The sequence below is a fragment of the Haloarcula sp. CBA1127 genome, assembly GCF_001485575.1.
Taxonomy (GTDB): domain Archaea; phylum Halobacteriota; class Halobacteria; order Halobacteriales; family Haloarculaceae; genus Haloarcula.
This window is the reverse complement of record NZ_BCNB01000006.1, coordinates 2,008,924-2,066,594: the sequence shown is the minus strand read 5'-3', so window position 1 is coordinate 2,066,594 and position 57,671 is coordinate 2,008,924. Positions and strand designations below refer to the sequence as shown.

Annotated in this window: 44 protein-coding genes, 1 tRNA gene and 1 pseudogene (2 of these 46 only partly in view); 22 read left to right on the top strand and 24 right to left on the bottom strand. The window is 55.4% G+C overall.

The genetic code is table 11. The annotated features are described in order from the left end of the window. The 6 genes from AV059_RS14975 to AV059_RS14950 form a co-directional block, all read left to right on the top strand. Window positions 1-279 carry the 3' portion of a dTDP-4-dehydrorhamnose 3,5-epimerase family protein gene (locus AV059_RS14975; protein ID WP_058995668.1) on the top strand. The gene continues 192 nt to the left of window position 1, outside the view, so only the last 279 of its 471 coding nucleotides appear in the window; its start codon lies off the left edge, out of view; the stop codon is at window positions 277-279. Between the two features lie 2 nt (window positions 280-281). After that, a complete protein-coding gene (locus tag AV059_RS14970; RefSeq protein ID WP_058995666.1) occupies window positions 282-1,352 on the top strand; it encodes a glucose-1-phosphate thymidylyltransferase in 1,071 nt (356 codons plus the stop codon). A gap of 200 nt (window positions 1,353-1,552) precedes the next feature. Then, window positions 1,553-2,482, top strand: coding sequence for an NAD(P)-dependent oxidoreductase (locus AV059_RS14965; RefSeq protein WP_058995664.1), 930 nt, complete (start codon window positions 1,553-1,555; stop codon window positions 2,480-2,482). 350 nt (window positions 2,483-2,832) lie between these two features. Next, window positions 2,833-3,840 carry an NAD-dependent epimerase/dehydratase family protein gene (locus AV059_RS14960; protein ID WP_058997626.1) on the top strand — a complete coding sequence of 336 codons (1,008 nt, stop codon included), beginning with the start codon at window positions 2,833-2,835 and terminating at the stop codon, window positions 3,838-3,840. A gap of 119 nt (window positions 3,841-3,959) precedes the next feature. Beyond that, entirely contained in the window at window positions 3,960-5,675 is a 1,716-nt protein-coding gene (locus tag AV059_RS14955) for a carbamoyltransferase C-terminal domain-containing protein (protein ID WP_058995662.1), read from the top strand. A gap of 434 nt (window positions 5,676-6,109) precedes the next feature. Further along, entirely contained in the window at window positions 6,110-7,375 is a 1,266-nt protein-coding gene (locus AV059_RS14950; protein WP_058995660.1) for a glycosyltransferase family 4 protein, read from the top strand. 78 nt (window positions 7,376-7,453) lie between these two features. Here the strand turns inward: AV059_RS14950 and AV059_RS14945 are convergent, their stop codons facing one another. Beyond that, window positions 7,454-8,614: a glycosyltransferase family 4 protein gene (locus AV059_RS14945; protein WP_058995657.1), complete on the bottom strand. Its 1,161-nt coding sequence runs from the start codon at window positions 8,612-8,614 to the stop codon at window positions 7,454-7,456. A gap of 195 nt (window positions 8,615-8,809) precedes the next feature. Next, a complete protein-coding gene (locus AV059_RS14940) occupies window positions 8,810-10,222 on the bottom strand; it encodes a sulfatase (protein WP_058995655.1) in 1,413 nt (470 codons plus the stop codon). A 480-nt stretch (window positions 10,223-10,702) separates the two neighbouring features. Between AV059_RS14940 and rfbD the strand changes: the two genes are divergently transcribed. The 4 genes from rfbD to AV059_RS14920 all read left to right on the top strand — a co-directional run bounded on the left by rfbD (window position 10,703) and on the right by AV059_RS14920 (window position 17,181). Then, window positions 10,703-11,572 (top strand): dTDP-4-dehydrorhamnose reductase, encoded by an 870-nt coding sequence (rfbD, locus tag AV059_RS14935; protein WP_079990784.1) that lies wholly within the window; start codon window positions 10,703-10,705, stop codon window positions 11,570-11,572. A 187-nt stretch (window positions 11,573-11,759) separates the two neighbouring features. Continuing rightward, window positions 11,760-12,644: a glycosyltransferase family 2 protein gene (locus tag AV059_RS14930; RefSeq protein ID WP_058995652.1), complete on the top strand. Its 885-nt coding sequence runs from the start codon at window positions 11,760-11,762 to the stop codon at window positions 12,642-12,644. 478 nt (window positions 12,645-13,122) lie between these two features. Then, complete coding sequence (locus AV059_RS14925; protein WP_058995650.1) at window positions 13,123-15,273, top strand: hypothetical protein; 2,151 nt, start codon at window positions 13,123-13,125, stop codon at window positions 15,271-15,273. Window positions 15,274-15,660: 387 nt separating this feature from the next. Further along, a complete protein-coding gene (locus tag AV059_RS14920) occupies window positions 15,661-17,181 on the top strand; it encodes an oligosaccharide flippase family protein (protein WP_058995648.1) in 1,521 nt (506 codons plus the stop codon). Between the two features lie 93 nt (window positions 17,182-17,274). On the opposite strand, the gene AV059_RS14915 is transcribed toward AV059_RS14920, so the two are convergent. Then, on the bottom strand, window positions 17,275-18,219 hold the full coding sequence (locus AV059_RS14915) for a hypothetical protein (RefSeq protein WP_058995646.1): 945 nt from the start codon (window positions 18,217-18,219) through the stop codon (window positions 17,275-17,277). A gap of 497 nt (window positions 18,220-18,716) precedes the next feature. Here AV059_RS14915 and AV059_RS14910 point away from each other — a divergent pair, with 497 nt between their 5' ends. Next, entirely contained in the window at window positions 18,717-19,556 is an 840-nt protein-coding gene (locus AV059_RS14910) for a hypothetical protein (RefSeq protein ID WP_058995644.1), read from the top strand. Between the two features lie 65 nt (window positions 19,557-19,621). Here the strand turns inward: AV059_RS14910 and AV059_RS14905 are convergent, their stop codons facing one another. The 4 genes from AV059_RS14905 to AV059_RS14890 all read right to left on the bottom strand — a co-directional run bounded on the left by AV059_RS14905 (window position 19,622) and on the right by AV059_RS14890 (window position 25,227). Continuing rightward, entirely contained in the window at window positions 19,622-21,382 is a 1,761-nt protein-coding gene (locus tag AV059_RS14905) for a hypothetical protein (RefSeq protein WP_154021036.1), read from the bottom strand. Between the two features lie 557 nt (window positions 21,383-21,939). Then, the gene (locus tag AV059_RS14900; protein ID WP_058995639.1) at window positions 21,940-23,595 is read right to left on the bottom strand and encodes a GMC family oxidoreductase; all 1,656 of its coding nucleotides are present in this window, start codon (window positions 23,593-23,595) and stop codon (window positions 21,940-21,942) included. Next, window positions 23,582-24,124, bottom strand: a complete 543-nt coding sequence (locus tag AV059_RS14895; RefSeq protein ID WP_058995637.1) for a gluconate 2-dehydrogenase subunit 3 family protein — start codon at window positions 24,122-24,124, stop codon at window positions 23,582-23,584. Before AV059_RS14895 ends, AV059_RS14900 begins: the two co-directional genes overlap by 14 nt. Window positions 24,125-24,327: 203 nt before the next feature. Beyond that, window positions 24,328-25,227, bottom strand: coding sequence for a glycosyltransferase family 2 protein (locus tag AV059_RS14890; RefSeq protein ID WP_058995635.1), 900 nt, complete (start codon window positions 25,225-25,227; stop codon window positions 24,328-24,330). A gap of 403 nt (window positions 25,228-25,630) precedes the next feature. Here AV059_RS14890 and AV059_RS14885 point away from each other — a divergent pair, with 403 nt between their 5' ends. Continuing rightward, entirely contained in the window at window positions 25,631-26,878 is a 1,248-nt protein-coding gene (locus AV059_RS14885; protein ID WP_058995633.1) for an NAD(P)/FAD-dependent oxidoreductase, read from the top strand. Window positions 26,879-27,038: 160 nt separating this feature from the next. Then, the gene (locus tag AV059_RS14880; RefSeq protein WP_058995631.1) at window positions 27,039-28,136 is read left to right on the top strand and encodes a glycosyltransferase family 4 protein; all 1,098 of its coding nucleotides are present in this window, start codon (window positions 27,039-27,041) and stop codon (window positions 28,134-28,136) included. Between the two features lie 8 nt (window positions 28,137-28,144). On the opposite strand, the gene AV059_RS14875 is transcribed toward AV059_RS14880, so the two are convergent. From AV059_RS14875 to AV059_RS14840, 8 genes are all read right to left on the bottom strand, one after another. Further along, window positions 28,145-29,131, bottom strand: a complete 987-nt coding sequence (locus AV059_RS14875; protein ID WP_195156664.1) for a DUF1616 domain-containing protein — start codon at window positions 29,129-29,131, stop codon at window positions 28,145-28,147. A 116-nt stretch (window positions 29,132-29,247) separates the two neighbouring features. Next, the gene (locus AV059_RS14870; RefSeq protein ID WP_058995626.1) at window positions 29,248-30,618 is read right to left on the bottom strand and encodes a hypothetical protein; all 1,371 of its coding nucleotides are present in this window, start codon (window positions 30,616-30,618) and stop codon (window positions 29,248-29,250) included. Window positions 30,619-30,766: 148 nt separating this feature from the next. Further along, window positions 30,767-31,942, bottom strand: coding sequence for a sulfatase-like hydrolase/transferase (locus AV059_RS14865; protein WP_195156663.1), 1,176 nt, complete (start codon window positions 31,940-31,942; stop codon window positions 30,767-30,769). Between the two features lie 488 nt (window positions 31,943-32,430). Further along, window positions 32,431-35,475: an FtsX-like permease family protein gene (locus AV059_RS14860; protein ID WP_058995623.1), complete on the bottom strand. Its 3,045-nt coding sequence runs from the start codon at window positions 35,473-35,475 to the stop codon at window positions 32,431-32,433. Between the two features lie 7 nt (window positions 35,476-35,482). Continuing rightward, window positions 35,483-36,184 (bottom strand): ABC transporter ATP-binding protein, encoded by a 702-nt coding sequence (locus tag AV059_RS14855; RefSeq protein ID WP_058995621.1) that lies wholly within the window; start codon window positions 36,182-36,184, stop codon window positions 35,483-35,485. Window positions 36,185-36,280: 96 nt separating this feature from the next. Beyond that, window positions 36,281-37,969, bottom strand: coding sequence for a hypothetical protein (locus AV059_RS14850; protein WP_058995619.1), 1,689 nt, complete (start codon window positions 37,967-37,969; stop codon window positions 36,281-36,283). A 61-nt stretch (window positions 37,970-38,030) separates the two neighbouring features. Beyond that, a complete protein-coding gene (locus AV059_RS14845; protein WP_058995617.1) occupies window positions 38,031-39,344 on the bottom strand; it encodes a DUF4129 domain-containing protein in 1,314 nt (437 codons plus the stop codon). A 120-nt stretch (window positions 39,345-39,464) separates the two neighbouring features. After that, entirely contained in the window at window positions 39,465-41,543 is a 2,079-nt protein-coding gene (locus AV059_RS14840; protein WP_058997625.1) for a DUF4129 domain-containing protein, read from the bottom strand. Between the two features lie 209 nt (window positions 41,544-41,752). Between AV059_RS14840 and AV059_RS14835 the strand changes: the two genes are divergently transcribed. Then, a complete protein-coding gene (locus AV059_RS14835) occupies window positions 41,753-42,766 on the top strand; it encodes a DUF1616 domain-containing protein (protein ID WP_058995615.1) in 1,014 nt (337 codons plus the stop codon). A 117-nt stretch (window positions 42,767-42,883) separates the two neighbouring features. Further along, window positions 42,884-43,417 carry a metal-dependent hydrolase gene (locus AV059_RS14830; RefSeq protein ID WP_228841818.1) on the top strand — a complete coding sequence of 178 codons (534 nt, stop codon included), beginning with the start codon at window positions 42,884-42,886 and terminating at the stop codon, window positions 43,415-43,417. A 130-nt stretch (window positions 43,418-43,547) separates the two neighbouring features. Here the strand turns inward: AV059_RS14830 and AV059_RS23180 are convergent, their stop codons facing one another. The 4 genes from AV059_RS23180 to AV059_RS14815 form a co-directional block, all read right to left on the bottom strand. Beyond that, window positions 43,548-43,688: a hypothetical protein gene (locus AV059_RS23180; protein ID WP_369815294.1), complete on the bottom strand. Its 141-nt coding sequence runs from the start codon at window positions 43,686-43,688 to the stop codon at window positions 43,548-43,550. 192 nt (window positions 43,689-43,880) lie between these two features. Beyond that, window positions 43,881-45,638 carry a PGF-CTERM sorting domain-containing protein gene (locus AV059_RS14825; protein ID WP_079990780.1) on the bottom strand — a complete coding sequence of 586 codons (1,758 nt, stop codon included), beginning with the start codon at window positions 45,636-45,638 and terminating at the stop codon, window positions 43,881-43,883. Window positions 45,639-45,902: 264 nt separating this feature from the next. Then, window positions 45,903-47,222, bottom strand: coding sequence for a PGF-CTERM sorting domain-containing protein (locus AV059_RS14820; RefSeq protein ID WP_228841817.1), 1,320 nt, complete (start codon window positions 47,220-47,222; stop codon window positions 45,903-45,905). A gap of 744 nt (window positions 47,223-47,966) precedes the next feature. Further along, window positions 47,967-48,050, bottom strand: a tRNA-Leu gene (locus AV059_RS14815). A 206-nt stretch (window positions 48,051-48,256) separates the two neighbouring features. Between AV059_RS14815 and AV059_RS14810 the strand changes: the two genes are divergently transcribed. Both AV059_RS14810 and AV059_RS14805 read left to right on the top strand, forming a co-directional pair. Then, window positions 48,257-48,739: a DUF309 domain-containing protein gene (locus AV059_RS14810; protein WP_058995613.1), complete on the top strand. Its 483-nt coding sequence runs from the start codon at window positions 48,257-48,259 to the stop codon at window positions 48,737-48,739. A 45-nt stretch (window positions 48,740-48,784) separates the two neighbouring features. Then, entirely contained in the window at window positions 48,785-49,573 is a 789-nt protein-coding gene (locus AV059_RS14805) for a succinylglutamate desuccinylase/aspartoacylase family protein (RefSeq protein WP_058995611.1), read from the top strand. Here AV059_RS14805 and AV059_RS22100 read toward each other — a convergent pair. Beyond that, on the bottom strand, window positions 49,542-49,712 hold the full coding sequence (locus AV059_RS22100) for a hypothetical protein (RefSeq protein ID WP_154021035.1): 171 nt from the start codon (window positions 49,710-49,712) through the stop codon (window positions 49,542-49,544). The two genes, AV059_RS14805 and AV059_RS22100, sit on opposite strands and share 32 nt — an antisense overlap. 94 nt (window positions 49,713-49,806) lie before the next feature. Between AV059_RS22100 and AV059_RS14800 the strand changes: the two genes are divergently transcribed. Then, window positions 49,807-50,280, top strand: coding sequence for a YbaK/EbsC family protein (locus AV059_RS14800; protein WP_058995609.1), 474 nt, complete (start codon window positions 49,807-49,809; stop codon window positions 50,278-50,280). A 211-nt stretch (window positions 50,281-50,491) separates the two neighbouring features. Next, the gene (locus tag AV059_RS14795) at window positions 50,492-51,058 is read left to right on the top strand and encodes a hypothetical protein (protein ID WP_058995607.1); all 567 of its coding nucleotides are present in this window, start codon (window positions 50,492-50,494) and stop codon (window positions 51,056-51,058) included. Between the two features lie 39 nt (window positions 51,059-51,097). Here AV059_RS14795 and AV059_RS14790 read toward each other — a convergent pair whose 3' ends face one another. Together AV059_RS14790 and AV059_RS14785 are read right to left on the bottom strand one after the other, a co-directional pair. Then, a complete protein-coding gene (locus tag AV059_RS14790) occupies window positions 51,098-51,805 on the bottom strand; it encodes a hypothetical protein (protein WP_058995606.1) in 708 nt (235 codons plus the stop codon). Between the two features lie 355 nt (window positions 51,806-52,160). Next, window positions 52,161-52,676: a metal-dependent hydrolase gene (locus AV059_RS14785; protein ID WP_058995604.1), complete on the bottom strand. Its 516-nt coding sequence runs from the start codon at window positions 52,674-52,676 to the stop codon at window positions 52,161-52,163. A gap of 309 nt (window positions 52,677-52,985) precedes the next feature. On the opposite strand from AV059_RS14785, the pseudogene AV059_RS14780 reads away from it, so the two are divergent. The 3 genes and pseudogenes from AV059_RS14780 to AV059_RS14770 all read left to right on the top strand — a co-directional run. Continuing rightward, window positions 52,986-53,537, top strand: a pseudogene (locus tag AV059_RS14780) (IS6 family transposase); the annotation flags it as partial. Window positions 53,538-53,603: 66 nt separating this feature from the next. Then, window positions 53,604-54,239 carry an IS6 family transposase gene (locus AV059_RS14775; protein WP_058995602.1) on the top strand — a complete coding sequence of 212 codons (636 nt, stop codon included), beginning with the start codon at window positions 53,604-53,606 and terminating at the stop codon, window positions 54,237-54,239. 466 nt (window positions 54,240-54,705) lie between these two features. Next, the gene (locus tag AV059_RS14770) at window positions 54,706-56,166 is read left to right on the top strand and encodes a flippase (RefSeq protein ID WP_079990779.1); all 1,461 of its coding nucleotides are present in this window, start codon (window positions 54,706-54,708) and stop codon (window positions 56,164-56,166) included. A gap of 129 nt (window positions 56,167-56,295) precedes the next feature. On the opposite strand, the gene AV059_RS14765 is transcribed toward AV059_RS14770, so the two are convergent. Both AV059_RS14765 and AV059_RS21645 read right to left on the bottom strand, forming a co-directional pair. After that, window positions 56,296-57,324 (bottom strand): polysaccharide pyruvyl transferase family protein, encoded by a 1,029-nt coding sequence (locus tag AV059_RS14765; protein WP_079990778.1) that lies wholly within the window; start codon window positions 57,322-57,324, stop codon window positions 56,296-56,298. A 102-nt stretch (window positions 57,325-57,426) separates the two neighbouring features. After that, window positions 57,427-57,671: the 3' end of a glycosyltransferase family 4 protein gene (locus AV059_RS21645; protein WP_079990777.1), read on the bottom strand. It continues 838 nt past the right edge of the window; the window shows 245 of its 1,083 coding nt (coding positions 839-1,083); its start codon lies off the right edge, out of view; its stop codon occupies window positions 57,427-57,429.

The window sequence follows — 57,671 nt, the reverse complement described above, 5'->3', positions numbered from 1 at the left end:
GTCGTTCTTCGGGGGAAGGCAAAGGTGGGAATATACGACGAACGGGAAGGGTCACCGACAAACGGGGAGTTAGACACGTATATTATTGGGGAAGGTAACATGAACGCGATTCGGGTTCCGGGAGATTGCTGGCACGGATTCAAAGCAATCGGTGACGAGCGAGTCCTTCTGGTAAACTTCCCAACGAACCTGTATGACTACGACGACCCTGACGAGGAGCGGATACCCTACGACACGGACAGAATCCCACTCAACTGGGAGGAACCCCCCCACGAGTAATCATGAAGGGAGTACTTCTCGCAGGCGGTACGGGGTCGCGTCTCTATCCAATCACCTACACCGGGCCAAAGCAGCTGGTGCCAATCGCGAATAAGCCTGTTCTCGACTATGCGATAGCGGACCTGCGAGAGGCCGGCATTACCGAAATCGGCGTAGTTCTGGGTAACAAGGGCCGGGACGCAATTCAAGAGCACTTGGGAGATGGGTCCGCATACGACGTTGAAATCACGTATATCGTCCAGGGGGATCCACTGGGACTTGCACATGCAGTCGGCTGTGCCCGAGATTTCGTCGGTGATGACTCGTTCGTCGTGTACCTCGGTGATGATCTCATGCGCGACGGGATCACGGATATGGTTGCCAACTTCGATTCATCAGAGTACAGCGCCGGTATCGGTTTACAGGAGGTGGATGAGCCATCCAGATACGGGATTGTTGAGGTGAACGACAGCGGTGATATCGTTTCGCTGGTCGAGAAGCCGGATAATCCCCCGAGCAATCTCGCCTTGATCGGTATCTATGTATTTACGCCAGCGATTTTCGAACAGATCGAGACACTGACGCCTTCGTGGCGGGGTGAACTTGAAATCACAGATGCTATTCAGGGGTTACTGGAAACCGGAAGTCGCGTTCAGTCACACCTCGTGCATGGGTGGTGGAAAGACACCGGGAAGCCTGAAGACGTGCTACAGGCGAATCGACTCGTTCTCGACAATATGGATGGACAAATCGAAGGCGATATCCAGGATGGAGCATCTGTCAGTGGGCGGGTCGAACTCCAGAAGAACGCAGTTATCGAGGGCGGTGCTGTCGTCCGTGGTCCAGTCTCGATCGGGGAAGGAACGTGTGTCTGTTCTGACAGCTACATTGGACCATATACGAGTATCGGAGAGCAATCGATCGTCGATAACGTCCACATAGAGGCCAGCGTAACGATGGGACACAACGAAATCAAGACCGATTCTAAAATCGTCGATTCGCTTGTCGGCCGGGAAGCCTGCGTAAAATCGAGTGACAGTAAACCCGAGGGCGAGCGGATAACTGTCGGCAGGAACTCGACATTGGAACTGTAACCATGCACATTATCACACATACGTGTCCTGAATGTGGGACTATCACAGCAGGCAACGTGCTGGAACAGCGTCGGGAGATGAAGTGTCCCGGTCTGAACTGTGACAATATTCTCAAGTATTCCGACCTTTCGGGCGACGATAGGGCGTATATTCTTAATAACCGAGACATGTATTCCACGGAGTAGTGTGAGCCAGTAACAATGACAGTGCTAGTCACTGGTGGCCTGGGATATCTGGGCTCGAGTCTTATACGTAAACTCCCAACCCACCCAAAATTCTCCGGTTCGACGATTCGGATTCTGGACAACTTTCGACAGCCGAGATTCCACTCGCTATGGGATCTCCCGGCGTACGCTGACTACGATTTCGTCGAAGGTGATATCAGAGACTCATCAGTGAGGGAAGCAGCGCTTGAGGATGTCGATACCGTGTTCCACCTCGCGGCGATCACCAATGCTCCTGAGACCTTCGATATTCCCGAAAAAACGTGGGAAGTCAATCACGAAGCCGCTGTAAACCTGTTTCGTGACGCCCAGAAATCAGGAGTTGACGAGTTCGTGAACGCTGTTACCTGTTCAGTGTACGGACGTACTGAGCAAAAGATCACCGAACACTCCGAATGCAATCCTGAGTCACCGTACGCAGAGGCAAAACTCCAGGCAGAATCAGACATGTTTGCGGAGTATGACGGCGAGATGGACCTTACAGGACTCCGACTGGGTACTGTTTATGGGTGGAGTCCCGGAATGCGGTTCGATACTGTCGTTGACAAGTTTGCGTTCCTCGCTGCTACCGATCAACCCCTGACGGTATATGAGGGGGCTGAAGATCAAAAACGACCGTATTTACACGTCCAAGATTCCGTCCGATCGATGCTGTTCGCTGCGGATGAACTCGGTGACGGAGAGGCATACAACGTCGTTGGAGAAAACGGCCGTCTGCAAGACGTAGTTGATGCGATTACGAAGCACTTCCCAGATGTCGAGATCGGCTACACCGAGGCTGAGCAACTGAACCAACTGTCCTACATCGTAAGCGATGAGAAAATCCGGTCACGCGGATTCGAAACGGGTCATACGTTGGATCAAGGGGTGGAAGAACTCGCCGATAAGTTCCGTGCGTTTCTCTAAAGAGGTCGTTCCAGTAACTACTGGTGTGTATGGACCCCACTGAGTACACGTGAGTGAAGGTATGGCAATGGAATCTGGGCGGTTTCCAGCCTTCCGCTCGCAGTTATAGACATCATCCGACTCAGTAGTTGCGTGGAGTCAGTACCTGATAGCTAGTGCGAATTCATCAAGACCAGAGTAGAAATCTTGGAAAATAAAAGAGGCAATCGGATCCCATCAGAGAGATACCAGTTCATCAAATACTGAGTTGCTTAAGATTCCCTTATTTGCAATAATTCGTTTCAAATTGATCCGATATCTCAGAAACCGGTGTATACTTAATCAGTTACTAATGCTACATGACAGTACTGATGACGGAGACAGTATTCATAACTGGAATCGCCGGCTTCCTTGGAAGTCATCTGGCTGACGAGTTCATTCAAGAGGGGTATGAGGTTGTAGGGAACGATAATTTCGTTGGCGGATATCAAAACAACGTTCCTCGCGAAGCCGAGTTTTATGAAATCGATTGTAATGATGTCTCAGAAATGAAGGCTGCCATGGCCGATGCCGACATCGTCTATCACACTGCTGCTCTAGCGTATGAGGGGTTGAGCGTCTTTTCGCCTGCTCGGGTCAACAAGAGCATCTACCAAGCAACTTCTGCAACGTTGTCGGCAGCGGCTGATGTCGGCGTCGACAGATTTGTGTATTGTTCTAGTATGTCTCGGTACGGCGAAAACGAAACGCCATTCACAGAGGATATGGAACCCCGCCCACAGGATCCATATGCTATCAGTAAGGTCGCAGCCGAGGACATGGTTGAACTCATGGCAGATATCCATGATTTCGAGTACGTCATAGCTGTCCCTCACAATATCATTGGTCCGCGACAGAAGTTTGACGACCCCTTCCGCAACGTCGCAGCGATATTTATCAATCGTATGCTGCAGGGGAAACAACCGATTATTTACGGCGACGGGGAACAGAAACGGTGCTTCACGTTTATTCAAGACGATATTCGCCCGTTGCGAAAGGTGGCTACAAACCATAATGTCACTGGTGAAGTGATTAACATCGGCCCGGACGATGAGTTCGTGACTATCAATACACTCGCAGAGACCATTGCAGAGATTATCGGCTTCGAACTGGATCCGATATACAAACCTGATCGCCCACAGGAAGTCAAGCTTGCCAACTGTTCGGCAGACAAGGCCAGAGAGCTTCTAGACTACGAGGCACGATACACTCTCCGTGATGGTTTGCAGGAGATGGTTGAATGGATCAAAGACGAGGGCCCCAGAGATTTCTCGTACCACATTGACGTTGAGATAGTGAACGACCAGACGCCGGACACATGGACTGACGAGCTAATCTGACGTGGCGAAAGAGAGACTGAAGCCGTGGTTGCGCTCCGCCACAGGGTTCCGTATTATACCACACTTACTTGATAGTACTCTAAATCTTATTATTACACTGGACAAACAGGCCCTCTCGTATGAGCGAATACGTCCTTTCGATAAATCCTTGCGTCGGGAATCTCGGATCTCACGACCCAAGTGCGGTACTCTTCAAGAACGGACAACTGGCGTTCGGCGTTGAAGAAGAGCGGCTTACCAGAGAGAAACACGCCGAAAACACGTTTCCAATGAATGCTATCGAGGCGTGCCTCGAATACGCAGATATCAGTTTGTCGAACGTGAAGAAAGTACTGATTCCGTGGAAACCTCGCCTTTTTTACAGAATGTTCAGCCACGATATCAGCACAGTTGTCACAGAAACAGAGGGCGTTGCTGAGGCGATTACACAGCTTGAAGGTACAGTAAAACGCGATGTTGGCCCAACGGTATACTCTAAGTGGGCTGTTCGGAACACCCTCTCTGAGTTCGGTGAGTACACTCCCCCTATCGAAACCATAGAACATCACCGGTGCCACGCAGCGAGTGCATTTCACCCATCCGGCTTCAACGAGGCACTAATCGTCACTATGGATGGGCGAGGCGAGTACGACTGTACCGTCGTCTGGAAGGGAAATTCCGAGGGACTCGAACGGTTGCGAACGTATGAGTATCCCAATAGCCTTGGATTCTTTTTCGGAGCGGTGACAAAGTTTCTGGGTTACTACCCAAACAACGGCGAAGGCAAAATAATGGGACTTGCCCCGTATGGGGATCGAAACGATGAGATCGAACAGATCCTCAGAGAGGAGATCAACACCGGGTTAGAGTATGATGTCAGTACGCTTTCGAAGGGCAATTTCGAATACGCGACGAGGAAGTTAGAGGAAATCTTTGATCGCCCCAGAAAGCAGACCACTGATGAGTTTTCGCAGTGGGAGCGAGATCTTGCACATGTCACGCAAAAACTGGTGGAGGAAACAGTCACCGAGATAGTTACCCACTACAGTGAGCGTCTGGATGTGGATAAAGTAGGGTTAGCAGGCGGTGTCGCACTCAATTGCAAAGTGAATAAAGAAGTTATGGAACTCCCCTGCGTCGAGAGTACATTCGTCCAGCCTGTCTCAAACGATGCTGGTGCTGCGGTCGGAGCCGGGTTGTTGGATGCGGGCATCACTGCCACCGAAGATATTTCTACCGTGTATTGGGGCCCGGAATACACCACAGAATCAATTGAGTCGGTGCTACAAACGAACAAACTCAGCTATGCTAAACCAGACGACCTGTGTCGAACAGTTGCAGAGCATATCGCTGATGGCAAGCTCGTCGGATGGTTCCAGGGCCAACTCGAAATGGGTCCTCGAGCACTTGGCAATCGCAGTATACTGGCTGATCCACGATCGGAAGCCTCACTCGACCGCGTAAACGAATTCGTGAAGCATCGTGAAGGATGGCGGCCGTTTGCCCCGTCACTGCTTAAAGAAGCCGGTGACCAGTATCTGGTTAATTTTGAAGAAGCGCCATTCATGATCAAGACGTTCGATGTTGTGGAAGAAAAGAAGGCAGAGATCCCTGCGGTCCTCCATCCAGCTGACGATACCACACGACCACAGACAGTTCGCGAGGATCAAAACCCCCGTTACTACGGTTTGATTAGTGCATTTGAAGAGATTACCGGCGTTCCAGTGGTTCTCAATACATCGTTCAATGATAACGGAGAACCGATCGTAAATCAGCCTGTTGAGGCGATTAAAGACTTCTACGGGATGGGGTTAGATATCATTGTCTTAGAAGACATACTGATCGAAAAAACCTAGTATAGCTGTAAACCGAGAGAGGACTTGCTTACGTATGTTTCCGAGAATAATCACGGCTGTCACCTTTCCCGATTGGGCAGCGAAACGTTAGCTATTGGCGAATTGGAACTATGCTTGCTTGAACGTTGTCTTCTTTTTTATTCTGAACTCCGCGTCCCCACTAGATGATCTAATGGGCGAGATCCCCGGCCAGCGAGATACTGCTATCAGGAATAGTGGGGCCATCTTTCGGTATCGGTGCAGCAGACAGGTGGTTAGTGTTGTCTAAAAGCTGTCTGTAGTTGGGGTCGGCTTAACAGAGGTACGAAAAGATCAGTAGCGAGAATACTGTACGTAGCAGCTACGGCAGTCCTATCAGTGAATTTTATAGTATGTCTGTTCGAGTGTCTCTCTAGTGACAGTACTGACAAATACAGTGGACTACAGTGGTGACGATGAGGAGTCCCGACAATAGGACCTCCACCGACGTTGCTATCGTTGTTCAGGGGAATTACCCGCTTGACAGAGACGTTCGCACGCGGAAGATGGCGAAATCACTGGACGAGTCCGGGTCGAACGTCGTCATACTGGGTCGGAATTCACTGGAAGATCCGGACCTTGGGCAGGTCAAAAGTTCGCACCCACCCCGTGAGGAGGATATCGACTACGCCCACGTCAGGCGCTTCTCATGGCTGCTTTCGACACCGCTTTTCAGGCTTATTACCGCAAAGGTACCAGTGAACCCATTCTGGATCCTCTGGCTGGTGGTTCAGTTCCGAGCTATGGAACCAGAAATCGTGATTCCGTGTGATATCCGTGCGGGCCTCCCCGCAATCGTCGCTGCAAGACTCTGTGGAATCCCAACGGTGTTAGATCTCCGAGAGAATTTTGCGGAACTAGCCCGCGAGAAACCAGTCGAACACGTTCTGGATCACGTCGTACTCAACACCACACTGGTTGGGACTGTCGAACGCCTTACCGTGCAGTTGGCTGACCTAGTTTGGGTCGTTGCAGAAGAACGGAAGGAAAACCTAGTCGCTGCCGGAAAAGCCGAATCAGCGGTCCACGTTGTCGGGAACGTCCCGCTTGTGCGAGAGATATCGTCATTTACTGACAAAAGCGGCGAGTACGACAACGCGGACTGGCCTGGATTCACATTCGTTTACGTGGGTTCGATTAACAGGTTTCGCGGTCTGGACTTGCTCATCGACGGAATCTGGCATGCGAACAGGACTTCGGACCATCAGCCGATTCATCTGGCGATTGCCGGGGATGGACCAGATAAAGAACGACTCGAACGACGTGCCGAAACGCTGGGAATTACCGAACATGTGGACTTTTTGGGATGGATTCCGCCGGATACGGTTACCTCGTTTCTCCGGTCAGGGGATGTCGGTGTTATCCCTCACGAGGTTAGCTCGTACACGAATCAAACGATTCCGAACAAACTGTTCGATTACATGAGTGTGCAGCTCCCAGTTTTGACAACGCCGACTCGTCCGACAGCCCGAATTGTAAACGACGTGAATTGTGGAAAAGTCCTTCCCTACCATGCTACAGGGAGTGTAGCTGGAACAGTTATGAGAGAAATGCAGCAGTCCGATGGATATTCAACCTGGGCAGAAAACGGTCGATTGGCCATAGAAAGCCGGTATAACTGGGAACAGGAAATGGAGAGGGCGTGTAGCATCCTTACAAACCGGTTCAATGTGCAACTATAGCTCTGGATATCTGCCTATCTGGGTGTGAGCTTCTGGGACCGAGTTATGAGAATATTGTCACAGCGCGACCATCAGTTGTTATCCGTCACAATGTGACCGATAAAACTCATATAGGTCATCCCCGACCGTCTCTGGGGAGTAATTATCACGGACATGATCGTATGCAGTGCTTCCCAGTTCCTGCAGTAGCTGCTCGTCCCGATACAGGCGAGTGAGGGCACTGGCAAGGGACTGTGAGGACCGTGGCTCGACAACGAGACCGGTCTCTTCGTCCTCGACGACGAACGGGGGGCCGCCGACATCTGTGACGACCGTCGGGAGGCCACACGCCATCGCTTCAACGAGGACCCGACCAAACTGCTCGGTCCACCGCTCTGCCGCAACGCTCGGGAGAACCAACACATCGCTCAAATTGTACGCAGCTTGGATATCTTCGAGATATTCGAAGTGATAAACCGCCGGATTATCGCGGACATGTTCGTTATAATATGATCTGTCAAAGGAGTTCTCTCCAAGAAGAAGTAGCGAGATGTCATCACAATCCTCTTGCATTGTCTCAAACGCATCTAACAGGAACGGAATGCCCTTGCGTTCGTTTAGCCCATGGACGAACAAGATATTGAACGTCGATTCGATCTTAGCAGGGAGTGATACTGCATCCGCGTCTCTGGGACCCGGCTGAAATCGGTCGAGATTGACTACGTTCGGGAGAATCTCTACCAAGTCCGGGTCAACACCTTCATGTATCAATGCTCGTTTAGACGCCAGCGTCGGAGATGTGAACCCGTCAGCATGGCGGTTCACGGTTTTTTTGACAACCCACGTTAGCGGGTTTGCAGGCCTGTGTGGAATGTTTTCGTGAGCATCGACGAAGAAGGTTGTATCCGTTTGAGCACACAGCAGTGCAACGCAATACGAATAGATCCGGTAATTTTCTGTGACATGGACTGCGTCGTGCTCATCTACAACCTGTCGTAAGCCCGTCAATGCGATACTGGGAAGTTTGTACTTTTCCAAGGCGTGGTATACGATATTCTCCTGTCCGAACGCATCGGTTTTGCCGTCCCACCAGTGCAGTGATTCGATTGGCAGGTTGAGCTCAGATGTATCAAACCATTGTGGGTCGCTCTCGAAGCCAGTAATGTCTATGTCCGAGTACGCGTTGTGAACGTACTCCCAGAGAAGCGTGCTATTTGGTCGGAAATACGGACCCCGGATAATAGCGACGTCTGTTGGCATTCTATACTCGTCTCCGCAGCGGTCGGTTTGTCTCCTGAGCCACTATCGTCCCCGTATCGCTTGGCGTTGGATCACTTCCGACGTGCTGTTCAGTAGCGGTGGGCATCGAACACAGACTCATAGCAATCGTACTTGGCTGCAGGCTGGAGGGAGCCATCATACTGGGTTCGTGTCGAGCAGCCATAATAAGTACAATTAGTCTACCAGGTACCCCAGATCCGTCAATTGCTGTTTCATATCGGCACTGAGATTGGCCTCGCGTGCGGTTCCGATCGGTTGCCCAAACGTTTCTTGCCACTGCTCTAGTTCATCCCGCAGCTGAGTAGTGGTCTCCGGTCGCTCCTCTGAGAGATCTGTATCTTCATCTGGCAGTTTGTATAGATCGGTTTCCGTGGCGCTGCGAATGAGTTTGAACTCGCGAGTTCGAAGGGCCCGCATGCTGTCCCCATGTATGCTCGACGGATCGAAATCCGGATTGATGTCGGTCAGATCATCAAAATCAAGCGGTTGACACCGCTCCGAGACGGTCCAGTCTCGCTCATCGGATGTCAGATCTACCCCCTGTAATTGTTCGACCTCGCCAGAGATGTCCTCGACAAGCGTCTTGATGAGGTCAATGTGTTGAACAAGTGCGTCCGACTGAACGTGCTCCGAGCCAGGGCCGTGGATGACTAGCGGCACATTGAGGAGTGCATCGTCGAGATGGAATTCGTGGCCGATAACGTTACGTTCGCCGAGAAGTTCTCCGTGGTCTGCTGTAATAATAAACAGCGTTTCGTTAGGTGAATCCTGTTCGGTGATAAAATCGAACAGTTCGCCAACACAGGCGTCTGTATAGGCGACCTCTGCGTCGTACATCGCTCTCAGAATCTCCGATTCCTCTTCAGTTAATTCCAGCTTCCCAGTATTGTACTCCCAGTTGTGTTCCTTGACATGATTGACGACTTGAATTGCCGTCTTTCTATCAACCCCGAGGTCGGCTAAGTAGCGTTCCTGATACGGAATCGGAGGGAGATACGGATCATGCGGGCCAAGATAATGTAGGAACATGAAATACGGATTCGCGTCTTGGTTCAGCCGCCGAATATTTCGCTTGGCCAATTCATTAACAATGTATGCTATCGAGTGGTCGACAAGGTCCGTTGAGAAGCCAACAGAGTGGTTTCTAATTCCAAGCAGATACTTGAGGAGGATGTCGATATCGACCGTCTCCAGCAGTGAACTGACGCTACCGAACCAATCGAACTCATCAAACCCACGATGAAGTCCTGTTGCCCGGCTAACATGTGAGTTTCGAGAGATTGCGACAGACTGGTACCCTGCCTCGCTCAGCAGTTCAGGAACCGTTTGTAACTCGGACGGAATCGCGTTCTCGATCATATTCACACCGTGAGCCGATGGATAGACACCTGTCAGCATTGATGAGACCGAGGGTCTCGTCGCGATGGCATGAGAAAAGCAGTTTGAGACGGCAGTTCCCTGCGCCTCGTTAGCAATCGCTTGGATGTTCGGTGTTGTGTTTCTCTCGTATCCATCCATTGTGGTGTGGTCTGCCCGAAGCGCATCGATGACAATCCAGACAATATTCGGGTGATGACCAGCTTCCATAGCCAACCCCAGGACGCACGGATACATCGTTATTGGTAAAGTACCTTCCATAACCGCCTGCCCAGTGCGATTTTCGCAACGACGCGGTCCGAGTTCACATTTGTAATTATGGCTGATCGGTCGTGGCTCTAGAACTGGATTAGCTGGACGTCTGAGGCGGGTCGTCAGCAAGCTCAGCCACAGACGAATTGCGAAATTACTGGTGGTGGGTAGATAGTTCAGGCGCTGTTCCCCCAACGGACATGGGAATTTAATATCCAGGTAGCGGTATGTCGGCAAAATGAGAGGGACCAACGGGAGGATCTACAGTCAGTTGCTACAGCAGACAGATAGTACCGATTGGCCGGGTAGTCCAAAAGACACAGATACCGAGCGGGAGAGGGAATCCGCTCGTCACAGCCTTGCTGGAGGAGATGACTTTGACGATAACAAACCGGGACAAGGCAACAGCTGGCGCTCAATTACAGTAGCACTGGAGTCATGAATATCGTCGTTATCGGCGGAAGCGGACTCGTTGGACAAAACATCTTGCGAAGCTGTGAGGAGCGTGGCATTTCAGCGACCGGAACGTATAGAACAGCACCTGATACAGGAACTAACAGAGAGCTAGATAAGACAGACCCTGTATCAGTGCGCGAACTTCTCCAAGAGATTGAACCGGACGCAGTCGTAGATACAGCCGCGTTTCACGCTGTTGATGACTGTGAATCCGAGCAAGAGCGCGCGTGGACGGTCAACGCACAGGGGACGAAACACGTGGCTAGCGCCGCAGACGCTGTCGGCGCACAGCTAATTTATCTCTCGACGGATTACGTATATTCTGGAGCACCGAGCGATGCACCGTTCAGTGAGACAGACTCCGTCTCACCAGTTAATTACTACGCACGGACGAAGTATGCTGGCGAACAGGCAGCAAAAATCGCTACGGAAACGACGGTGCTACGACCAAGCGTAATCTATGGTCTCGCCAGCAGCAACTTCGTCACGTGGGCTATCAGCGAGCTACGAGCAGGCAATGAGATATCGATCGTTGACGATCAGGTTTCTACCCCCACGTACGCGCGCGATCTGGCGCAAGCTGCATTGGCGGTTGCCGATCAGAACCTCACAGGCGTGTACAACGCAGCCGGACCGACGCGAATGTCGCGATATCGATTTACACGTGATCTGGCCGCATCATTCGGGTTTAATCAAGACCTGATTTCACCGATCTCTACCGAAGAGTTCGGCCAGGAGGCACCTCGTCCGACAGATAGCAGTTTGGATTCGTCGAGAATTTCAAATAACGCAGATATATCATTTCGGTCTCATTCGGCAGTCTTCGACAAGCTGGCAGAGATATCACAATAATTCTTCAGTGCAAACGTGTTATTGCATTGGAACAGTCTCTATCGAGTAGCCGACCGCTACTGATGCAAATAAGTTCTATTTTCGCCGTTCAGTAGCCACCATCTATCTATATGACAGAAAGTCCTATTTTTGACAGTAATGGCTATTGACAGCTTTGCCGTTGGAAGAACACCGGGCTTGTACCATCATGAAGCCGAGTGTTAGTGTCGTAATATTAACAAAGAATCCGGGGAAACAGTTTGAGGAGATACTGTCTGCAGTTGAGAGACAGTCGTATTCTGGACCCGTAGAAACCGTTGTGGTCGATTCCGGATCAACGGATGGAACACTTTCACGAGCGGAGGCCCATGGCTGTACTATTTATACCATCAATCCAGAGGATTTCCACCACAGTAAAACCCGGAATTTCGGGGCAGAGAACGCCTCCGGAGACATACTCGTGTATCTTACCCATGATGCGACGCCTAGAACGGAAGATTGGCTAGAAAACCTTGTCAATCCAATTATCTCCGATCAGGCGGGGGTTGTGTACGGCCGGCAAGTCGCGTACCCGGACGCAAAGCCGATGAATGAATTCTTTTACTCGCACTTCTATCCGGACCAACGCAACACACTGACTGCAGACGATACGACAGACACACGGCAGTTCTTCCTCGACAATGTGTATGTTTCGGACGTATCAGCGGCCATCGATAGAGATATTTGGGAGCAATATCGGTTTCAGGAGGCCATCAATATGTCCGAAGATAAAGACTTCGCGCTCCGGGTTCTCGATGGGGACGTGAATATCGTCTATGAGCCTGAGGCTGTGGTCTACCATTCACATGATTATGATCTTAGAGAGAATCTGCAGCGGCGATTCGAGGACGGGCGGGCGTACGCAACCATCGCCGCAGATGGAGAGGACAATTTCGTCTCAAATGGGGTGCAGTACGTTATTAATGAAATGAAGTATCTGGTCAAGAATGGATACATACACTGGCTGCCCTACGCAGTGCTTTACGACTTCACACACTTTTTCGGGTTCCAGTGTGGGAAGTTGTTAGGCCAGTTTGAGAACCTTGAGCGGTAGTTGAGACCAGTATATGCGCTACGCAAGGGCGATATCTATATGCGAAATCATACTGTTATAATTATTGAAATCCATATCAACGCAATCGATGCAACCTCCAAGATCGATTGAACCCGGATGAGACGGTTAATATTTGGCTTTCCTACTTTTTTGACCGCTGTATTCATTACCCTCTACAGTGTTGTTATCAGTACTTCATTTCTGTCGTAGTATCTGGTAAGTTCCCCGCAAATAAGTGAACCTAGCTAGCTGAATAGCGATAGTAACTGTATCTTACTCGTCGGAACGGTATTTCAGGGACTCCCTAATCACCCACACGAGATGTTCAAAGTAGATTCACCCCAATCCAATTTGAAAACAGAGACCATCGAGTGTCGGTATCGACAGATTTCGCTCATCGAGCAACAAGAAAAGCGCAATTACAGCGGTAGCGGGACAGGAGCCCACGCTCGCAGCTCACAGCAGATATACGGTAATTATGTCTAATTCATATAACTACAACACCCCTGCAGAAGGGACTCTTGACTGGCATATTCCACTGAATGAGAACTTCAGTGCTATCGAAAGCGATGTCCAAGAACTCGCAAACGAACTCGGTGTCTCCGGAGTGGGCGGATACAACACTCCAGCGGAGGGGTCACTCGACTGGGATAATCCACTGAATGAGAACTTCAGTGCTATCGAAAGCGACGTTCAGACACTTGCTAACGAACTCGGTATCTCTGGCGTTGGCGGATATAACACTCCCGCAGAGGGAACACTCGACTGGCACGTCCCACTCAATAATAACTTCGAGTCGATAATGGACGACCTCAGCACGGTCTCCGATAATATCGGTGGAGATCAGCTGTCGAAGATGAGCACACTCTCTGTGGCAGACGTTTATTTGTCGTTGGTCAACGATCTTGATGACCGCTCGCAGGCAGTGTATGACGCAACTACATTTGATGGTTCCTCACTTGCTCATCAGGTCGAGAATGCAATGTCAGCAATGGGGTCAGAGATCGATGGGCGGGCCGTCTTAGAGGTCCCCGCTGGCACCTATTCTTGGGACAAGACGGTGGAAATCGATACCGGCTCGGTTCTAGGCCCGATGCTCTGCTTCGCGAACGATGCAGCCATAGACGTAACAGCTGACTGGGCGTTCAACGTCCGCCGATCGGGAGACGGATCGAACTACTACGGACTGACGAATGACCCACGAAATCAGGTTCAGGTATATGGTGGGAAGTGGACACTCCAGGGGACCGGATGGATGTCCGCAGTCGATATCTACCGGGGTTTGATCGCACCAGTCGTCATCAGAGGTGGGACGCACGGCCTGTTGGTTCGGGATGGGCAGGACTTCAGTGAAGGCTGGTCTGTCCGTGATGTGACGTTCGAGGGTGTCTCAGAACCAATCCGATTTAATTGCCAGAGTGGCGACCAGCAGTTGCTCGCAAATCTAACATTCAGAGACTTCCAGACCGGGGTATTCCTCGATCAGGCGTCTGGTCAAAACCTGACTGCATCAAACCTGGTGTTCGAAAGCCCCCGAAGTGACGCTGTCGGGCTTCGCTTCAATAAGTACACTACGGGAACAGTTTATGGCGCAGTGTGGACTGGGTCTACAGGTGCGTTGCTCTGGAACGACGGGAATTACACGCGCCCATCTGTCGTCGATGCCGATATTGCAGACGGCGGTTCACTCTGGAAGGGGCTGGAACCAGACGCCTCTTCGGACGTGCCGTGGCAGCAATGTCAAGACTCGCCGGTCGTAGTGGATGGCGGTCCGCAGATCACAGCGCCAGTCGTTCGAACAGACTCCTACAGTGGCTCGTTGGCAGATCAGATTGAAGCGGCTGCGGGCGATCTGTCAGATGGAGGGACGATTCTGATCTCTGGACAGGATTCGTATGACATCGGACGAACGATCTCACTGACGCTTGGGGGCCGTGATATCTCGGTCGTGTCTGCATGGAACGTTCGATTCAACGTGACGACCTCCGGGTGGACCTTCGATGTGACTGGTGACGGTTACTTCGGTATTTTCGGCGGCTTCTGGCATGGGCAAAACGACGGGTCGAAGCCGGGATGGTTGACCACTGATGTCCCGAATCTCGACGTAGCTGTCAACGCTGTATGGTTCTTCCCCGGTGGCAGCGGGATCAACGCGACACCTCGTTCCAAGGGGAGCTACCGGATCTTCGATACGCGCTTCCACAAGATCTGTGAAACAAACGAGGTCGACCTCGCGAGTAATGCGTGTGTCCAGATTGGTGGCTCCGGATGTGCAGAGCTACTCCTCTCGCATATCGAAACCTCTGAGACGAAACGGTGTTACCGGTTCAATGCCGCAGTTGACGACTTCCACGGTGTCCGTCTTTCCGCACACCCCTGGTCTGAGAACGATGGGGCGAAATTCGCAGAGACAAACGCATCGCTGACTGGAACATGGTTCAACGTGAAATGGGAAGCGCCACGTAACAGCAACAGCATTGTATTCGACAACAGCAACACGTCGTCTCCTGCTGACGCAGTTGAGCCGTGGTCATGGGCAGACGGGGAACCGGTTGAGTTGTGGCGAGGGACAAAGCCACAGTTCTTCCCGGGGATCGACACCCGAGTGGATACGGCCCACATTCCGTAGATCGAGAGACTATCTTCTCTCTGGACCGACACGGTCTATATAAACGTCTTCACTGTCGGCGCCCTCACTCCGTCAATCGTATTAGATACTTGAACTTGATTGTGACATCGCAAGCGGATTGGCACGTCATAATCCGCGACTAACTATTTATTCGGTATGGGTTGCCCAATGTAGACGTGAAACAAAGCATTTTACAGTGCCATGCAAGCTCCTTCGGTGGTTCTCAAATCCACATCCATTCACACATCTCCTCCGATGTCAGAATGGGCGGCCCCCCTATGACACCGATCCGGACCGAGGACCCAACCCCCTCTGTGTTCCATATCAAGCAGTCTACTCGCATCCCTTTCTGCAATATTACGGTATGACAAGCGACGCTTGCTAGCGATGAGCGATCAGACGAACTCAGCCATGACTGGCACCGACGAGGACGGATCGATACACAAACTGTACGAACAGATTATCAAAGGAGGCGGTATTGCGTTCGGTGCAAGCCTGTTCGATAAAGCTCTTGGGTTCCTGTTCAACATTGTCGTCGCACGGTTTCTCGGGGCGAGCGGATACGGATTGTTCGTTCTCGGGTGGACAGTCGTACAGTTCGCTCAGCCGATCTCACTACTGGGGTTACCTGACGGTGTCGTACGTTACGTCTCAAAATACCGGAGGGAAGATGCCGATTCACAGGTGCGAGGGACAGTCTTCGCTTCAATAGCTATCACTGGACTACTGGGAATTCTTTTTGGCATACTCATGGTTCTCTTTTCGGGCCCACTGGCAGTACGAGTCTTTGAGGAATCGGCGTTGGTTCCGTTGCTGCCAGTCTTGGCTGTGGCTCTTCCGTTCCGTGTACTGTTGACTGCATCAACGTCTGTCGCAGTTGGATTCAAGCGTATTAGTGTCCAGCAGGGAGTCCTGAATGTCGCCTTTCCGATTCTGAAACTCGGCTTAGTTGCCGGTGCGCTTCTTCTGGGGTATGAACTCAAGGGGATGGTGACAGGGTTTGCTCTGGCCGTCGTTCTTTCAGCGCTACTCGGACTCGGTTTGATTCCGGGCTTATTCGAAGATATCGGCTTCCGCGGCCCGATTAAAGCCGATATTAAAGGATTGCTGAGATACTCGTTTCCGGTGTTCCTCTCGGGGTTCAGCTATCTCGCACTTAATCAAATGGACCGATTGCTCCTCGGTGCGTTTCGCTCGTCGGCAACTGTCGGGATATACAACGCCTCTTCGGTACTCTCACAGCAGGGAGTGATTTTCTTTTCGGCGCTGGTTACGATATTCAATCCAATCGCCTCGGATCTGTATAGCGGTAACAACATCACCAGACTTGAAACCGTGTATCAGACGGTGTCCCGCTGGGTGCTGATTTTCACGTTTCCGGTTGTTGTCATCGGGTCACTGTTCGCAGCCGAACTCCTGCAGTTATTCAATGAACAGTTCACTGAGGGCGTTCCAGTGTTGATCATCTTGTTTGCCGCACAATTATTGCTAGTCGCGGTTGGACCGGCCGGCGAGCTCTTGCAGATGTCCGGGTTTCAGGATATCGTCCTGGTCGATACAGTGACCATGCTGGTCGCTAATGTCATCCTCAATCTGTTCCTGATACCGCAATACGGTGGTGTTGGGGCAGCGGTGGCGACTGCGATCTCCATTTCGGGAGTCCAGCTGGCCGAGCTCTATCAGACAAAGCAGTACGTCGGTATCCAACCGATCGGGAGACAGTATATCATCACGCTTGTTATCGGGGGCGTGTTCGCGCTTCTCGCGTACCTGATAGGCCTTCGCTCTTTCTCCCTCCTCCCGCGGATCGGAATGGCACTCGGAATTGCGGTGGTCTATGTGCTGGCCATCTGGATGTTTGCAGTCGTTGATGATGATAAAGACATTTTCCGAGAATTCGTTGGCTGACCCTTCCCCTCATGTTGCAAAGCAGCAAACCGCAAGCAATCGCAGAGAGAGTCCCGTTTCAACCCAAGCTACTGTAGTGTTATATCCCGGTGGTTACTCGGTTGTTTCGCTCTCGCGTCCCCACGCTGACGCCGCGGTCATGTGACTCCACCACGCTGCATTCATTGGCTGATGGCGATGCTTGGGGATGACGTGAGTGTTAGTCTCCTCGGTGGTTTCAGTATACGATGGCAATACCTCACCTAGTGCCCAGTGCTCCTTTAGCCCAGCAAACTTGAGACGTACAGCCTCAGTCCGTGTCGACGGATGGGCACCAGAGAGTATCGAGACAGCATCTCCTTCCCATTTCTGTCCATCAGCTAATGGGTTTTCCCCGGACCCATCGTACGTTTTGTTCAGCATATACTTCCGGAGTGGTTTTTCGGGAAGGGAATCTTGTACCCGCGATCTTTCAATCAGCGGTCCACCAGAGGCGGGACAGAACACGGTCTGAAACTTCCGGGTTACGATCGTCAAACTCCAGCCACTGAGGAACTCGTTCCATCCATCGATAGCTGGTCTGATCCGACAGAAAACGACTACCTTCTCGACGATTGAGGGGTCAGTGAGATATGCGTCAGCAATAGAACAGAGTGGTCCACCTGCCGCAATCACGAGCGGGTTCTCTCGGGATGCCGCGTTAGCTGCGGCAACTATTCTATCCGTGGCAGCTGAACCAATCGGGTCCGTTTCGTCTATCGCCTCCGATTCCGGTTTCGTGTGCCGGGTGTTCACTCCTGTTTCAGCGGGAGGGAGGTCTGTAAAGCCACTTTCTACTGCCTTCGTGCGGATAAGCCTATGATGGTTCGCGTAGCGGTTTTCCGCCTCCGTTTGCTTTTGTTTGCTATCCCACCAGGGAACACTGGGGAACTCATGAAGATATCCGTCAAGCTGTATTCCGTTTGAATCACTTGCCATTGCCAGTGCGAGTTCGCCGTTAAAATTGTCCGTCGGGATATCGTTCAGATACACGAACGGATTGGTGTTGTCCACCGCCATCGGTGATGGCAATCGCTGGACAGGCGTCGGTGTGGGCGCTGAGTCGGTTTTCGAAGGCGGTTCCTCCGGTGGCGTCGCGGCGGTGTTTTTTCGAGCAGGTGTGGCGGTTGAAGCAGTTCGAGTGGCCTCGGTGGCGGTGCTAGACTTGGATTGCTGTAACCCGGAACAACCGGATATCAGTGGGATTCCGCTTGCTGTGAGAGTTAAGTACGTTCGACGCTTCATTTGTCTTTCATATTGGCCGATATAATAACAGTTCTTTGGGGTAATATGGGTCACTGCCGAGTACGGCTCGACTTTCTTGTTGCTCCGGGAGACAGAATCGCATGCCGTGGGATACGCTGTTTGTGCCGAGTTCGACATACTCGACCGGGAAGGCAACTGCTACCCACATACCGAAGCCAGATAGCACAAACCAGCTGGGTCAACCAAAGAATAACAGTACTATCAGCTGAAGTATGAGCTGAGAGAAGAATAAATAGACTATTCAGTTCATTATGAATACGGGCACACTCAAATCCGTGCTAGTCCCCGCAGTGCTTCCCGCGGTGTTGCTTGCGGGGGTAGAGTTCCTTACCGCGTCACCGCTGGCGATTACAGGTCCATTCATCTTTGTCTTTCCGGAAATGACAATCGCAGCAGTTTCCGGCATGTTGCTGGGGCCACTCGCGCTGATCGGAATCGGACTTGGGGTGCTCTTCGATATACTCCTGACCGGAGTAAGCCCCCTTACAGATCTGTTACTACTGACAGTCGGTGGCTGGTGTGCGCTCTTTACCACAGAGCGACGGTACAGGGAACGTTTGGGAAAAACCCAGCTTATCAAGCTTCTCCGAGAGTATGGACTGCGCGGAACCGGTGCTGTGCTGTTTTCGGCAGCAGCATTCTCGTGGGTGTACGTGATCACGAATACTGGGCGGTTCTATCCGAGAGCGCTCGTGTTACTGGTGAATCTTTTTGTCTCTGTGGTGCTTCTCGGGGGACTCGCGATTAGCCTCTGTTATCCATTGTTTCGAAATTCCCGATTGTACGAGGGGTTGTCGGCTATTCGTGCCGTATCCGAGAAAGGGCCATTCCCAAGAACGCCAGGCCGGTCTCTCTCTTTCGCCAGTATTGTCTGGTTGCTCACCGGTTCTGGCATCAGCGTTTTCTTCGACGTGCTTGACCTCGTCCCGCGATTCGTGTTTCGTCGGCGCGGCATCGAAGCCTTACTCTCCCTGAAACAGATCAGTGTAGCGACGGACAGCGGGCAGACGGTTCAGATTCTATACGGTGGCGTCATGCTCGGCCTGCTGATCGTGTTGTTATGGAACGTACCGGCCACAGATAGTGGGTAGGTGGACTTTGAGTTCAGGTTGTACGGGTCCTGAACCCCTTCGAATCGTAAGCTGGACAGTCCCGTTCACGACGACCCGAGGACAACCTCATCACGCTTCCAGATGATTCCATGCTGTCCTGAATCATACACCTGATTGTTAGTTGTTGACTCCGCTCGGAGCCACTCTTCAGATATCAGTATCTTCCCGCTCTCGAAATCGAATACGACCGGATGGTCAGTCCAGGAGTCCCTGTAGAGGAGATAGCCATTTTCAGCCCGCAGTGTCCCATTGTCGACAGTCGCACGTCCAACCGACGTGCCGCCGTAGCGCTCAATCGCGAGCGCATCGACCCAGGCAGTCTGAATGGGAACCCCGTGCGATCGCTTGAACTGATTGACCTCCTGAAACGATTCCATCTCCGACTCGGAAAACTCGACCTGCCCTTGCGGTGGCCCGTTCGGTGGATCGTGAATCCGATACAGATCGTCACCAGCCCAGACAAACAACGGTGTCGTGGCTGCTAACAACACAAAGACGAGGACTGGGACGACCCGGAATGCAGGTCGAGACGCGGTGCTGCGGACCAGCCGGTACAGACCCAGTCCGAAGACCAGCGGAAAGAAGAACGCAAACGGCATTCGTGACCGAGACAGGCCGGGAAACACGAACGGAGTCTTGAATACGATTGGTGCCGCGAGAACGGCAAGCAGTATAACGCTCAGCGAATGTCTGTACTTCGGGTACCGCTGTAATAAAAAGGCGAGTCCGATAGCATAGACCGCCGTCATCGAGAGGAGATACAGGCTGTTGACTGAGAGGAGATTCAGTACTGCGGTCTCGACTGTCTGTTCCGGAACGGTGGTTCCGAAGGCGATGAACCCCGCCGCTTCCGATGATGACTCGGCAATCAGGAACCCTTCGAGAATCGAACGGATAGCCAGTGAGAAGTTTATAATAAACGAATCTGCAACCACAGTCCAGTAGGTTACTGCGGCAATCCACCCCGCAACGAGTGGGAATATCTGTGGATGGAACAGACTGTCACGATTGAACTCGCGATCTCGGAACACACTAACGGCAATCGGCAGTAACGCCAGAATGGTAATTATCGGCGTCAAAAGGATAAACGACAGGTGGTGAGTGAAAACAGCGCTCCCCATCACTAACAGCCCTGTCGCTGTCCAGTTGAGCGGTCGGCTGTTCTGTGACGCCGTCGCTCTGAACCCGATATAGATGACAAATATCAGTAGCGGAACGGCAAGCGCCTGTGGGAAGAAGTACGTCGCAAAGTACGACAGCGGGTACAGAAGTGTTGCACTGAGGGCCACATACAGCGCCACTCGAGACCACTGGAGCGCCACCCGCGCGAAGACGTACAGCAACAGAATAACCAGGACGCCATAAACGAGCGTCCCACCAGTCAGAAGGGCACCGTATGCGTCGAGACCCGTTATCGAGCTGAGACTGCCAATAAACAGGTGTAAGCCGGGAAAATAGCTGTACAGGCCATGTCCGATATATTCCCCGCTGATCGCCATGACGCTCCCGTCGGTTAGCAAGCGCTCGATATGATGGACATGAAAGAGCGTGTCCCCACCAGAGAAGTAAAATCCGAGTGTGAGGTATTTCGTAACCGGCGAAATCAAAAACAAACTGATCGCCTGTGGGAGTGCAACACGCGTTGTAGCCCCAGCGAGGAGCTGGTACACTACGAGCAGATACCCGAGCGGCAATGCCACCACAAGAACGAGCAGGCGATGGTCCGTCTGATGTGCGACGACAACAGCGGCCAGCGTGATCAGGTAAACGCTTTTATTTGCCCATCGAAGGGCCGGTCCACTCACGTCCGCTGGCTCTGTAAACTGGTAGCCATAGTAAATGATGCACCCGATGCAGAGTCCGATAAGGGCGTACAGTCCCCGGATACCAATGACGGCACTTAGACTGTAACTGACAAAGAGCACAGTCGCTGTTCCTGCGACCAGCGCAGTTGGAAAGAACGCTCGGTGTACCAGTGACCGTATATTATGTCTCATGAGTGCCAATCACGCACTCCAGAATACGAAATGTCACCAACGGGACGCAGCACACCCTGTTTCTGCTGGCCGTGTAGTCTGGAGTCCCTGTTTGGTGGCGAAGATGGTGACATCCAGAATGCGTGAGCCAGCCACTGTGTCGGTGTTGCGACGACATCCCCCTCACGGAATCGACAGTAGCAGAGTGACGGTTTCACGGCACGGCAGTCACACAGATTATCGGGACAGTGCAGCAGAGTGGATCTACTGCCAGCCACCGAATCCCCTATCTCCTCCTCGTTATGTTCGCCACCCTGCAACAGACTGCACCGTAAAGACCACGCGGAACAAGCCTTATTTGTAGTGGCACAGTGCATGAGGATCACTTACAGTGCATTGTCGATGTGCTCTCCGGCTTTCAGTGCCAGTGCCGCGATAGTAAGCGTGGGATTCATTGCGCCGCCCGTCACGAACACGCTGCTCGATGCGATATAGAGGTTGTCGAGGTCGTGTGTCCTGAGTTGCGGCGTAACAACGCTTTTCTCTGGGTTCGTTCCCATTCGCGTCGTTCCCATTTTATGTGAGGCAGGGGGTGGGTCAGCAAGATCGGTTTCAGAAACGATGGTTGCCCCCAGCTCGTCGAAGATATCGTACTGAACCTCTCGGATAAATTCCATCGTTTCACGCGCATGCGAGCCGATATTCCACGAGACATCTGGAACGGGGTTCCCGAAATCGTCGGTCTTCGATTCGTCCAGCGTGACTCTATTTTCTCTCCGAGGGAGCAACTCCGGGTTCGCGAGCAGACGGACTCTATTGTTAGGATAGTTTGATTCGATTTTGTCGAGGACTTCGTCCCCCCAACTGTCGCCCATAGCGAAGTCAAACACGTTCTCTCGCGAGGTCAGATCACCGCCGCTGAGCATTGGTCTGACGACGGACTCGGGGTTTACGTTCTCGAACACCAGCTTAACGCTGCCCGGTTGCGGATCATCGTGGTCGTAGAACTGGTGTGATTCTCTCGTGTGGTAGCCGATGGGCTCCTGATTCGTCGGCTGCTCTAGTTCTCCAGTCACGGAAACGATTGGCTGGTCCATGAAATACCGGCCGACGGCACCGCTACTATTCGCTAACCCATCAGGATACTGTGGGGACTCAGAGAGCAGTAACAAGCGTGGCGTTTCCACGGCCCCGCAGGCGAGCACGAACGCATCCGCATCCTGACGATAGGTGTCTCCGCTCGGCGTCGCGTACACAGCCGCGTCCACAGTCTCCCCAGTGCTGTCGTGTTCGATCCGTTGCACTGGAGCCCGGTCTATGACCCGTGCGCCTTCAGCCTCCGCCTTGCGGACGTGGACATCAGCACTGTATTTTGCCCCCGAAGGGCAGACTGGGATACACGTACTGAATCCAACGCACTGGCTCCGTCCGTCGTACGCCTCCGAATTCCGCGCCTGTGGGGTCGAGTGCATCGTAATCCCGAGTTCATCACAGGCGTCTGCAAACAGTGTATCCGAGTAACTCGCTGGAAAGGCATCCATCGGGTAGTCAGCCTCCCTGGGCGGTTCGAACGGGTTATCCTGCGTGCCGGCAACCCCCATCTCCTGCTCGGCCGCCGCGTAGTACGGCCTGAGATCCTCGTAGTCGATGGGCCAATCCGCTGCGAGACCGTATCTGGTGTTCATTTCGAAGTCTTTCCGATGCAGACGTGGGGTAATGCCCAACCAGTGTAAGGTCGTTCCGCCGACAGCTTTGACGCGCGTCTGATTCAACGGGTAGTACGCCCCACCGGAGGTGACATACTGGTCGCGAGGGCCGCCCATGTTCCAGATATCCAGTAGTGAGCCATGCGGGCGGAGACTCTGCTCCATCTGTTCGAGACGGTTTCCCGGGTCGAACCGCTGTCCTGCCTCGAGTATCACGACATCGTGACCTCGCCTCGATAGGGTGTACGCGACCAGCGCACCGGCCACACCTGAACCGACCACACAGACGTCAGCGTCGCTCGATGGTCGTCGGTCAGCTGTACTATTCTGTGACATCTGGTGCTGTTTGATACGACTGATAGCCACCCGGGTAGCCGACTGGGTTTTCGATACCAACGAGTTTGCTTCCTTTCGGGGCGGTAAACAGTCCGTACAGAAGCTGATTGATCAGATGATATCGGACACGTTCCGGAAGCGTTCCGGTCGGGTCCGGACTCATTCGGTCGACACCCAGTTCCTGAAGCGCTACTTGCCGGTCTGAAATCGACAGTTCCCAGAACGGCCGGTCGTGGATCTCCCGAACGTGAGCACTGAATGCGTCGATGACCGGAATCAGGCTAGCCTGTTTTTCCGGTCGGAGACCCGTCACGTATTGCTTGACGAATGCAGCGATTCCGGTTACCTCTGTCGGGTACACGACTTCGGCGATCGCCACAACCGTCTGGAGTCGGTCAGTCGAAAACCCAGATTCGTTCTCAATACCTGCATTTTCCGCCGCCTTTCGGTCGGCATACGCGACTCCACTGACCCCGATGCCACCACCCATGACGAGAGCATATAGCGCATCGCGTCTCGTCAGTTCCATTGTCATTTAGTTTGTTCAGCGAAGCATTAATCTTTCGCAAATTTGACACCACCTGTCCGCGTAGCCACTATCCACAGACTATCGAGACAAACGGAATACCGCGTGCCAAGCTACCGGCCCCAGTCGATGTTCCGATCAGTGACAGCAAGCGAGTCGGCTTTCTCACCCAGACGGGTCCGGTTCAAGCGAGGGTCTATCGACACTCAGGGGTATTTTCCTTTGCCGCTTTCCCGCGTGAGTCCATCAAGGAGTCCTTCAGCTAATCCCCGGACCCCTGTGAGTTCCCCATAGTATACCCGAATCCCAACCTGCTCGACCATCCAGGCGAACAGATACAACAGGAACAGATCACTGATCCGCTCCCGAAATTTCTCTCTGAAGAGCACCATGTTCCGGGACCGGTAGTAGGAGTACATCGGCCCAAGTTCCCCTCTCGAACTCTTGCTTTCTTTGTGGTAGATTCGGGACGTGGTGTCCGTCACCAGTTCGTACCCCGCGTCCTGTATCCGGACCGCGTGTTCGACATCGTCGTAGTAGAGAAAGTAGTCTTCAGGGAGCAGTCCAACCTCGTCCAGTACATGTGCCGGGAAGAGCAAGCTACAGTTCGGGATGTAATCGTTGTAAATGAGTCCGTCCGAACCGCTAGGTGTAGCGTCAACGTGGTCAGTGTTTCCCGTTTTCCAATCAATCATTCCCTTCTGGAACCAGACAGTGTCGGTATCGGGGTACTCTGTGACTAGCGGTGTGAGCATACCGATGTCCGAGTTCGATTGCATTGTCTCGACGAGGTCAGACAGGAGCGACTCGTCCGGGATGACGACATCGTTGTTCAGTTGCCAGACATACGCAGCACCAAGTTCGAGGGCCTTGCGCGTACCGACGTTCATTCCGCCCGCGTAGCCAAGGTTTTCACCGGTTCTAATCAACTCAACTGATTCGTACTCGGTTTCCAGTCGGTCTGCCGAACCGTCTGTAGACCCGTTGTCTACGAGCACAATGTCGTGGTTCGGGTAGTCCAGCGTGAGCAGTGAATCCAGACAGGCGCGCGTGTCATCGTAATTATTCCATGTAACAACAGCGGAGACGACGTACGGAGCACCCATTGTATCCGATGTAATGATACTCGGTAATGTAAGTATATTGTATTTTATAGTTTACAAGACGAGTCCGACTGCGTTTCGAAACGGCAATGGACCGACGGTATCGGGGGTAAACAGGTTGCAGTGGTCACTCAGGACGGTCACGACCCCCGATAGTATTCCGCTACGCGGAGGCAAACTCACAACTGTCGCGATAGACTGGAGTCGCGGGGATTTAAGCTGCGTGTACGGTTCAGCAGCGGTGGTGAACGACGCCTCCGCCGGCAGGTGCCCGCAGTCCGAATCTGGCCCAGCAGATATTTGATAAGATGTATTCTGGCAGTTTGCGCAGAGCGTGGATCTGATAACCCCGTTCTGTCCCGTAAATTGATATATCCGGGATGAATATGTCACCCCACCGAATACTATGACGACTGTAACAGTGATTGGTGCGGGCGTGGCTGGGTGTACAACTGGGTACCTTCTCAGCGAACGCGGGTATGACGTGACGGTTCTCGAGAAGGGAGAAATCGGTGGGCTTCTCAGAGAGATTGAATTTGATTCAGGGTATCACTGTGACTCTGCACCACATCTTCTCTTTTATGACTCCGAGGAAGAGGCCATTGTGGGTGACCTGTTTCGGCGATTTACCGACCTAGACGACCATACGTTCTATGCGAAAACATATCCAACAGGAACGATAGACGAACCACACAATTACCCCGTCACACGGTCGAATATATCGCTCTGGGACGACGCCGAAGAGATCGAAGAAGAGTTAGCGGCCGCGGAGGGGAAAACTGACGCCGATTACTTCGAGTCATATATGCGTCGGCAGGTCGGAGAGCGGCTGTACAACCGATATTACAAGAACTACACGAACAAGCACTGGGGGATCGACCCTACCCGCATTACCGGCGACTGGTTCGATTTCAAAATCAGTTTTCCCGACACTGAGGATTCGTTTTTCGATGGAGCCGCGAAGTATCCACAGAAGAAGTATTCGACAGTCCTCAAGGAGATGGTTGCGGATTGTGATGTCATTTACGACGGGGCAACCGGATTCGAGACGGCCGGAGCTGAAATCGAAGGTGTCACGACCGAGAGTGGGGATGTGATCTCTAGTGACATATTCGTCAGTACGATCGATCCAAGCTTGCTGGTAGATGCTGACGAATCCTTACAGTATCGGAGTATGGCAATACTGGGTGCCCACATCGAAGCCTCTGAGAGACTGTTCCCCGAACACGTGAGTTGGGGGTATTTCCCGAACGACTACGAGTTTACCCGTATTACTGACTACGATTTCACGCCGCAGGACATCCCGGACGGCGAGTACATTTTGACCGTCGAATTCCCATGTTTCATCGATGAGGATATCTGGGGTCGCTCTACAGAGTGGTTCGAAGAGTCCCTGCTCTCGTTCCTCAACGAACAGGGCGTTGAGGCCACGGTGAAAGACGCAAAGGTGCGGCGTGCGCCGCGGGCCTATCCGCTCCCCGTCGAATCAGAGATCGAGACGTTCAACGAGATGAACGGCCAACTGAACGCGTATGAGAATATGTTCAATCTCGGTCGAGTAAGTACCTACGAGTATATTTGGATCAAAGACATCGTCCAGCAGGCACATGAAACCGTAGATGAGGTGACCGCCGCGACACCACTGCAATCGTAGTGACAAGCACAACAGTCATTGCCAGACGGCGCCCGAATTACGCCCTACTCAAGTCGTGAACGTCCTCCAGATCACACCAACAAACGTCTATCCACCGTCTGACGGCGGCCAGCACAGGAGCCATGGGCTCGTCACGTCGTTTCCCACCCATGGAGATGCCGTGTTTCGATACTGTCAGGGCGGACACCTCCAAAACTACTTCCGCGGCAGTCTACAGCAGACGATCTCGATCGAGGAGAAGTATCAAGAGTTGCAGCATCTGCATCCGATATTCGATCTCACCCGACTCCCCGAACTGTTTGGATTGCCGAACGTTTTTTTGGGGGCGTCGCTCCGCTTGCTGAAGCCTACAGTTTTCCAGCGGCGAATCGACTGGGCCGATGTCATACTCGTCGAACTTCCGTGGCAGGTACCAGCCGTCACATCCCTGGCAGGCGGCACCCCGGTCGTGTATTCGAGTCACAACGTCGAACAGGAACGGTTCGAATCAACCAGTAGCGGCTTCATCGGAGACCGGTTTACCAGTCGGGTCTCAATGATCGAACGGACGGCACTCGAACGGGCCACAGCAGTTGTCTGTACGTCCGAGCGCGATGTTAGCGAATACCGCCGCCGATACGGCGTGAAGACGAACTATATTGTCTCCCCGAACGGCGTCAGCAGAGAAGCGTTATCGAGTGGGGGATCACAGCGGGAGTCGTCGGGAACAGTTTACGAGGAACACGACATCAGCACAGACATGATCGGGCTGTTTATTGGAACGGATTACGGCCCGAACCGCGAGGCAGCGCACGAACTGATTCGGATTGCCACGGAGGCGGCCGAGCGAGGACTCGATATCCACTTTTTGATCGTCGGCAGCGTTGGTGAGTCCATATCCACTGACAGAGACAACGTCACTTGCACCGGGTTTGTGTCCGATCTTGACCCGTATTTTGCGGCGGCAGATATCGGATTGAATCCAATCGAATCCGGGAGCGGCACGAACATCAAACTCCTCGAATATCTTGCCAAAGGTCTGCCCGTGGTGACCACTGCGTTCGGACGGCGGGGATTCCAGATCGCCCACGAGCAGGAGTCTCTCGTTGTCCCGGTCACCGAGTTCACCGACGCGATTGCGCGTCTGGTCTCGGACAGGGCCCTTCGCCAACAGTTGGCCGCTAACGGCCGCGAGTACGTCCGTGAGACGCATCTATGGGAGCAGATATCCACGGAGTTGCGCGCTCAACTCAGTACAGTCATCACCGAGGGTTCGTAGCGGGCCAGTCACCCAGAAGTGGTTACATTAATCCAGAGATGAGTCTCGCGATACGCGTTCGCAATCGTCGGCTCTCTTGGTGGTTCGCCGCGATAGAGCAAATACGCCAATCTGAGTCGCGGACCGGTCAGTTTTGGCGCGATGCTGTGTGGAACCGTGTCACTCTGGTTGTGTGCCAGCGTAACTGAAAGCCGATATAGCTCGCTCTCGCGTACAGTCATTGTCCCATCGTCTGATACTTCCTGAAGTTCGACGACGGTCGTGTATCTGATCGTCTCGTGCTCATGGTTTTCTAGCCCAAGGACGATCTGCCTCTGTTGGCCGCTCGTGAATTCTGTGGGATAGTCTCTGGCAACAAGGTCGCCATCAGCTGTCTCGGTCAGCAGATACATCTCTGTGATCCCCTCCTCGTCGGTTGGCCCACCGACGCCAAACCCGAGGGTTATAGCTGTGAGCACAACCCCGACGATCAGCAGTATATTCAGTCCGAGGTCGACCCGGGTCGGCGGTTTTCCGAGTCGGTGACGGATAGTTCGGTACCAGGGCCCGATGGGGACGGTATAGCGATCCTCGGCCGGAAGTGCCCTGCGTCGTTTTATACCGACCACAGTGGCGAGGAGCACGAACCCGGCGACAGTGACGAATAGTGTGACGGTTCTAAACTCCCAAGGAGATATCTCGAGAAACAGCCCGCAGAAAATAACGAGCGAAATGCTCGTCGCAAGGGAGAGAGTGAGCCGTTCAATCCCGTCGACTTGGTCACTAATACTTCCCGTCGTCTCAGCAGCGTCGACGCCAGCAGATGTCGGGTGATTCTGTGGTGGTGCCCCGGGAAATAGGACGGCAATAAGTGCGTAGCCTGGAATAAACAGGACAAACGGAACGCCGACAATGACTCGCAACGGGGACGAACGGAGAACAGGCACGAACACTGTGAGGCCAGTCGCGGCTACATAGAGGAGAACAATCAGCAGATCGGCGGGGACTGCGTGCACAAATCCGGGGAGCAACCGAACAAGAAACGATCTGTTCGACATCTAGTGTGTTTGGTTCATTGATCCATAATATTAGTATCCCTAGGTGGTTCAGGCCTTGCTCCGCCTCGACAGCGCTACAACCTCGATAGTTTGTACCCGACCACTGGGTCACCGACTGTCGTATCGTTCTCCACGACATCGATCTTATACTCATCGTCAGTGCTGTCCCACCGAACAGATGAGTTGACGCTAACACAGCAGTCGTTCGCACCGTTGCCTGTCGGGTCCAGATGAACACTCAAGTGAGTGCCTGGTTCGGAGATCCCTGTGGAGATAGTTGCCTCTCCATCTGTAAGCGTCACCGAGCCGGTGGTGGCTTCACGCGACTTTGAATCAATGTCTAACTGTTGTTCCGTCCCATCGTCTTTGATCGCTTTGAGGGCTCCGCTATTCGCATCTGTGAACAGTTTGACGCCCGTTTCCGGCGGGGACGGGGATGACTTCGGGATGAACGTGATATCCGTCGTTTCACCGCGGGCTTTCGGGAGCCACGAATTCCCCTTTACTGACATCGAAAAGTAAAACAAATTCGTCAGGTGTACCCTGGCTTCGGTTTCGGGCTCAGCAAACGTCCACCGCATCGCAGTAATAGGGGGAGATGCATCAGTCAGGTCCAAGATAACGACTGCATCCGAGTTGTTCTCCTTCGTCGCAACCTGTTCCCAGTTCCCACTAGAAGACCGTACTTCGATGGAGAGATACTGTGGTTTCGCCTGATCCCGGAACATCACCATCACTCGTCCGGGTCCCCAGTCTTCGGCAAGGCCTTCGATAGTAATCTGTGCCGGGAAGTCTTCTGATTGGTTCCAACCGGCCCAGAGCTTTGGCCCAGGCTTGAACAGCGTGTGGAGTCCCGCACCGGCACTCAACGGAGTGTGGCTGACGTCGGCCCACGCATCAGCAAATCCGAGTACATTGTCCTGTGCCCCAACCGCATCAGTTGCGTGTGGATGCATCCCGGGCAGTATCATGTCGTGGACATGGTTGTTCGTGTCATAGGGTCCTTTGAGCGTTCCATTGGACAACTGAACGCTACCGGACAGTTCCAGTCGCTGCGTCTCGCTATCGAAGGTTGCATCGAACTCCTCGTTGTCACCAAATGTTACTGTCTGGTCCGTTCCAACATGGAGCGAGTCGACAGCTAACGAGCCCAATGTCGCGTCAATGCCAGTAATATCGTCACTCTGTATCGCAGTGTCTACGCCGACAGTGTCCGAATCCCGCTGCTCTATCGAGGTCGCCCCAGTGAAATCAAGCTTCGTAACATCAGCACTTACGCGAGAGCCGTCCTGCAGCACGTCAATACCGGTACCGCCGTTCCCGGTGAGTCCTCCACAGCCGGCGAAAAGAGAGAGTCCGGAAAGCCCTGTCACAGCTAGGAGTTTTCGCCGCGAGAGTGCAGTCGTCTCTATCTGTGCCGACCGTGAGTCCCCTGACCCAACCATTGGATCAGGCGTTGATTATACTATACCATAATTATAAGGCACGTACTGTGGGACAAGCTGAGTTTTCACACGTCTACTGTACTACCGAACTTGATCGCAACTCTACAAACCGAGTCGGTACCGTATTGGGTCCGTCACGCCGCGACAGTTAGAGATATCCCAGGTCTTCTAATCTACTCTCGACAGCTGAGTCTTCAATAGTGCCGAGGTCCGAGTACCACTCCTGTAGTGGCTCCTGTATCTCAGGTCGGCTCACGAAGTCACTTACCGCGTCAAGCAGTTCCGTCGGCGCAGCCTGTTTCGGTTTCGGATATAATTCATCTGGATCAGACGCTAACTGATAGAATTCCGTATTGATAACGTTCCAGTCATAATCGTAGGTGTTCACCAATTTCTCTCCTTCTGTCCGGATACCAGCCCATATTTTTCCCGTGTCGTCATCCGGTCCACATAGAAGCCGTTGCGGGCGTGCGGTTGCTGCCGCCTCAGTTCCCTCCCAGACGGTCGGTGGGTCAAGACCCAGAAACCGGAGTATCGTCGGGGCAATATCTATCTGACGGGTGAGACCGTCCGTTAGTCGACCGACATCGCTGTTTGTCAAGAGCGGGACGCGGACCGTTTCGTCGTATAATTGCTTGTGGCTCACAATCCCGTGGTCAAACTCCTCACCATGGTCGGCAGTAATGACAGTCGGGGTATCGCCGAACGTCCGGAGCCACGGCGTCAGATGGGTATCCAGTCGCCGCACAGCCTGTTTGTATAGGCTCCGTGAATGCTGCCGCAGCCACTCGGGATACGCTGTGTCGTCGTACTGGGGTGCCGCTGCGAGCGAAAGCGGTGATAAGACAGGTCCGATCTCCAGTCCGCGTGTTACTCCGGGGAGATACGGTTTATGTGGTTCCATCAGATGGACCCAGAGGAATCGTGGTGGATCGGTGTTTTCCCACCAAGTCTTCGCTCGTTGCAAAACAGTTTCCGCAGGTATCAGCGGCTTTAGTTGCAGAAGGTTACGTGCCCGTTCGAGGCCGAACCGCAGTCGGCTCGAATCCTCAATCCCGCCGTTCCAGAACGTGTCGAATTCGTCACGCCATCGACTCAGCCAGGGGTTCGAAGCGATAAATCCGGCTGTCGAGTAGCCAGCTCGGTTAACCTTCTCGGGCAAGGTCGGGATGTCTGGGTTGACAGTCCCGTCTTTCATCCAGACCTGCGGGTAGTATGATGCTCCAAACAACGCTGGAAAGGTATTGCTCGTGTTTGAGGACGTTGCTATCGCTGCTGTCCGCTCCCAATCGCTATTAGCCGTATACGATCGGAACTCTGGCATCGATCTTAGTGCATCGTCTCTCCAGCAGTCAATCGTCACGAATACGAAATCAGTCATCCCAGACATGACTCTCTCAGAACTAACAGTGATGCAATGTATTTAATTAACAACTACTTTCGCATACAGTACAGGTCAGAGTCCATCAATTACCCTCGTAATCGGCTTCGAGACCTCGATTGGATGGGCTCAATTCGGCATGAAACCGCTCTCCACTGGCTCTACAACTACTGCTATTTTTTCATATTCATAGCCAAGAGACACAGGCTAGTCGACTGTGCGGTCCCTGACTATCGGAGCTTAACTACTGAACAGTTCCGCCTGCTGTCCGGTTCAGGAACCGGTGTCAGGTCTGAACAGGAACCAGAGACTGCGTGGGAATACCGATAGCCACATCGAAATTCCTGGTTGGCATTGACGATCCTGAATAAACCACTGACAGTTGGAGTCCCCTGAGAGCGGCACGGATGTCCGACGTACTCCCGCCGTACTTAGTCCGCCGACTCCTCGTCGGGCGTCCGCGTTCGGTCGCCGCTCGGGAGCAACGAGACCGGCGAGGCCGTCAGATACGGCACCGTTGCGACGAGAGCACCGAACAGGGCGAGCGAGACGCCACCGACGAATATCGCTGCGAGGATAGCTGGCGGCGTCCGCGCGGAGAGGCGGAAGCCGAAGAAGACGAGCCAGCCAGCCCGTTCCAGCAGCTGTAATGCGAGAACCGACAGGCCAAGAGCGAGGCCGGTCGCTGGAATCGCGATTCGAGCAATGTCGGCCAGAATCGTCCGCAAGACCCGCCACTGCGTCGCGCCGGTCGAACGATGGATGCCGATAGCCTGCCGACGCGCGTGGACACCCTGTGCGAACGTCGCCGTGGTACTGCCGACAGTACTCAGCGCCGAGAGGACGACAAGGACGCCGAGGATCAACTGGACGTTCCCGAACACGCCCTCAACGGAGCGCTCGATGGGCGTTCCGGACGCGTACGACCCGCTGCTTGCCACAGCGGATGCCAGCCGGCGATCACCGGTCACCTCGTAGTCCGCCGTGGTGAGGGTGGTCCCGTTGGCTGTCATTCGATAGGTGTACGTTCCGGGCTGGCTCCGTCCCCCGTCGGGGGAGAACCGCGTTTGCGTGACGTTTCCAGGCGGCATATAGACGGTCCGGTTCCGGGAAACACCAGGGCCAATGACGCCCACGTTACGCGTGAGCGGTTCCTGCCAGGGGTTTGCGAGTCCGACCCTGAGCGTTGGCGTCGTCAGGACCGACCCCGATGACGGAGCTATCGACAGCTCCCCGTACAGTTCCCGCTCGGTTCCACGGACGATTTGAATGTCGTGTGTCGCCGTCTGGTCTCCAGACCGGGCCGTTATCGTGTAGTTCCCCGGCTCGCGTGGCAGGGGAACAACGGCGACACCGCTCGATCCAGTTCTGAGCGATGGGCCGTTCACCGTGACGGTGGCGTTCGAAACTCGTTCGCCAGTTTTCGTAACGACAGGGACGGAGAGCCCCGACCCGGGCGGGGCCTGTGCCGGCAACTGGCTCGGAATCTCGATAGCGTTCGGTGAGACGACGGTCACCGAATGTGTGTACTCCCCGGCAGTAGCGTTTGCCGTCCCCAGTTCCGACGCGGTAACGGAGACAGTACTAGTCCGCTCCTGTCCCGGCGGGACAGCCACCGTCGTTGTTCGCTGCTCGCCCTGATACCGGACAGTGACTTCCCGGTCCGCCCGCTCGTTGCCAACGTTTCGGACAGCGACAGTGAGGTTGACTGTGTCACCTTTCGTGACGCGCCTCGGACCCGATAGCCCTGTTACGACAGCGCCCGACTGGTTGGCCGCGACACCGTCGGCGTCGTCGAGAGCTGAGACCGACCCTTTCACGCGAATCATGTGGACCTGCCCTGGCCCGGTCGCCAGGTCGGCCGCGGAGTCAAGCGGCAGAACGAGCAGGTCATCGAGCGTTCTGGGGGCGTCGTACCGCCCGACGATGGTGACCCGGCGAACCCCGGGCTTGACGCTTCCACTGACAGTCAGTTCGTCACCGACCTCGACATCGAGCGTCTGTGCGAGGTCGCTCCCGATGACGGCCTCGTCATGTCGCTGCGGTCGCTGGCCTTCGACCAGCGTGGCCCCGGTGACGTTCGCGAACGCGTCGTACTCCGCCCCGTGAGCCATGTACGGCTGCCCGTCCGAAACCTGAGCGTAGATTATCTCCGGGCTGGCCGGCGTTCCGCCGGCTCGCAGAGCTGAGGCGTACTCAGCGTCGAGTCGGCTGTTCAGCGGGTGGGGCGCGCCGGCTTCGGTGATGGTCCCGGAGCCACCCGCCCCGCCGCCGAGCGGGGACGCGAGGCCAGCCAGTGAGACGACGAGCAGGAACGTGATGCCGAAGACGGTCAGCGTCGCCGCCGTCGGCACGACTGAGCGCCATGAGAGGAACGTGGGTGTGACCCAACTTCTGAGCGTCGCAAGCGTCGACTGCCCGGACTGACCGGATCGAGTATGGCGGTTTCCGAGAGAGGCCGGCGGACGAGTCGCCGCGGGATAAGCCGCGAGTGCACCGGCGACTAGCCCCATCAGGACGAAGATTCCGGCGACGCCACCGACGACGGTTGCACTCTGGCCTGTGACGGTAACGTCGAGCGCGATTGGGAGCCCGACGAAAATCGCGACGTTGACGAGCGCCTTGATAAGGATGAGCCCGACGGCATAGCCCAGCACGACGCCGGTCGTGACGAGGAGACCAGCGCGGAGCGTAAACAGGAGCCCCACGCGCCACCCTGACGCACCGGTCGAACGGATGACCCGTATCGCGTCGAGTCGGTCACGGACGCTCATCCGCGTGACGTTGTAGACGACGATGAGGACCAGCAGTCCGCCGGCGGCCGCCGCGATGCCAAGCGCCCAGAGAACCTGCTCTAAGCCGCCGAGGACATACAGGAGCGCGCTGACAAGCGGTGCCCCCTCACTCGGAAGGCTTCCCAGCCCGGTCCCGCTCGGGCTGTGGTCGATGACGAAGTAACCGGTGACGCCGACCTGCTGTGCGGTCGAGGCGTTCGTCGCGTACCACTGATTGGAGAGGAACATCGTCCCTCGCTCCTGTGGCACGACCGTGAGCGAGACGGTGCCGTTCGACCCGCTGACCGTTCGCGTCCGCTGCTGGGAGACCGGCCCCCGGCCATCAACGCCGTCCGGAATCGTCGGTAATCGCCCCTCCTGCCACTGAGCCGACCCTTCGATGAGTACTCTGGGCGCATCGGGCGGGATGCCGACGAGACGAACGTCGGTCCCGTCTGTGGTCGCCGCCGCTGTCGGGAGCACGGTGACATCCTCACCGGCTTCCGGCGGGCCGTGTTCCGCGTCGTGATAGGTGACCGTCCCGGAGTTCGCAAGCGGTTCGGCGAACGTTTCCGAGTACGTGACGGCGGTGAACAACAGCAGGACCGTGCCGATGAGAAACGCGGCCGTCACGGCGACGACGACGACGGTGAGCCGATCCCGTCTGGACCAGCGAAACAGGAGGGCGTTTCTGTATCCCATCGGTTCGTTAGTTCGTCTCCGTGGACGGGCTCGCGTCCGGCGCCGAGGCGGCATTGGTGACGAGCGTGCCGCCGCGGATGAACAGCCGCTCGTCGAACCGCTGGGCCAGTTGCGGGTCGTGGCTGATGACGACGAGGGCGGTCTCCGTCGATTCCTTCATGCTGAACAGGAGGTTCAGCACCGACTCGGCCGTGTCCGGATCTAGCTGCCCGGTCGGCTCGTCGGCGAGGACGATCTCGGGGCGGTTTGCAAGTGCCCGTGCGATAGCAACCCGCTGTTTCTCGCCCCCGCTCAACGTCGCGGGGTACTGGTGTTCGAGCCCGGCGATACCCAGGCGGTCGAACAGCGTGTCCAGCCAGTCGGGGTCACGGTTGCCCGCGTGTTCCTGCGGGAGCGACGCGTTCTCGCGGGCGGTCAGGTCGCCGATGAGCTGGAAATCCTGAAAGACGAACCCGAGCGTCGTCCGCCGCAGGCTCGCGCGCTGGCGTTCGGACAGGGTACTCGCGTCCCGGCCGTCGACCTCCAGCCGACCGCTAGACGGAGGTTCTAGCAGTCCGAGGACATTGAACAGCGTCGACTTGCCGGCCCCGCTAGGGCCCTGAACGAGCATCGCCGCGTCGGACCCGACGGTAAGTGAGACACCGTCGAGAATCTTGGTGCCCCGTCGTGTGACACACAGCCCTGAGCCGACGAGGACGGGGTCAGTCATTGTCGGCCTTTCTGCCGGCCCCGTATTGTATGCCACGGTTACATACCCCGGAGAGCTGAAGGTGGGTGGTGAGAAGGACCATCGAACCGGGTCCGCTCAGCAACTCGTTCGGTTCCCACCGGGCCGAACAAGGTACACGGAGTCGATCCCTCGGGTGTCATAGACCACATCGTTCTCGTAGCGCCACTCGTCCATCGCCGCAGGCGTGGTCTTCTCGCTCCCCGCCGGGAACAGGTGCGCTCCCGTCGTTCCCCAGGATGCCCGCGATAGCGTCGGGCAGTTGGGTTGCGATCCACCCCCGAGCCACCGGGCGGTCGGCTGGTACGTCCCGTTGGACGCGCCCGGATAGTACAAATCGACAATACGGCTGAACGGGTGGTCGGACGCCCACTGCTCGTCAACGTGGTCCGCGGTGAACGTCGCGGCCGCGAACTGCGATTCGGTCGCGCCGGTCGGGAACGCAAAGGTGTCGAGATTGACGAACGCGATTGGCATCGTCACGACCGCGGCCACTACGACGACGACCGTCAGAACGGTAGCGAGCCGGTGGCTGTGGGTCCTCGGCGTTCCAAGCCCGCCGTCCGGCGACGGCGACCGCCGGTAGGCGACCGACGCGACGCCAATGCCGGCGAGGACGAACACGGGTAGATGAACGAACGTCTGGCCGCGGAGCGCGGTCCCGTAGTACTCCGGCGTCAGCGAGGCGGTCAGCGAGAAGTACACGATGACAATCGGCGCCAGCAGCAACGCCACCACGACCGGGCCGATCAGCCGGCGGTCGCGGCTCGCACGTGGGAGGCCGATGACTGCAAACACCACCGGGACGGCGAAGGCCGCGACGAGCATCAAGAGGCCGATCGGCGTGGTCTGTGTCCCGGGGAACACGGTCCGTACCGCGTTCGCACCCAGCGTCAGGAACCAGAGTCCGACCGCGCCGCCGATGGTCACCCGCTGCAGGCGAGCGCTCGTCCGCTGGAACCAGACAAGCGTCGCCACCAGCACAACGAGCCAGGCCAGGAACAGCCCCGGATACGCGCTGATACGGTCAACGTAGGGGACCTCCAGCAGCGAGCGTTCTGCAATCCGGTAGTACCCCCACATATACATCCAGAAGCCCGCGACGACGGCGAGGGCGGTGACGGCGTCACGACGTGACGGAATACTGGCGAGATGGGCGGCTAAGACCCCCGTCAGTACCAGCGCAACGATGAGCGAGCTAAACGTATGCAGGAGCGGAAAGGCAGCGAACAGGACGACAACAACTGCGCCCCATCGACGCCTGTATCGCTCCGTCGTGAGCAACCGATGGACGGCAATCGCAAACAGTGGCAGCAAGAGGAAGGCCAGTGCTTCTTCGTCGGTCTGGCCAGTACGACGGAGATAGATGCCCTCCACTGCGAGCCCCATCCCGACCACGCCCATCGCCAACGTCGTCCGCGAGTGGCGCCACCGACTCGACTGCGCGAGGCGTTTGACCAGCGCCATCGCCGTCAGACAGGACGCTGCACCGGTGACCGCGACGACCAGCTGGGCGATGTACAGCGGCCGCTCACCGGTGAGCGAACCGACGGCCGTCAGCACAGCGGTAAACACGATGTTGTCCGCGCGGAACCGCGTGAGCGGAAACGTCCCCGTTTCGAGCGTGTCCCTCGCCAGAGCGACGTAGCCGAATCCGTCTAGCGTCGAGGGCAGTGGTGTCCAGTGGAGCGTCGTCAGTCGGGCCGCGACTGCCACGGCCAGCACAGCCACGATGAGCAGCACTCGTCCTGTCCGGCCGTCACTCATTGCCGGGTCCTACAGCGGGTGGGTGTAAGATAGTTACCGCATTTCGACGGCCGACTCCGACCTATGATAGGCTATCGACCTGGAAGTCCCTAGCGCGTTCGACTGCGGCTTCCGCACTGGCACGGTCCATCGGGTCCGCCGAGAAGGCCGCGTGGTCGTATGCCTCCACGACGGTCCGGACCGCGTCGACCTGATCTGTGTCGAGGGCGCTGTCCTCACACCATGCAAGTAATTCCCAGTGCGTCTTTCCGTTCTGAAAGTCCGCAACAGCCCGGATGTCATCGGCGACCGATTCGTATGCCATCGTGACTGCTGAGTCGTACTTGCCGGCCGCGAGGGCTTGCCCCATCTGGTCTGATGGACCGGCGGTCGGTGTGGGAGTGTCGTCGGTGGACTCGATGGCTTGTGGTTCCTCGGTGTCCGTCCTCACGGTCGTCTCTGCCCCATCAGACTCGAGGGTCGCGTCGGAAAACAACCCAAGTCGACGAACGGTGACCTCAAGAATCAGAAGCATAACCGCGGTCAGCAGTGCGGCGATGACTGGGACTGTAAAGAACGAACGGATCTGTGACACGAGCGGCTGTGAACTGCTCCCTGACGGCTCCGTTGAACCACCCGAGGTATCAACGGTCGCCGACGACTCTGCCGCCTCAGGGCCGACTATGATCGATGCGGTCGCGCGCTTGCCCGCAATCGCACGGCCCTCATACGGGATCACGGCCGTGACGGTTTGCTCACCGGTCGTTACGCTTGGCGGCAGCCTGATAGTAGTCGTCACAGTCCCGTTGCTCCCGGTCACCACGCGTTTGAACAGTGTCCCGTCGATGCGTAGTTCGACTGGGACATTGCTCACACCCTCCCCGTTGACGCGCACTGCTGTCGTGACTGTTAGTTCGTCGCCGGTAGCGAGACGGGTCGGTGACCGGTCGAGGGTGAGCGTCGGGGTCACCTGCGTGACACTGGCAGCGACGGTTGCCGTGTCACCGCGATACACCGCAGATTGGGCCGGAATATACTGGACCGTAACGTCAGTGGGACCGGTCCGTGCCGACCGGGGCCGGTACTGGAACGCGAACGAACCGTTACCATCGGTCTCAACGAGTCGTGTTCGGTTTTCGACTTCGAGTCTGACCTGCTCGTTCGCGACGGGCGTCCCGTTCGCCGTCCGCAACGTCCCGCGGATGGTAGCGGGGTTCGTGTAGGAAATCGATCCGGAAATGGCCTGAACGTCGAGAGTCGTATTCACAGTTCCCGTCTGGGTTTGCATTGGCATCTCATTACTGTCGGTAGCGACGGCTGTTGCCCCGCCGATCCCGACAAACAGGACCAGCAGGACCGTTCCGACACCGACGAGCCACGGCTGCAGGGTTGCCACTACCGGACCCGACAGACCGTACGCATATTCTTTTTATCATTTCCGCTGCTGAGCGCTGAAGACAGCAGTTCCAAACCTGATTGCGGGCCACAGCAGGGACTCGAACCGGCGAGTGGACAGTCAGTGATTCCCGTTGGACTTGATCTTGCGGGCGCGCTCCACAGCTGCTTCGGCCCGTGACGGGTCGACTGATGTCGGCGCGAACGCTGCGGCCTCGAAGGTTTCGACCACCGTTTCGATATCTGCTATCCGTTCCTCCGAGATGCCGTGTTCCTGGCTCCGCTGGAGGAGTTCCCAGTGTGTTGCCCCCTCGTCAATCCCGTTTTCCACTGCCAGCACGTCGTGAACTGCGGTGTACGCTAGCATCGCTGCGGCGTCGTAGTTCCCGCTGTCCAGATGCGTCTCGACGCGGTCCTCGAACGTCAGCATCGGTTCGTCTGACGCCGTCGCCGACGGATCAGAGTCAGTCATTGATGCATCACCCGTCTCGGTCTGGACAGGCGAGTCCGCCTCCCGGGGTTGGCGAACCCGTGACACGACAACCCAAGCTGCGGCGACAACCACAAGTGCTACCCCACCACCGAGGACGGGCAGCCAGCTGTAGCCGATAACCCCGTTCCCGAAGACCGCTGAATTCTCATCGGAGCCGAACAGTATCGCCACCAGCGTATCGATGAGCAGATCGTTATCCGAATCTGAGCCGACCGGTGGGTTGCCACCGCCGGATCCAGCCGCCAGCGTTGTCGTTGCAGTCGCATTACCGAGGTTTGCCCGTGGCTCGTCGTACGTTGCGGTAACAGTCACCGATTCGTTGCCTTGGGGATTCTCGAGAACAGTCTGGAACGACCCGTTTCGGTTCGTCTCGACCCACTGTGTTCCGCCAGTACCGATCTGCAGGCGTACCGGGCGACCCACCACTGGGTCCTCCTCAGCAACAGTCTGGAGTTTCCCGCTGACGAGGACTCCGTCATCCATGCGTGATGCACTCACTGAGAGGTTTGTTCGAGTCTCGACGACGACAACAGGGGTTTCCGACTGGACGCCTGCAATTGCTCGGTCTTCATACGGAACCCGGGCGATGACCTGACGCTCACCGTCGTTTACCGTCGCCGGGAGTCGGATCGTTTCTGTGGCGGTGCCGTTCGGTCCGGTCGTCGTCCGCGCAACGACGGTCTCACCAATAGCAAACTCGACTGGGACCGCATCGACACCGTCCGACGCGACTGTCACGGACGCCGTGGCGTTGAGTTGGTCGCCGTATCCCACCACGTCCGGTGCACTGTCGCTCGTCACGTTCGGGGTCACCTGTTGTACGTCAATGGTGAACGTATCGTTGTCGGACAGGTACACCGAGTCAGTTTCTGGGACGTACTCGATCGATATGGATTGCGACCCGAGGCTGGCCGAACGTGGCCGGTACTGCGTTTCGAATACGCCGCTCGAATCAGTCTGGACAGTCCGCGTCCGGTTCTCGATCCTGAGTTCGACCGCCTCGTCCGCGATGGCCGAGCCATTCTCAGTCTGTATCTGGCCGGCGATCGTTCCGGAATCACTGAATGATGCGGTCGAGTCTATCGACCGAGCCGTGAGTGTCGTTCCGACGAGCGTCTCTTCACGGATGACTGCCTGCGTCGCCGTGATGTTCGCTGTCGTCTCGTTGATCTCGGTCTGTCCTGAAGAGAGGTCGACAGACGTCGTGTTCTCGATCCGGTCGAGATTCTGGTTCAGTTCGTTGCTCCTGTCGCTGATGTTCGACGCCGTTCGCTCCATCGCCCGTACAATGGTTCGGGCCTCGCGTTCGTTACCACGCTCGCGTGCCGTCTGATATGCCGCGTACTGTTGCCGATACCGCTGGACCTCGTTCGTGAGATTCCGCTGGTTCTCGCGCGCGGCCTCGAACTCCCTTGCAGCCGTGTCGTCCGTATCCGAGGACGTGTCACCGGCAACCTCGACGTACTGCTCTAGGCGCTTGTCGTAGTCGTCACCGAGAACCGACCGAGCCCGGTCGTACTGGGCGTTCGACAGCGCAATACTGCTGTTTTCCAGCTGTCCGCCCATCGTCCGAGCTAACCAGGTAACTGTTTCGTCGCTGTACTCCCCGTTCGATACCGAATCCGGGTTTTCCTGTTGCGTCTCGTTGTTGTCCGTCGGCGTCTCCACCTGCCGGTTCAGAGCCGGACCCCCGTCGTCAGTTCCCATCGCTGCCACCCCACCAGCGCCCGCTGTAAGTCCAAGTATTGTCAGGGTGGCGAACACCGCCCACGACTGGCTCCGGAACACACCGAGTTATTCTCCCGGGTTGATAAAATGCGTTCGGTTGGCTTACCGGAGACGGTTGCAGTTATCCGCTGAGATGGAAAGCGAAGCAATCAGCTATTTTTTTACCGTGCCGATATGACTCATTGCCAATGGCTGAATCCCAGGCGTGGAAACTACTCTTGCCGCGCCAGCTCCGCCACCTCCCGGCTGATCTAGCAGGCGTTGTCGGCGTTGTGGTCCTGACAAATCTGGCTGCCCTGCTGCCGGTCGTCTCCGACACGCCGGTCCGCATCATCGCCGGGCTCGTGTTTGTCCTTTTCATCCCCGGCTATGCGTTCATCGCAGCGCTGTTTCCAGAAGCTGGGAGTGGCCCCAGTACCGACGATGAAACCGTTTCGAACCCACAGGCGGACGGGATCGACGGGATCGAACGGACCGCACTCTCGTTCGGGCTCAGCATCGCTCTCGTTCCCCTGGTCGGCCTAGTGTTGAACTTCACACCGTGGGGTATCCGCTTGCTTCCGATTCTCGTCTCGCTTAGCGGGCTGACGCTCGTGTTGACCGCTGTCGCAGCTGTCCGACGCTGGGCGCTGCCCGCCGATGAACGGTTCCGCGTTCCGTATCGCGCGTGGCTCAGTGCCGGACGTAAGGAGCTATTTTCGCCGGCCTCGCGGACTGACGCCGTCCTGAACGTACTGCTAGTCCTGAGTATCCTGCTTGCAACCGCCAGTGTCGGATACGCCGTCACGGTGCCGAAGGACGGCGAGCGGTTCAGCGAATTCTACCTGCTGACAGAAGGTGAAGACGGCGAGCGCGTCGCTGACGGCTATCCGACGGAGTTTCAGCGGGGCGAAGGCCGCTCGTTGATCGTCGGTATTGGGAATCAGGAACACGAGCGGACGGAGTACACCGTTATCGTCGAGTTACAACGCGTTGAGCGCGTTGGGAATGAGACGCGGGTCCGGGAGCGGTCTGAACTACAGCGCTTCCAGCCGACGCTGGGACACAACAAGACCTGGCAGCGCCAGCACGAGGTGGAGCCCGAGATGACTGGGGAGAGACTTCGGCTCCAGTACCTGCTGTACCGTGGCTCACCGCCTGAGACTGTGGCCCAATCGACCGCGTACCGGGAAGTCCACCTCTGGGTGAACGTAACCGGTTGACCCAGTTTCTCGTAGCGAGCAGCGCTCCCCCGGGTAAAACAGGGACCGACTCACTACCCATTCTTTGGATATCTAACCCGGCAAACAGCTTTTCTTTTCTCGGACCATTGGTTTCACATGTACCCCGAAGGCCACTTCCTCCTCGCAGCCGTTCCGCTGACGGTATATACGGTGGTTCGGTGGCGTCACCTCCCGTCTGGGCCGATGGTACTGCTCTTGCTTGTTGCGACGCAACTCCCGGACGTAATCGATAAGCCGCTCGCGTGGACGTTCGCTATTCTTCCGAGCGGGCGCATGCTGGCCCACTCACTGGTCGTCTCGCTGCCCGTCCTCACCATCCTTGTACTGCTGGCTGCACGCCAGGGCTACGGACGGTACGCAGTGGTGTTTTCCGCCGGCTACCTCTCACACATCGCCAGCGACTTCTATCCGATTGTGCGACTCGGGACGGACTACTACTTCTTCCCGAACCTGTTCTGGCCGCTGTTGTCGGCAAACCCCGATAGAACGCCGTCATTTGCGGCGCATTCGCCCGACAGCCCGCTTGCGCTTGCCGTCCCCTTGATCGTCTTCGGACTGGCCGTCAGCTACAGCCTCGTGACGCTGTACCAGAGATACGAGCAGGTCCCAGCCGAAATACCACAACGGTAAAGCGTTCGCGTCCAACAGTCGTTGCCACTGAAGAAGTAGGTCTCAAGCGACGGATCTCGGGCTATCCGTCAGATATCGAAGCCACTGTTCCCAGCCCCGGGGACCGCAGAGTGAAACTGAAACGCCTGTCTCAAGCTGGGGTGGCCGATTCGATCGGGGCTTCGCCGCAGTTGACACAGATATACTCTTCGTCGACGGTGAGCACGACCGGTGAGTTACACTTGATGCACTTGATTTTCGCCGCACGAGATGGCTTTGCGTAGTCCCCCATTGTATGTACCTTACACTGTCATGTTATATGTAAAATAATATAAAATTACCCCTTTCAGCAACACTGTGCCTGCAACCGCTGGGGACATGATAATTCAGTTATCCACGAAACGTAGACTTCGGATAGGTATACAGCGGGAAAGAAGATCGCGTCAGAGAATAACCGAAACCGCTGCGTAAACTGGAGCAGTCGTTAGTCGCGCCGTGCCAGGAATCCGGCGCCTAGCAATGCTAGCACCGCGACGAGTACGGTGAAACCGGGACCGCTCGAACTCGTGGTCTCAACCGAGCCCTCCGTTCCGGTTGTGTCCGTCTCGTCGGGTTGCTGTGCCCCACCACCGGCGGTCGTGGCTGCTTCCGTTGGCTCCTCTCCGTCTTCAGTCCCGACTGTCTCAGTGCCGTCGGTGTCGGTGTCAGTCGTAACTCTGTCCTCGGTGTCTTCTTCAGTACCTTCGTTATCGGAGTCGTCGTTCCCGCTATCGCTGTCGTTACTTCCGTTATTGTCGTTGTCGTTGTTGTTGTCGCCGTCACTGCCATCATCGCCGTCACCGTTGTTGCCATCACTGCCATCATCGCCGCCACCGTTGTTGCCGTCACCGCCATCATCGCCGTCACCGTTGTTGCCATCACTGCCATCATCGCCGTCACCGTTGTTGCCGTCACCGCCATCATCGCCGCCACCGTTGTTGCCATCACTCCCGTCGTCGCTATCGTCACCATCGTCGCCGGAATCGGTTTCGTTCGACTGTGATAGCGTGACCGTCCCAGTGGCGGAACTGATTTCGTTTGAGTCTTCGCCAACAGCGACGTGCACGTACGTGTACGTCCCGTTCGACCAGGAGTCAAGCGTTTCGACATCAATGGTGGTATCGGAGGTATCGGATACCGTTGTCGCCGAGGCGTGCATCATATTATCACCAGTCGAATCCGGCGATGCTTCGGAGAGAACGAATCCGAACAGGCCGATCAGCCCCGCGGACGGCATCGTCCCCGCGGCTGTCGAGTCCCCACCGGTAAGGGTAGCGCCATCACTGGCCGACGAAACGCCGTTGACGCCCTCAAAGGAGTTCTCGACCGTGACTTGATCTTCGGAGAAATCCTCATTGATGTCACCAGTCACCCGGACGGTGCTCGTCTGGCCCTGCAGTTCGTCCTCATCGAACAACAACACGGCGTGCGTGACAGAGTCGTCTTCCAGTTCGGTCTCGATATCGAGTGAGACGTTATCCCCGGTGGAGACATCGTCGGCGGTCGCCTCGACCGTAGACGCGCTTTCCTGAACCAGCGTCTGTTCAACGCCGACAACGGTCACGTTTCCATCGGCCGAAACGTTGTTGTCCGAAACGGACAGTCCTTGTCCATCATCGACGGTGACCAGAATGAAGCCGTAGGCACCGCCCGAGTCAGGTGTGTACGAGGTTTCAAGCGCACCGTTGTCATCTATCGAACCGACCCCGTCCGCGTCATCTAGTAGCTCGACCGAGTTGGCGTTAGAATCGTTTGTAAAGATACTCGCTAGATCGGTTCTGACGCTTCCTTCGCTAAATCCGGCCGACTCTGGGCCTTCAGAGAGCCTGACAGCGAGCAGTTGCGCCTCGTCGCCGGCAAGTCCCGTCGTTCCAGCACCGGTCGTTGATTCGAACGTCAGATCCACTGCTTCGCCTGTTTCGTGAATCGTGTACTCCTCCCTATTGAGGGGAACGTCACCAGTCTGAGCAGATTCGATATTGATGTACGTTTCCGGGGCTGCTATCGCCGTTGGGCCGGTGGAAGACGTCCGAAGCGGGAGCAGTGACCGCTCCCAGACATCCACGTTTTCCGTCACTGCCGTCGTTTGTCCGTCATCCACTGGCGTTGCCGCTGCCGACGTTACCGACAAGGGAGCGGCTAACACCAGCAGCACTGTAATCGCACAAATTACAGTGTGTTTCCCTCTTGGTGTTTTATACATTACTGAATTTTTTCGGAGGGATACGGTATAATTCTTATGCAGTGACATTCGACGGTACGCAGTGTCATATGAAGCTTACAAAACACGTGAATCACCTCGTGGTCAAGTGGTTCGAGACGCAAAGCGTCTCGTCATCACGGAAGACTCCGCCTTCCGTACGACCTCGAGGCACTCAGCCTGCTCCGCCTGTAGAATCCGCACACGTCGGCGCACAAAGAGGTGCTGTGTTCGGTAGACTCAACCACTGAAGGCCGTCCCGATCAGTTATTCTGCGTCCCCTTCATCGCCGTCCCCAGCATCATTCGGTCCGCCAGCGTTGTCCGGGGGACCGCCACCGTTGCCCGGGCCACCACCGTTATCAGGGCCGCCGCCCGGACTCACTGCCACCGTGCCGGTATCCGAGTTGATGGTCCCGGTTTCGTTACCGACTGCGACGTGGACGTACTGATACGCACCGTTTGGCCAGGAATCCAAGGTCTGGACCGTCACGTTGGCGTCAGCGTCACCGCTGACGATCGTTGCAGAGGCATGGATAACGTCCCCGCCAGCGTCCGATTCGGCTTCGGAGACCACCGTGCCGAACAGCCCCTGCAATCCGATCGCAGGTATCGACTGGCTCTCGGAGAGGTTGAAACTCCCCAGTCCAGTGTTGCTCTCAACCGTCCCAACACCGCTGACGTTATCGAAAGAATTCTCGACGGTGATCTGGTCAGCGGAGAAGCTCTCGTTCAGTTCGCCCGACACAGTCACCGTGCTCGACTGTCGCTGGAGTTCGCCCTGTCGGACCAGCAGGACCGCATGGGTGGCGTTTTCGTCTTCCATCTCAGTGTCGACAGCCAGCGTGACGTTGTCGCCGGGGTTGACCGGGTTCTGGGTCCGCTCGACGTTCGATGCGTTGTCCTGCACCACGGTCTGTTCGACACCGACGACGGTCACGTTCCCGTTGACGGAGACGTCGCCATCCGACTCCGATAGCCCTTCATCGCCCTCGTCGACAGTCACCAGAACGAAGCCGTATGCGCCGCCCGATTCGGGGGTGTATGACGCCTGCAGTTCGCCATCCTCGTCTATCGTGCCGACACCTTCAGCGTCATCGAGTAGCTCCGACGACGTAGTGTCCGAGTTATTTGCGAAGACATCTTCGAGGGAAGCACGGGAACTGTTACTGGCGTTTGCCCCTGCCGTAGTCGGTGCTTCATCTAACTTGACAGCCAGCAGTTGCGCCTCGTCGCCGGCAAGTGCCCTCGTTCCGGCACCGATTCTGGGTTCAAAGGACATGTTTATCGATTCGTTGCGCTCGTGGATCGTCATCGTCCGCTTGTTGAGCGGCAAGTCGCCAGTCGCAGCTGATTCGACGTTGAGGAACGTCCGCGGTGCCACTATCGTGGTCGGCCCGTCTGACATCGTTCGGAGCGTGAGCGGGGACCGTTCCCACACGTCGACGTTTTCCGGCACCGAGATCGACTGGCTCTCAGCAACGGGGGTTGCCCCGACAGTGGTCGTCACTGATAACGGACCAGCGAGTACCAACGCGACTGCCACGACAAAGATGACAGTCGGTTTTATTATTGGTGTTTTTACCATTACTGAAACATTACTGAAGCCTGAGATATATTTCTTGTGCAGTGATACTATTCTGGAGCTCTCACAAGCCCTCTATACCGATATATCATATAAACTGGAGTGGAATTGACTGTTTTTCTGCAGTTATGAATTTATGATAAATAGCTACAGATAAGATGGTAATTAACCGATGGTAAAACAGTTTATATAATGTCTCAGTAACTGTAGCTCGCGTTTAGAGCTGTACTTACTGAACTGATCTGGTACAATACATTAGAGACCCGGCTTTATCGGCCAGATATCACAGGCTAGTCACCGAGGGCTGCCCAAATGTGTGCGCCGCGATTCCACCCGACCCCAACGAATACTCGGAAGCATGACATCGACCTGTTTTCGGCCGATTGTGACATGGCGGACGCGCCTCGGAATCCGGTCTGGACAGAGCATAGTGGAAGCAGAACATGGTAAACTGCATCGCTGAGACGTGTCTCTGGCACATCGGGTCGGAGAATTGCGAGGGAAGATCGCTCCGTGCGAGTCTTCCGGCACCGGTCGGCCGTCGTCTTCGCAACGAGACACCATCGGGGTCGATAGCGTACTCGCGACCGTGACGAGGGCCGCTCACTGTTTGCGAGGGACCGCGTCGGTCCAACAGTGCGAAGGAAGGGGTTTGAACGACGCGGAGACGGGCAATCGCCCCGCCTTCTCTCGTTCAAACCCTTCCGTGTGCATCTTTCGGCGCCGCGTTGTGCGGCCCCTATACGATGCGAGGGAAGGGATTTGAACCCTTGGACCCCTACGGGAGCGGATCTTGAGTCCGCCGCCGTTTCCTGGCTTGGCTACCCTCGCACGCGTGTTGCATCTGATACACATGGCGGTACGGTATAAATGTCGTACGGAAGCGACTCAGGGCTGGTGGGACACTATGGCATTAATTGAAAGCGTTTGCACACTGGCCGCGCTGCCGGCGCGCGATCAGGTGTGCATTGCGTTCCAATGGCTACTGTCGCCGACAGAACCGGTGGTTTGACCCACCGTGAACCAGTAGCGTAGGCATGGACGACCACACGCGCGACCCGACCGTCGAGGCTCCCGACGGGAACCCATCGGGCTGGCGAACCGACGGTCAGTGGGAACACGAAACACTCAGACGGGCCGTGGTCCACGGCGTCCGGCTGTACAACTCTGACGAGTTCCACGAATCACACGACTGTTTCGAGGACGAATGGTACAACTACGGCCGCGGGAACACGGAGAGCAAATTCCTCCACGGGATGGTGCAAGTCGCCGCCGGCGCGTACAAGCACTTCGACTTCGAGGACGACGACGGGATGCGGTCGCTGTTTCGGACGTCACTGCAGTACTTCCGGGGCGTCCCCAACGATTACTACGGCGTCGACCTGCTAGACGTGCGAACAACAGTAACGAACGCACTGTCGGACCCGTCGGCACTGCACGGCTGGCAGATCCGTCTCGACGGCGAGTACCCGACGTGCCGCCCGGAGGACATCGAGTTCGCGGAGTCGCTCGAACACTGACTGAATCCGGATAATTCTAAAGGCTGGACGCGTTATCACGGGTAGATGCGAATCGAGCAACTGGGAGACGGGGTTCCAGAAGTGGCCGTCGTGGGGAGCATCCACGGCGACGAACCGTGCGGCCGGGACGGCATCGAAGCCGTCCTTGCCGACCCGCCGGAGGTCGAGCGCCCTGTCAAATTTATTATCGCGAATGAAGCCGCCCTTGACGCGAACAAGCGGTATCTCGATACGGACCTCAACCGCTCATTCCCTGGTGACACCGACAGTGAGTCCCGCGAGACACGGTTAGCCGCGACCATCACGTCTGAGCTCCGTGATTGCACTGTGCTTTCGTTGCACTCCACGCAGTCCTACGATGGGATGTTCGCCCTTGTCGACGAGCTCACACCGGAGATGGAGGACCTCTGCAGTGTCCTTTCCGTAGACGCCGTTGTACAGACGAAAGGCGCAAACGAGGGGCGAATGATCGCGACAGTGGACTCCGTTCTCGAGGTCGAGTGCGGATATCAGGGCTCCGCGGAAGCCGCTGAGAACGCAGCGCAGGTCATCCGAGAATTCCTCGCCGCCACCGGCGTTACCGCTGCGTCACCACCACAGCGAGAGACATCACTGCCAGTGTTCCAGCTCGGCGAGCCGATTCCGAAGGCAGCAGCCGACCAGTACGAAGTGTTCGTCCGGAACTTCGAGCCGGTCCCCGAGGGCGACCCTGTCGCAGCAGCCGACGACGAAACCGTTGTTGCGGAGGAGCCCTTCCACCCGGTGTTGCTCTCAGCCTACGGCTACGAGGACGTGTTCGGCTTTACCGCGGATCGGATCGGGATGCTTGATTGAGCGGGTTTGTAGCGGGGTTCGGTCCGACCGTGACCTCATCGCCGGATAAGTCATCGTTCTGGGCGACGACTTCGTAGGAGGTGTACTTGATCTTGTCCGGGTCGGCCGTAAGCACCGGGTCGGTAGTGCACTTCGTCACCGCGAACCGCTCCCGAGACGGACAGTCAACAACAGGACCATTGGTCTGCTCGTCTTCGTCCCGGTTTTTACAGAGGGCGGTGCACAGAGGAGGTATGCACGAACGCGCCGCGGAGTTCGCGGACCGGGCCCGTGACCGATACGGAGTCGACCTCGATGTCTCGGAGTTCGAGTCAGGAACGGAAACAGCCACAGCGGCTGCCGAGGCCATCGGCTGCGAGACGGCCGCCATCGCGTCGACCATCGTCGTCGCACTCTCAGGTGGCGACCTCGTCGCCGCAATCACGAGCGGTGCGAACCGTCTTGACCTTGACGCGGTCGCGAACCACTACGGTGCAGAAACCGCGTCGATGGCCGACCCAGGCGACATTCGGAGCGTCGTCGGCTGGAGCATCGGCGGCGTCCCCCCGATCTGTCACGAGACGGCTCTCCCGACCACGGTCGACCCGATGCTGACCCAGTATGACGTCGTCCACGCTGCCGCCGGCACGCCGAGCGCGGTGTTTGCGATCGAACCGGACCGGTTGGTAGACCTCGCTAACGCCGACATCGTCGAGCTCACAGAATAGCGCTGACGGTGCGGCCATCCATCGTTTCAGGCCTGTTGGCACTCAGACCTGGGGTCGAGTCCTGGCCGCGGAATCGGCCGGTCAGTACCCGGAGCAACGGCCGACAGACAGATGAAACACAGCAGGGGCGTTTGTACCGCCAGCAAATATAGCAGATTGCAGACATCCAGAAGAGGTTTACAACCACAGTTGAAATCGAACAACTGCTACTATGCCCTCCAAGCAAGCCGTCAGTAGCCTCGGGAGTCTGCTCGCCGTACTCGGGCTCGCCGGGGTCGCAACAGCACAGCCTACAGCTCCGGGTGGGAGTGCGGGCCCGGCCCTCAACGTCGTCCTCCGTTTCGGTGTCGGGTTCGTTATTCTCGCAGTTCTGGGTGCCGCAGCCGCCGCTATCGGCCCGACGTATACGACGAACGCCGTGCGGGAGATTCAGGATGACCCCGGCGACGCAATCGGCTGGGGGATTCTCGTCGGTATTCTGGTCCCCATCGGACTGGTGCTACTCGCACTGACGATTATCGGGGCTCTGGTCTCGATCCCCGGACTGCTTCTCATCGGCATCCTCGGTATCGTCGGTACCGGCATTACTGCCGTCTGGGTCGGGAACTCGGTTATTGGCGATGACGGAACCGTCAGCGCAACGGATGGCGTCGCCGGCGGGTTGTTACTGGCCGTCCCCTTCGCAATTCCAGTCGTCGGCGGCCTCCTCCTCAACCTCATAACGCTCGTCGGCCTCGGTGTCGTCGGACGCGGGCTGTACGAGAACTGGACGGACTAAGCGATTTTTCGCCGACGGTTGAAGCGGTTTCTCTCGGGTTCAGCTCGCACCGGGACACCCGAGTTCGTGCGGGTCGTCGTACACCTCTGGCGGAATCGAGATGGCGGCTGGGTCACCGTACTCACTGTACTGGACCGTGATCGTGGCGGTTGCAGTCGCGCCACGCTGTGAGATTTGTATCTTGAGTTCCGACTGTACCGGTTGGTTCGTTTCCGGATCAAGCCAGAGCCGCGCCGTCGCGTTCTCAAGTGAGCCGCGGCGTAGCTCCATGCCACCAGCCTGTCGGCGATCCATGAGTGACCTGATAGTCTCAGTGCTCGGGGAGGCCGTGACGAGAACAGTCCGGTTGCCGTCAAGCGTCTCATTGCCCCGCCAGTAGACGTTCGAGCGTTCGAAGAGCAGTACTTGCCGATGGAGCGGCGTCGTGGTCGCCCACGGCTCGGAGCGCGAGACATTCTCGACGGCGTAGCCACCCCACGGGTCCTGACAGCCCTGATACGCGTTGTACCCGTCGACATAGGATTCGACCGTTTGGTCTTGTGTCCGCGTCGTCGCTTGCATCCGTTTTGCAGAGACGTTTACCGCACCATCGCCGTCGACTCTCACAGTCCGCGATTGCTCACCATCCGACGCTACCACATGCATCTCCATCTCGAATCGGTACGCTTCGACGGCGGTGACAGTGCTGTTCGCCTCCTCGACAGCCGTGACGGCTCGTTCGTCGCTCGGTGGCGGGCTATCAGTCATGAATGCACCACACCCGGCAAGGAGGGAAACCATGCATACGGCGAGGACCAATCGTCGCATACGTCACTCTCGTTTTCCCGTCGGCCTAAAACGTCATGGGTCCGACTCGCGACAGCCAGACCGCTGAAAATAGAGCCCTCGTCAGAACCTTGCGGGAAGGTCTCGGCAAAATTGGTGTGTCGGCAGTAGCTCCAGTTTCTTATTTACGAGATGGGCAGCAAGCAGGCCAAGAAACAAGAGCAGAATGTACTTGGACAGGACGCTCCGCGGGAAGCCGATATAGATGCAATAGCCACAGATAATCGTTATCTCCGCCTGATATACAGTACCTGGCTCTAGCGTGGTGCAAACACTGCTATCGAAGGTCGAGTTGGGCTTGCAGGTCCACGACCAGCACGTACGCCACCAGCGTGAGGACGAGCACTGAAAACCCGGTCCAGAGATGCAGATTCACTGCGCCCTCGCCGACCCACTGTGGGACTGGCGAGCGTGCGACGGGCGGTTGGAGCGGCCAGAGCAAATCCGACGACACATACAGGTTCGGCGGCAGGAGTTGCTGATTATCGGCCACCAGGTGTGAGAGGTGGGCGAACGCAAACGCCGTCCCAAGTCGGGCCCGGTCCGTTCGGACTGCGTAAGCGATGACGACAATCGACAGCGGAATCGCAAACGGAAGCGAGTGCATAAAGACCCGCCCGGAGGGAATGAGATGGAGTTCGTACGCTAACGGTTTGTCGATGAGATCCGGGAACTGGCTGCCGAAGAACGTGACTGCGACTAGCTGAAGCGACGGGAGCTGTCTGTCCCGGAAGAGTGCGTATACTGCGACAGGGAGGAGGGCGATGATGAAATGCTCGCTCGGGAGGACCATTTTCTGGTTAGTGGTGCTGAGGTCGTGTGCGAGGAAATGCCTTGTGTGAGAGGAAGGTCTGCATGTCGCATAGTCTGCCGCTGAATTGGGTTGTCGCGTGACGATGGCGTCGAGCGGTTTGTACCGAACTCTATTGCGCCCAGTTCCGCAGGATTCGCAATTCTTCCACCGAAGGCGGGCGTTCTGTTCACGTGTTCGTTCTTCTTTCTACGAGAGACGCTAACCCTGCTCGTCGCCGGTTCTGCTATGTTACAGAGGCGGTGTCCAGATACGGATTGAGAAGTGAGGCGTAGCGTTTTCTGGGTGTCCGTGTCCAAAAATGCTAGCCTCAGCGGTAGTCTCAACCAGGTTGAATTGGGTTTTGTGGAGCGAGAAGCGACACTGCGATTGCTGACGAAGCTGAGTATTCAGTTGTACCTGGCTGGGATATCACTCTCGAATACTGCCTCTGTTCTTGAGATATTTGATGTCCAACGCACTCGTTCAACGATTCATAATTGTTCACAAGGCAGATTTACATCCCGACGATGGACGGTCACCGGATCACATTGCGATTGACGAGACTGTGATCCAGCTCAATGATGAGCAGTACTGGCTGTACGCTGTTTTAATACGGAAACGAACGAGCTGCTTCATACAACGCTTAGACCGACTATTACGAAGGTTCTCGCTCATTCGGTTCTCGCCGAACTGGACGAGAAACATGACGTTGACGACGCCGTGTTTCTCGTTGATGGCCCACATTTATTACAGGATGTGTGTCATCGACACTGCTTCGATTTCAGATATGTAAAACATGGAACTCGGAACACTGTTGAACGTGTCTTTAGAGAGCGAAAACGACAAACTGTCTGCTTCTCAAAATTTTTAGCCCGCGGTGTTCAGATAAGGTTTGAAAGGTGAGGCGTAGCGTTTTCTGAGTGGTTCATGCCCGAAAACGCTGGCCTCAGCGGTAGTATCGACCAGATTGACTTGGATTTTGTGGAGCGAGAAGCGACACCGCGACTGCTGATGAAGCTGAGTATTCAGTTGCATCTGGCTGGACTATCACTTTCGAATACTATTTCAGTTCTTGAGGTATTCGGTGTCCAACGCGCTCGATCAACTGTACATAATTGGGTTCACAAAGCAGATTTACAGCCCGAAGACGGTCGATCGCCGGATCACGTTGCGGTTGACGAAACTGTGATCCGACTCAACAATGAACAGTATTGTCTGTACGCTGCTGTCGATCCAGAAACAAACGAGTTGCTCTATACAAAGCTTAGGCCAACTACAACGAAGGTTCTCGCCCACTCATTTCTCACCGAACTCAGTGAGAAACACGACGTTGACGACGCCGTGTTTCTCGTCGATGGCTCCAAATCGTTACAAGCTGCATGTCATCGACATGGCTTCGATTTCAGATACGAAAAACATGGAAATCGGAACGCTGTCGAACGTGTATTCAGAGAAATAAAACGACGAACTATCTGTTTCTCAAACTGTTTCAGCAACGCCGAAGCGAAAACAGCCGACGATTGGCTCAGATCATTCAGCTTCGCATGGAATCAGCTAATCTGAACACGATGGTTTAGCCACGCTAAAGCAGAAACAGCCGACGATTTGCTTCGATCGTTCAGCTTCGCATGGAATCAGCTAATCTGAACACGATGGTTTAGCCACGCTAAAGCAGAAACAGCCGACGATTTGCTTCGATCGTTCAGCTTCGCATGGAATCAGCTTATCGGAATACGATAGTTACAGAAGATCGATACGTTTAGTTCGGCTATCTATACGTCTCAATTGGTTTAGCCGCCAAACCGCGGTGGGTATGAAATCAGCGAGGCTGTCGATGTACTAATACAGAGTGATCAAAATATCGGTGCCGTTGGGCTTGAGGGTTACGGACTAACATAGATTATCCTGAAAAGCGGCTTCAGAGTGTTATCGAGTCGGAAATAGCTACTGAATCTCTGTACAATAGTCTGTCGTCGCCCCGCATTCGTGATAACTAAGTCCTCATGGCAATTATCATCTCACAGTCAATATGGGTTCACTATTACGTTCCATATTCTCTATATTCTCAGGGAAATTAGTCGGGTTACTAATCAGTCTGGTTTTCACTCCAATTCTCGTTCGAATTATTTCTCAGTCGGACTACGGCCTCTATGCGAGTGTTCTTGCGGGGTTCAGTGTCATAACCTTGCTTTCGAAAGGTGGGTTATTCGATGCTACGCGTAAATTTGTCGCCGAGAACAACAGCAACACTGCTGCGGTTTCGTCGGTCATATCGACAGCGTTGGTAATTTGCATTCTGTATGCTGTGCTGGCTACAGTGGTCATCGCTGCGGTTATTCAGAGTGGTCTGGTTCCATCTCGGTACGCTCCCTTCGTCTGGATTCTGGCAACAGCCCTTCTGTTCACGAATATATTCACGACTGTGAGGGGAGCATTCTATGGGTTTCAGCGGGAATCGGTCGGCGAGGTACTCAATATATCTCGTCGGCTACTGTACACGATTCTAGCATTAATACTGGCGTACGTTGGCTACGACGTAGTCGGCGTGTTCATTAGTTACGCACTTTCGTTTATTATTCTAGGCATCATAGCCATTTTCATTCTGTTTAAATATTCATCGTTTTCAATTAGCGGAAGCCAGCAACTCCACACGTATGCACGGGAGATAGCGCAGTACGGCGGATTCCAACTAATTGGGGGGTTAAGCGCGACGCTGCTGTACAAAGCGGATATTATGCTAGTGGCGACATTTCGTGGGGGCATTTCGACAGCCCTCTATCAGAGTGCTATCGTGCCAGCCGAAATGATATGGTTCGTTCCATCGGTCATACAGCTAGCCTTCCTCCAACGGAGCGCGAGTCTCTGGGCGGAAGACAACATCGAGGAGATTAACCGTAATATCAGGTTGGGAATTAAATACGGGATACTGTCGCTTACACTGTTTGGTGGTGGCCTGTTCGTTCTTTCTGAACCGTTCCTTGCAATCTACTTCGGAGGTGAATATACGAGCGCAGCATTGACCCTCAAACTACTCATTCTAGGTACGTTCTTCCTGGGTATCAGCCGAACTGTCGTTCCAGTTCTTCAAGCGACAGGCTTCGTCAAAGAAAGCGAACTCGTCACCTTCGGCGGACTCATTATCAACGTCGTACTTAATGTTTTGCTCATTCCGAGATATGGTATTCTTGGCGCGGGAATCGGGACGACGATCTCATACATCGCTATCTTCTTCGGTAATGTTACTATCTGGATCCAGTCGCCGTTCGACCTTGTCTCGCTCCGATGGGTATCTAGACTGATTCTCGTTCAGGCCATCTTCTTCGGTGTTTTTGCCATTATAGTGGATATCTCCAACTTTTCTCCGTTAGTAACGCTCGCCGTGTTCCCAGCAGTTGGTTTTTTCATTTTCTCCGGTGTGAATTTCTATGCAGGGTATATTCCCAAATCAACGATAGAAGACCATCTGAAAGCGAGGATCGACTATCTGTAGCGTGATTAACTATTGTGGATTCATCTCTTCTACACGCGTTTGGGAAAGGTATATTCAAGCGCCTTCCAATCTAATTGAATGTGGATACAGCATGATATTGACGTCACAGGTCTTCTGCGATAACCGGTGTCATTCCAGGTGTTCGTAAAGTAGCTCAAAATTCTGACGTGCCGATTTCCGTATCGAGTTGACGTTCGACACGGGAGTGAATTCGAACGAAATCTCTTTGTGAGGCTTGTACGCTGGCACATCCAGCCGGTTAGCGATAGCTTCTACCTTCGGCTCATAAGCTAAGGGTAGGACGGGTTTTCCACAAGTAGCCGCAAAGACTAGCGAGTGGTAGCGTGTTGTAACCATTCGTTTCATGCGGCTAATACGATTGAGTGTCTCTTTGACCGAGAACTTATGCTCAAGGATAGGGATATCCAAGTACTTGCGAGCAAACTCCTCATCTCCCGCCTGAAATGGAATGAATACCGGATTTTCGAGTTGACCGCAGATGTTCCGTGCGTTAGCGATGTACCGTTCTGTCGCCTTCTTCAGGTCTTCGTATCCGAAATAATTCTTCAAGACCTCGTCCGACATATCTTCCTTTTCGTCAAAATACGGTCTAAAATTTACACCTGTTTTCTCTGACGTTTCCAGATTTGGATCATCATAAAGGAATGCCGGGCAAGCAGTTACAGTTACATCAACATCACAAATACGCTGGATATTGTTTTTTGCCCGTTCATCACGGACTGTTATCATCTCTATCTGGGGCAGCATCTCCGAGATAAGAGAGCGAGCTGTCTCAGAGTGAAAGCCTGGCGCACCAACTCCGATGATGAATCCACGCTCACCGCTTATCACATAGTTGAGTCGTTTCTGCAAATGTTCTGTGCCGTACCAATCATGGAGAACACCTCCCCCCCCTAAGATTCGAATTGAAGTATTGCTCTGTTGAATATTCTTGTCGAAGAGATATGTTCGATACCCGTTGGTTTTCAGATTCGATTTGAATATCTCGCCAAGTGCCCGGTCCCCGATATTCCCCGTGCGGTAGCTTCCCTGTACTCCCACGTCGTGAGGGATATTTCTTTTTATTACCTGTTTGACGGCGGGTGGAATAGCCTCTGGGTTTTTGATACCCTTGAGAATTTTTCTGCTTCCTTGCATATTTGAATGGTCGGCGTAGAATCGTATAACGATTGTGAGAACGTCGCAAAATCCGGCGAGTGAAAGCAACTCCGTAGATGTCAAATAATGAGTGGCCTGAAACTACAAGATATGTTCGTATAAGTCAACATACTGTACAGCAATTGGGTTAAGATCGAACGCCTCAACTCTGCGCTGAGCCTCTGCAGAGTACTGTTCAAGTTTCTCGCTGTTTGAGAGGAAATCGGCGATTTTCACTGCGAGTTCATCGGGGTTCGTTTCGTCGTTGAGCAGCATTCCACCGTCACCGACCGCCTCGGGCACGCCACCGACTGATGATCCGATGACTGGTGTGCCGGCTGCTTGGG

Excerpts from the sequence above, each read along its gene's own strand:
- AV059_RS14960 (WP_058997626.1), top strand. The coding sequence starts at position 2,833 with ATGACGGAGACAGTATTCATAACTGGAATCGCCGGCTTCCTTGGAAGT.
- AV059_RS14795 (WP_058995607.1), top strand. The coding sequence starts at position 50,492 with ATGCCCTCCAAGCAAGCCGTCAGTAGCCTCGGGAGTCTGCTCGCCGTA.
- AV059_RS14890 (WP_058995635.1), bottom strand. The coding sequence starts at position 25,227 with ATGGGTGCTCCGTACGTCGTCTCCGCTGTTGTTACATGGAATAATTAC.
- AV059_RS14860 (WP_058995623.1), bottom strand. The coding sequence starts at position 35,475 with ATGGGATACAGAAACGCCCTCCTGTTTCGCTGGTCCAGACGGGATCGG.
- AV059_RS14965 (WP_058995664.1), top strand. The coding sequence starts at position 1,553 with ATGACAGTGCTAGTCACTGGTGGCCTGGGATATCTGGGCTCGAGTCTT.
- AV059_RS14865 (WP_195156663.1), bottom strand. The coding sequence starts at position 31,942 with ATGCCAGAGTTCCGATCGTATACGGCTAATAGCGATTGGGAGCGGACA.
- AV059_RS14950 (WP_058995660.1), top strand. The coding sequence starts at position 6,110 with ATGAGGAGTCCCGACAATAGGACCTCCACCGACGTTGCTATCGTTGTT.
- AV059_RS14895 (WP_058995637.1), bottom strand. The coding sequence starts at position 24,124 with ATGGAACTGACGAGACGCGATGCGCTATATGCTCTCGTCATGGGTGGT.
- AV059_RS14970 (WP_058995666.1), top strand. The coding sequence starts at position 282 with ATGAAGGGAGTACTTCTCGCAGGCGGTACGGGGTCGCGTCTCTATCCA.
- AV059_RS14910 (WP_058995644.1), top strand. The coding sequence starts at position 18,717 with ATGAATACGGGCACACTCAAATCCGTGCTAGTCCCCGCAGTGCTTCCC.
- AV059_RS14805 (WP_058995611.1), top strand. The coding sequence starts at position 48,785 with ATGCGAATCGAGCAACTGGGAGACGGGGTTCCAGAAGTGGCCGTCGTG.
- AV059_RS14840 (WP_058997625.1), bottom strand. The coding sequence starts at position 41,543 with ATGGGAACTGACGACGGGGGTCCGGCTCTGAACCGGCAGGTGGAGACG.
- AV059_RS14925 (WP_058995650.1), top strand. The coding sequence starts at position 13,123 with ATGTCTAATTCATATAACTACAACACCCCTGCAGAAGGGACTCTTGAC.
- AV059_RS14835 (WP_058995615.1), top strand. The coding sequence starts at position 41,753 with ATGGCTGAATCCCAGGCGTGGAAACTACTCTTGCCGCGCCAGCTCCGC.
- AV059_RS14785 (WP_058995604.1), bottom strand. The coding sequence starts at position 52,676 with ATGGTCCTCCCGAGCGAGCATTTCATCATCGCCCTCCTCCCTGTCGCA.
- AV059_RS14770 (WP_079990779.1), top strand. The coding sequence starts at position 54,706 with ATGGGTTCACTATTACGTTCCATATTCTCTATATTCTCAGGGAAATTA.
- AV059_RS14830 (WP_228841818.1), top strand. The coding sequence starts at position 42,884 with ATGTACCCCGAAGGCCACTTCCTCCTCGCAGCCGTTCCGCTGACGGTA.
- AV059_RS14820 (WP_228841817.1), bottom strand. The coding sequence starts at position 47,222 with ATGGTAAAAACACCAATAATAAAACCGACTGTCATCTTTGTCGTGGCA.
- AV059_RS14930 (WP_058995652.1), top strand. The coding sequence starts at position 11,760 with ATGAAGCCGAGTGTTAGTGTCGTAATATTAACAAAGAATCCGGGGAAA.
- rfbD (WP_079990784.1), top strand. The coding sequence starts at position 10,703 with ATGAATATCGTCGTTATCGGCGGAAGCGGACTCGTTGGACAAAACATC.
- AV059_RS14800 (WP_058995609.1), top strand. The coding sequence starts at position 49,807 with ATGCACGAACGCGCCGCGGAGTTCGCGGACCGGGCCCGTGACCGATAC.
- AV059_RS14955 (WP_058995662.1), top strand. The coding sequence starts at position 3,960 with ATGAGCGAATACGTCCTTTCGATAAATCCTTGCGTCGGGAATCTCGGA.
- AV059_RS23180 (WP_369815294.1), bottom strand. The coding sequence starts at position 43,688 with ATGGGGGACTACGCAAAGCCATCTCGTGCGGCGAAAATCAAGTGCATC.
- AV059_RS14775 (WP_058995602.1), top strand. The coding sequence starts at position 53,604 with ATGCCCGAAAACGCTGGCCTCAGCGGTAGTATCGACCAGATTGACTTG.
- AV059_RS14850 (WP_058995619.1), bottom strand. The coding sequence starts at position 37,969 with ATGAGTGACGGCCGGACAGGACGAGTGCTGCTCATCGTGGCTGTGCTG.
- AV059_RS14945 (WP_058995657.1), bottom strand. The coding sequence starts at position 8,614 with ATGCCAACAGACGTCGCTATTATCCGGGGTCCGTATTTCCGACCAAAT.
- AV059_RS14855 (WP_058995621.1), bottom strand. The coding sequence starts at position 36,184 with ATGACTGACCCCGTCCTCGTCGGCTCAGGGCTGTGTGTCACACGACGG.
- AV059_RS14765 (WP_079990778.1), bottom strand. The coding sequence starts at position 57,324 with ATGCAAGGAAGCAGAAAAATTCTCAAGGGTATCAAAAACCCAGAGGCT.
- AV059_RS14920 (WP_058995648.1), top strand. The coding sequence starts at position 15,661 with ATGAGCGATCAGACGAACTCAGCCATGACTGGCACCGACGAGGACGGA.
- AV059_RS14825 (WP_079990780.1), bottom strand. The coding sequence starts at position 45,638 with ATGTATAAAACACCAAGAGGGAAACACACTGTAATTTGTGCGATTACA.
- AV059_RS14915 (WP_058995646.1), bottom strand. The coding sequence starts at position 18,219 with ATGGCGGTGGACAACACCAATCCGTTCGTGTATCTGAACGATATCCCG.
- AV059_RS14810 (WP_058995613.1), top strand. The coding sequence starts at position 48,257 with ATGGACGACCACACGCGCGACCCGACCGTCGAGGCTCCCGACGGGAAC.
- AV059_RS14940 (WP_058995655.1), bottom strand. The coding sequence starts at position 10,222 with ATGGAAGCTGGTCATCACCCGAATATTGTCTGGATTGTCATCGATGCG.
- AV059_RS14885 (WP_058995633.1), top strand. The coding sequence starts at position 25,631 with ATGACGACTGTAACAGTGATTGGTGCGGGCGTGGCTGGGTGTACAACT.
- AV059_RS14870 (WP_058995626.1), bottom strand. The coding sequence starts at position 30,618 with ATGGTTGGGTCAGGGGACTCACGGTCGGCACAGATAGAGACGACTGCA.
- AV059_RS14790 (WP_058995606.1), bottom strand. The coding sequence starts at position 51,805 with ATGACTGATAGCCCGCCACCGAGCGACGAACGAGCCGTCACGGCTGTC.
- AV059_RS14900 (WP_058995639.1), bottom strand. The coding sequence starts at position 23,595 with ATGTCACAGAATAGTACAGCTGACCGACGACCATCGAGCGACGCTGAC.